Below are 56418 nucleotides of genomic sequence, written 5' to 3' on the forward strand. Positions count from 1 at the left end.
ACGGTCGCTACCCGAGCGGCGCGCACGCCAAGAAGGTCGCCGCGGTCCTGCGCAAGGTCGCCGATGAACTCGACGCCTGACCCGAGCGACCTTGTCGTCGACGCCCCCCAGGCCTCGGGCGACATGGTGACGGATGCCGCACCCGCCGCCGCGGACCAGGCACCGGCCGACGAGGTCGAGGTCGAATCCGTCGAGGTCGACGTGGCCGAGGTCGAGGTCGGCGCGGCCGAGGTCGAGATCGAAGCGACCGAGGTCGAGGTCGAAGCGACCCACGGTGCGCCGGCCGACGGCGCCGGGGAATCTTCGGAGACCGCTGAGGTCGTCGACGTCGTCGACGTCGTCGAGGTGGTCGAGGTCGTCGTGCCCGTCGACCCCGACCCGCAGCTGCTGGTTGCGCACGACCTGGCGCTCGCCGCGCTCCGCGAGATCACGCCCGAGGCCACGATCGGCGACCCCGCGGGCTACCGCGTCGAGGCCGACGGGGTCGTCTCGCTGCGCTTCGCGAATCGCCTCGCGGGCTACCCCGGCTGGTTCTGGACCGTCAGCCTCGCACGCGTCGACGACGCCGAGCCCACCGTGCTCGAGGTCGAGCTGCTCCCCGGCGACGGGGCGCTGCTCGCTCCGGACTGGGTGCCCTGGGCCGTGCGCCTCGCCGACTACCACGCAGCCCAGGCCGCTCTCGCGGAGGCCGCGCATGCGGACGACGACCAAGAGGACGACGATCACGAGGAGCTCGAAGACGTCGACGACCTCGACGCGTCCGACTTCGACGAGGACGGCTCGCCCATCCTCCACGCCGGCGACGTCGACGGCGTCGACATCGACGAGCTCGCCGATGCCTCGGCCGAGGACGAGCACGACGATGACTCGGACGACGACGAGGACGACTTCGACGAGGACGAGTCGGGTGACGAGGACGACTTCGACGAAGATGACTCGGACGACGACGAGGACGACTTCGACGAGGACGGCTTCGACGACTCCGACGAGGACGATTCAGACGAGGACGACGACTCCGACGAGGACGATTCAGACGAGGACGACGGGCGCTTCGACCCCGAAGGCTCCTGACCGCGTCCAGGCACGACGAAGGGGTGGATTCCCGCCGCCCGCAGCGCGGGGGAATCCACCCCTTCGCGTTTCCCTCAGCGCCGCTCGACCACGTTCGCGGCGGCGGCCGCTGACGGCGCAGCCGCGTCGGCGACGTGGAAGCGGGCACTGAGCAGCACGTCGTCGCCAGACGAGGGCCCCACCAGGAGCTCGAACTCGCCGGCTTCGACGAGGCGGCGGCCCGCGGCATCCACGATCGTGCACTCCGCGACGGGAAGCGACAGCTCGACCGTCACCGTCTCGCCGGGCTGCAGCTCGACGTGGCGGTAGGCCTTGAGCTCCTTGTCGGCCCAGCTGACCGAGGTCACGCTGTCGCGCACGTACACCTGCACGATCTCGTGCGCGGGTCGGTCACCCGTGTTGTGCAGGTCGACGAGCGCGCGCACCGTGTCTTCGCGGCGCAGGTCGGCCTCGACGACGCGCAGAGCGGAGTACTCGACCGTCGTGTACGACAGGCCCTCGCCGAACGCGAAGGCAGGGCTCTGCGTGAGGTCGGCGTAGCGGTCGCCGTGCTGGCCGCGGATCTGGTTGTAGTAGATCGGCAGCTGGCCCGCGTGGCGTGCGAACGAGATCGGCAGGCGACCGCTCGGCTCGATGAGTCCGAGCAGCAGCTCGGCCACCGCCTGGCCGCCGCGCATGCCGGGGTTCGCCGCCCACAGCAGGGCGGCAGCATCCGTCACGGTCCTCGGCAGCACGTGCGGCTTCGAAGCCAGCAGCACCACCACGAGGGGAGTGCCGGTCGCCGCCAGGGCCTCGAGCAGTGCGAGCTGCCCGCCGACGAGCTCGAGCGTCGCCGTCGAGCGGCCCTCGCCCACGAGCTCGATGCGGTCGCCGACGACGGCGACGACACAGTCCGCGCCCTCGGCGGCGGCCACCGCTTCGGCGATGAGGTCCGCATCGGGTGCGCTCGGCAGGACCACCTGGGGCCGGGGCTGACCGTCGGGGAAGAACGCACCCTCCGGGTCCTCCTCGAGCGCGAGGATGTCGGCGCCGCGGGCATGGGTGATCTCCCAGTCCGCAGGGGCGTGTGCACGCAGCCCATCGAGCACCGTCGAGATCATCTCGCGCGGGTGGCCGTCAGGGATCCAGTCGACCTGTCCCGACGAGCCGGCCCAGTCGCCCAGCTGCGTCTGCGCGTCGTCGGCGAGCGGGCCGACCACCGCGATACGGCGGGAACCGGATGCTGCGGCCACCGCCCTCCCGGACTCGTCGGCGGTGAGCCCGCCGGCGAGCGGCAGCGTGCCGTCGTTGGCGAGCAGCACCAATGAGCGACGCGCGACCTCGAGGTTGAGCGCCGTGTGGCCGGCGGAGCCGACCGCGGTGGCGATGCGCTCGCGGTCGGGCAGGCGCGGGTCCTCGAAGAGGCCGAACTCGAACTTCAGCAGCAGGATGCGCGCGACGGCGCGGTCGAGCGCCTCCTCGGTCAGGAGTCCCTGCGCGAGCGCGTCCTGGGCGCCCTGGAAGAACCCGGGCGTCGTCATGATCATGTCGTTGCCCGCCAGCACGGCGGCCGCGGCGGCGTGGGCGTAGTCGGGCTGCACCTTCTGCTCCCACACCATGCGTCCGACGTTGTCCCAGTCGGTGATGAGGGTGCCGGTGTACCCCCACTCGCCGCGCAGCACGTCGTTCAACAGCCAGTCGTTGACCGTGATCGGCACGCCGTCGGTGGTCTGGTAGCCGAGCATGAACGTGCGGCATCCCTCCTTCGCCACCCGCTCGAACGGAGGGAGGAACCACGAGCGCAGCTTTCGGCGCGAGAGGTCGGCCTCGCTCGCATCGCGGCCGCCCTGCGTCTCGGAGTACCCGGCGAAGTGCTTCGCCGTGGCGAGGATCGCGGTGGGGTCGTCGAGGCCGCCCCCCTGGTAACCGCGCACCATCGCCGAGGCGAGCTCGCCGATGAGGAACGGGTCCTCGCCGAACGTCTCGTCGACGCGGCCCCAGCGGAGGTCTCGCGTGATGCACAGCACCGGCGAGAAGGTCCAGTGGATGCCGGTGGCCGAGACCTCGACGGCCGTGGCACGCGCGACGCGCTCGGCCAGCCCGGCATCCCACGTCGCGGCCATGCCCAGCTGGGTCGGGTAGATCGTGGCGCCCTCCCAGAAGGAGTGGCCGTGGATGCAGTCCTCGCCGACGAGCAGCGGGATCTTCAGCCGGGTCTGCAGGGTCAGCTCGCGGGCGCGGAGCACCTTCTCGGGCGACGCGTGCAGGATCGAGCCGGCGTGCATCCGCACGACCTGGTCCTCGAGGTCGTCGCGCGCATCGAGCTGCAGCATCTGGCCGATCTTCTCCTCGACCGTCATACGGCCGAGGAGATCGGCGATGCGATCGGCGACCGGCAGCGAGATGTCGAGGTAGTTCGGAATGGTCGCGGTGGTCACGCGTTCTCCTGGGTCTTCACGTCGGTGCGCACGACGGTCACGGTGTCGTTCACGTTCATGCCCTTCTTCTTCATGGCCCGGGCGCGCTCCCCGGCGGACCGCAGGCGCGGGTTGACGTACTCGTCGATGCCGAAGTTGATCAGTGAGAGCGCGACGCCGATCGCGGCGATGCACAGGCCTGGGGGCAGGAACCACCACCACTGTCCCTGACGGAAAGCGCCTTGCGCGCTCGCCCAGTTGAGGATGGTGCCCCAGTTGTAGGTCGTCACCGGAATGATGCCGATGTACGACAAGGTCGTGAGGCCGATGATCGCGGCCGTGACGGTGCCCACGAAGCTGGCCGCGATGAGCGCCATGAGGTTCGGGAGCATCTCCACCGTGATGATCCGCCGCAGCGGTTCGCCGTTGGCCCTGGCGGCCTGCACGAAGTCCCGGCTGCGCAGCGACATGGTCTGGGCGCGCAGCACGCGCGCGCCCCACGCCCAGCCGATGAGGCCGAGCACTCCCGCGATGAGGATGAGGGGCGGATCCTCGAACATCGACGCGACGATGATGATCAGCGGGATGCCGGGGATCACGAGGAAGACGTTGGTGAGAGCAGACAGGCCCTCGCCGCGCCACCCGCGAAGGTAGCCCGACAGGACGCCGACGATGATCGCGATGACGGTGGCGATGATCGCCGCGAGGAAACCCACCACGATGACGCCGCGCGTGCCGTGGATCACCTGGCTCAGCACGTCCTCGCCGATGTGCGTCGTGCCGAGCCAGTGCTCCGCGGACGGCGGCTGGAAGCGCGCCGTGTTGTCGACCTTGGTGGGGGAGTAGGGGGCCAGCACGTCGGCGAAGATCGCGACGAGCACGAAGAATCCGAGGATCGACAGGCCCGTGATGGACTTCCTGTTGCGGAACATCGCGAACGCGGCGCCCAGCTTCGACCAGAAGCCGGGCCTCTTGACTCGCTTGCCGGCGGGGGCGGGGCTGCGCACGGCGGCCGTGGCGGGCGTGTTCGCCGGGCGCTGCGCCGTCGTGGCGTCTCCGATCGTGTTCATGCTCAGGCCTCCGTCTGGCGCGTGCGCGGGTCGAGGAACGCATAGGCGACGTCCGCGAGGAGGTTCGCCAGGAGCACGGAGATCGTGATCACGAGGAACACCCCCTGCATGAGGGCGTAGTCCTTGGCGTTGGTGGCATCGAGCAGCAGCTTGCCGACACCGGGATAGCTGAACACCACCTCCATCACGATCGTGCCGCCGACGATGAAGCCGAGGGCCAGCGCGAAGCTCTGGATCTGCGGGAGAACGGCGTTGCGCGCGGCGTAGCGCCAGAGCACCCGGTCGTTCGGCATGCCCTTGGCCTGCGCGACGGTGACGTAGTCCTCGTCGAGCACCGTGAGCATCATGTTGCGCATGCCCAGCATCCAGCCGCCGAGCGAGGCGATGACGATCGTCGCCGCAGGAAGGAAGCCGTGGTGGATTACGTCGCCGACGAACTCCCACGACCACTCCGGCGCCACGCCGACGCCGTACGCCTTGCCGATGGGGAACCATCCGAGCGCGACCGAGAAGATCGAGATCGCCAGCAGACCCAGCCAGAAGTAGGGGATGGTGCTGAAGAAGGTGGTGATCGGGATCAGGACGTCGAGCCGGCTGCCGCGGCGCCAGCCGACGATCGCGCCGCCGATGGTGCCGACCGCGAACGCGATGAGCGTCGCGAAGCCGACGAGGGCGACGGTCCAGATCAGGGACTGGCCGACCACCTCGGTCACCGGTCGCATGCCGTGCAGCAGGGAGATGCCGAGGTCACCGCGCAAGAGGTGTGCCCAGTAGTCGACGTATTGCTGCCAGAGGGAGGCGTCGGTGTCGAGTCCGAGCAGGGCGCGAAGGGCGTCCGCCGCCTCGGGCGTGACGTTGCGGTTGCGGGCGAGGTACGCGGTCACCGCGTCGCCCTTCATCAGGCGCGGCAGGAAGAAGTTGATCGTGATCGCCGCCCAGAGCGTGAACAGATAGAACAGGGCGCGGTTGCCGAGGAACCGCCAGGGGATGCGCGCGCGGCCCTTGACGGCGCCGGTCGCGCTCGTTCCCGCCTCGATCGCGTCGAAGTCCGGGGCCGGGAGCTGGGGGGCGATGGCGCTCACTTCTCACCTCCGAGGATGCCGGCTGCGTGCGCGAAATACGTGTCGGGATCGGGGGACGCCGCGCGCAGCTCTTGGGTATAGGGGTTCTGAGGGTTGAGGATCACGTCGTCGGCGGGACCCCGCTCGACGACCCGTCCCTGGTTGAGCACGAGGATCTCGTCGCTGAAATGGCGAGCCGTGGCGAGGTCGTGCGTGATGTAGAGCACGCCCAGACCGTGTTCACGCTGCAGGTCGGCGAGCAGGTTCAGGACCCCGAGGCGGATCGACACGTCGAGCATCGAGACCGGCTCGTCGGCCACGAGCAGCTTCGGGCGCGATGCCAGGGCGCGCGCGATCGCGACGCGCTGACGCTGGCCGCCGGACAGCTCGTGCGGCCGGCGGTCGATGACGGCGTCGGCATCGAGCCGGACGCGGCCGAGGAGACGACGGACCTCGTCGTCCAGCTGGTCCTTCGGCACGACCTTGTCGAGCTCGAGCGGCCGCTGGATGGCGTACCGGATGGTGTGGTACGGGTTCAGCGACGCGAACGGATCCTGGAAGACCATGCGCAGCTGCTGACGGTAGGCGCGAAGGCCCTTGCCGCGACGGGGGATCGGCGCTCCGTCGAGGCGCACCTCGCCGCTGGTGGGCGACTCGAGCTGGGTGAGGATCTTGGCGATGGTCGACTTGCCGCTGCCGGACTGGCCGACGAGGCCGATGGTCTGGCCGGAGCGGAGCGTGAAGCTCACGTCGTCGAGGGCCTTCATCTGGCCGGCACCGCGCACGGAGTACACCTTGGTGACGGCGTCGAATTCGAGGACGGTCATCGCAGGACCACCCCTCTCTCTCCGGTGAGTCTGGGGAACGAGGCCAAGAGCGTCCGGGTGTACTCGTCCTGCGGATCGGTCCAGACCCGCTCGGCGGTGTCGAGCTCGACGATCTCGCCCTCCCGCATGATCGCGATGCGGTCGCTGATCTCGAGCAGCAGAGGCAGGTCGTGGGTGATGAAGATGACCGAGAAGCCGAACTCGTGGCGCAGGTGGGAGATCTGACGCAGGATCTCGCGCTGCACGAGCACGTCGAGTGCCGTCGTGGGCTCGTCCATCACCATCAGCTGTGGGCGCAGCGCGAGGGCCATGGCGATCATGACGCGCTGGCGCATGCCGCCCGACAGCTCGTGCGGGTACGAGCGGTAGCGCTGCGCGCCGACCTTGACGATCTCGAGGAGCTCGACGACCTCGGAACGCCGCTGCGCGCGCGAGAGGTCCGGGCGATGCACCTCGAAGACGTCCTCCAGCTGGGAACCGATCGTGGCGACAGGATTCAGCGAGTTCATCGCGCCCTGGAAGACCATCGAGATCTTGTCCCAACGGAAGCGGCGCATCTCCTCGGCCTCGAGGCCGTTGATGTCGACGTCCTCGCCGTTCGCGTCGTGGAAGACGACGGACCCGCTCGTGATGACCGCCGGGGGCTTGAGGAGGCGCTGGATGCCGTAGGCGAGCGTGGTCTTGCCGCACCCGCTCTCGCCGGCGAGTCCGAGGATCTCGCCGCGCTGAAGTTCGAGGGTGACGTTCTTGACCGCCTTCACGGGGGGATCGACGTCGTAGACGATCGAGAAGTCGTGGACGGAGAGCAGCGAATCTCTCATCGGTGCTGGCTCGCTTTCGTGTGGGTGACGTGCGGGCGGGGCGGATGCGTGCGCATCCGCCCCGCCGCGGTGTGTCATTCGGCGGGCTGCAGCTTGGTCAGGATCTGCACGATCGCCGGCTGCGTCGGGTCCGCCGAGGCGTACTGGTCGTCCGCAGACGGCCATCCGACGTAGTTGCGGGTGTTGAACTCGCCCAGCAGCGGGTGCGCACCCAGCGGGATGACGGGAACGTTCTCGACGAACGCCTTCTCGATCACCGCGATGGCGGCGTCACGGTCGGCGTCGGACGACGCGTTCGCGTAGGTGTTCAGCGCCGCGGTGACCTCGGGGTCGTCGAAGCGTCCGAAGTTGAAGGCCGCCTTGCCGTCGACGATCCACTTCGGATCCATCGCCGACGTGTACAGGCCGTACGCGTTGCCGGTGTCTTCGAGCCAGTGGATGATCGCCTGGAACGTGCCCTCCTGGCGCGCGGCATCCCAGCCGCCCCAGTCCGGCTGGTCGACCTTGACCTCGATGCCGAGGCCCTCCTTGAGCTCCTCGGCGAGGAGCGCCTGCTCGGTGTTCCAGTCGCTCCAGCCCGCGGGCACCGAGATCGAGAACGTGACGTCCTCGCCGTCGGGGTCGACGAGGGTCTCGCCGTCCCACGTGTAGCCGGCGTCGGTCAGGATCTGGCGAGCCTTGTCGATGTCGACCTCGTAGTTCTGGCCGGCGTACTCGGGCACGATCTCGTCTTCGAGGAGAGTGCCGAGACCTGTCACGCTCCAGATCGCCTCGCTCGCGCCCTCGCGTGCGATGTCGACGTAAGCCTGGCGGTCGATCGTCCACGCCAGCGCCTGACGGAGGGCCGGGTCGTTGAACGGCTTGGTCTGCAGGTTCATGAACAGCGTGCCCGCGCCCGCGGTGGGAGACGCGAGGAACTTGTTGTCGGGATCGGCCGACAGGTAGCTGTCCTCGATCTGCGGGATGAATGCCTGAGCCCAGTCTGCCTCGCCGGTCGCGAGGGCGGTCGTCAGGGCCGCGTTGTCGCCATACGAGACGTAGTGAAGCTCTGGCACGGCCAGCTCGCCGCCCCAGTAGTCGGGGTTCGCGGCGAGGGTGACCGACTCGGTCGTCCACGAGTCGAGCACGTACGGGCCGGTGCCGACAGCCTGGCCCTCACCGGTGACGGGGTCGGTGTTCGGGTCCTTGATGTCCTTCCAGATGTGCTCGGGCACGATCTGGAAGTGGAGCACGCGCGCCTGCTGCGTGTACTTCGAGCTGTTGAAGTCGATGGTGACGGTGTCGCCGTCGACCGTGACGCTCTTGAGGTCGAGCGCGTTGGTGTCGTTGAGCTTGCCGTCGAGCACCTGGTTGTACGAGAAGGCGATGTCGTCTGCCGTGAAGTCCTCGCCGTCGCTCCACTTCACGCCGCTGCGCGCGACGGCGGTGAGTTGCGTGTAGTCGTCGTTCCACTCCACGGACTCCGCGAGCCAGGGTGTGGTCCCCAGGTCGCCGGTCGGGTTCACGAGGGCGAGCGACTCGAAGATGACCTTGCCGTAGCCGTACTTCGAGGCCGAAGAGTCGCCCAGGTAAGGGTTGTTCGACTCCGTGGTGATCGCACCGTCGGGCTTCGCGATGGTGAGCGCCGCTCCTGCGGAGTCGGCGTCGCTGCCGCCGCCGCCCGCGCAGCCGGTGAGCACCAGCGCCGCGGCGACACCGACGGCGGCGAGGGATGTTCTGAGCCTCATTGCTTCTCCTAGATATGTGCACGACATCGTGTCTCCCAGGGGATGACGACGGCGTCAGGGTGATTGCCGGATCAACTTACAATCAAGTAAGTAACTTCGCAAGTAAGGTGATCCGGTGCGTGCGGGCAGGTCGTGCGTAGACTCACAGGCGCGGCGAAGACCCATCCGATCCGCCGACGAAGAAGGGGGCGCCGACCGATGACGGCACAGCGTCGGCAGCCGCGTTCGCGGCCCGAGACACTCGCCCGCAGGCGCGACATCCTGGACGCGGCGGTCGAGATCTTCGGCAGCAAAGGGTTCGCGGGGGGTACGCTCCAGGAGATCGCCGACCAGGTGGGTATGACCCACGCGGGGATCCTGCATCACTTCGGCTCGAAGGACCAGCTGCTCATCGAAGTCCTCCAGCACCGCGACGAGACCGACGTGGCCGATTTGGAGGAACAGCACATCCCCGACGGGATGCCCCTCTTCCGTCACCTCGTTCGCACGGCGTTCGTCAACGAGCATCGTGCGGGGATCGTCCAGGCGTACGCGGTGCTCTCGGCCGAGTCCGTCACGGACGACCACCCGGGCCGGGCCTTCTTCGAGAAGCGCTACCGGACGCTGCGCTCGGAGGTCGCCCACGCATTCGAGGTCGTGTGCGCGGAACGCGGCATCACCACACCCGACACGATCGCCGACGCGTCGACGAGCATCCTCGCCGTCATGGACGGCCTGCAGGTGCAGTGGCTGCTCGATCCGACCGCCGTGGAGCTCGCGCGTGCATCGGAGTTCGCCATCGAGGCGATCGTGACTGCCGTGCTGTCGCCGACCCCGTCACCGCTCGCGGACGGGGCCGACGAACACGCTCAGCCGAGTCGCTCGAGCGTGTAGTCGATGCAGCGGATGAGCTGACGCACGTCGTCCGGGTCGATCGACACGAACGTCGCGATGCGCAGCTGGTTGCGTCCGAGCTTGCGATACGGCTCGGTGTCGACGATGCCGTTGGCGCGGAGGCTCTTCGCCACGGCCGCAGCATCCACCGACGCGTCGAAGTCGATCGTGACGACCACGGGGGAGCGGTCGGCCGCATCGGCGACGAACGGCGTCGCGAACTCGGATGCCTCGGCCCACTCGTACAGCGCCCGCGACGACTCGCGCGTGCGGGCGTCGGCCCACTGCAGGCCACCGGAGGAGAGGATCCAGTCGAGCTGCTTGTCGAGGAGGAACAGCGTGGCGAGCGCTGGGGTGTTGAGGGTCTGGTTGAGCCGCGAGTTGTCGAGCGCGTTCTTGAGGCTCAGGAACTCGGGGATGTAACGGCCCGACGCCGCGATGCGCTCGATGCGCTCGATCGCAGCCGGCGACACCAGCGCGAACCACAGGCCGCCGTCCGAGCCGAGGTTCTTCTGGGGGGCGAAGTAGTAGACGTCGGCCTGGTGCACCGAGAAGTCGATGCCGCCTGCCGCGCTCGTCGCGTCGATGACGGTGAGCGCGCCCTCGTCGCCGTTCACACGCGTGATCGGGGTCGACACGCCGGTCGAGGTCTCGTTGTGCGGCCAGGCGTAGACGTCGACGCCCTCGACCGCCTCGGCGACGGTGCTGGTGCCCGGGTCCGCCTTGCGGACGTCGGGTGCTTCGAGCCATGGTGTCTTCGCCGCGGCGGCGAACTTGCCGCCGAACTCGCCGAACACGAGGTTCTGGCTGCGCTTCTCGATCAGGCCGAAGGCGGCGGCATCCCAGAAGGCGGTCGATCCGCCGTTGCCCAGGATCACTTCGTAGCCGTGCGGAAGCCGGAACAGCTGGCTCAGCTCCGCCCGCACCTGGCCGACCAGATCCTTGACGGGCGCCTGCCGGTGCGACGTGCCCAGGAGTGCCGACCCGGGGCCCGCGAGCGCCTGGAGGTGCGCGGGCGCGATCTTCGACGGGCCGCAGCCGAACCGTCCGTCGGCGGGCAGGATCTCACGGGGCAGGAGGACGTGGGCCATGCGTCGATTCTAGAGATGCGCGCACCGCCGCCCCGCCCGCGTGACAGGTCGTGACGCTCGGGCCCGCTCAGGTCGCAGCATCCGTCCTCCTCTTCGACAGGTCAACCGGGCTTCCACAGGGAGACGGCGCGACCTCGGCTCATGCAGAACCCCGGTTGACCTGTCGAGCCGGGTGACCACGGCGAGATCAGACGTGGGGCGTGCGGCTACAGCTGCTGACAACCCTGCTGCGGGGGCGCTGCGCAGCATCCGTCCGCTACGACAGGTCAACCGGGCGTGCGCAGGATGCGATCCGGGGATCGGCTCGTGCAGAACCCCGGTTGACCTGTCGGCCTCCTTCACAGGGGAGGGGACGGATGCTGCGCACGCGAGTTGTTCTGATCGTGCCCAGTACGGCGGTGTGGGGCGTGGCGGAGCCGTGAGCATGCAGGGATGGCGGATCTCATGGTGGAGCTGCACGCACGTGGCGGCGTCGCGCTCAGAGCGGCGCTCATGAAGGCAGGGGTCAGCGGCTACACGATCGAGTGCGCGATGGCCGCGGGCCTCGTGACCAGGCCGCGGCGGGGATGGGTGGCAGTTCCGGATGCTGATCCCCACCTCATGGCGGCGGCGCGGGCGGGCGTGGTGCTCACGTGCATCACGCGGGCCAAGCGCTTAGGGCTGTGGGTCCTCGCCGAGGACGGCCCGCACGTCGGTGCGCCACCGAGCGCGTCGAGGCTGAAGCTGCAGAACCAGAAGGCGACCGTGCACTGGGCTCGGCCGCTCGAGCCGCGCGCGCCGGGAACGCTGGAGGACAGCATCCTGAACACGCTGCTGCTTGTCGCGCGGTGTCAGCCGCATGAGAGCGCGCTCGCCGTGTGGGAGTCCGCGCTCAACCTTCAACTCGTCGACAAGGCCGAACTCGCCCGCCTGCCTTTGGCGGAATCCGTTCGAGGACTCCTCGAGGAGGCGACCCCCTTCGCGGACTCGGGGCTGGAGACGATCTTCCGCACGCGGCTGCGTTGGCTCCGGCTTCCTCTCCGATCGCAGATCTGGATTCACGGGCATCGGGCGGACTTCCTCATCGGCGACCGGCTGGTCGTGCAGATCGACGGTGGGCACCACGTCGGGTTGCAGCGCGCCGAGGACGTCGCCCACGACGCGGCGCTCATGCTGCTCGGTCACCACGTCATCCGGGTGACCTACGTGCAGGTGATCGAGCGCTGGCACGAAGTGCAGGACCTGATCATGCGCGCGGTCGCGCAAGGCTTGCACCGGGCTTCCTGACGCTGTGCAGGGAGATCGTGTGACAGCATCCGCCCCTCCTCCGACCGGTCAACCGGGCTTCCACAGGGCGAGGGCGCGACCTCGGCTCATGCAGAACCCCGGTTGACCTGTCGAGCTGCTTCGCAGCGGGGAAGGGGAGCGGACGGATGCTGCCGCCCCAGGTCGTGCGGCGGACGCCGGCCCGGCAGGCCTCGGCGTCGGAAGCAGAGGATAGGCTGTCCTCAGCCCCTTGAGCCCCCTGAGGACACCGCGATGACCGACCTGATCGACACCACTGAGATGTACCTGCGCACGATCCTCGAGCTCGAGGAGGAGAACATCGTGCCGCTGCGGGCGCGCATCTCGGAGCGCCTCGGGCACTCCGGCCCGACGGTGTCGCAGACGATCGGCCGCATGGAGCGCGACGGCCTTGTCGTCGTCTCGGAGGACCGCACCCTCGAGCTCACGGACGCCGGGCGGCAGAAGGCCGTCGACGTCATGCGCAAGCACCGCCTCGCGGAGCGCCTGCTGTCCGATGTCATCGGCCTGGACTGGGCCTACGTGCATGAAGAGGCCTGCCGCTGGGAGCACGTGATGAGCGAGCAGGTCGAGCGTCGGCTCGTCGAGCTGCTGGGTCACCCCACCGAGTCGCCCTACGGCAACCCCATACCCGGCCTCGATCAGCTCGGCGACGTGCCGACCAACGGCTTCGAGCAGGGCGTCGTCGGCCTGGTGCGCCGTCTCAACGACGCCGGCGAGCCCATCAGCGGCACCGTGCGCCGCCTCGCCGAGCCGGCGCAGGTCGACCCCGAACTGCTGCAGCAGCTGAAGGGCGCCGGCGTCGTGCCGGGCGCCTTCGGCGACTACCGCTACAACGAGGGCTACGTCCTCGTGCAGATGCAGGGCAGCGACGAGGGTCTGGAGCTCCCGGTCGAGATCGCGTCGCACATCTTCCTCGTCGACGAGGTCCGCTGAGCTGGGCGCGTTCCGCTGAATGGGACGGTCCGGACGGTGTTTCCGGGCCTGGAGCGCTGTTCGACGGTGCCGGATGCCGCATTCCGCGGGCATCGTCGACGCACTGTGCGGAGATTGCCAGGCGAGGAGCGTGACATAACCGTGACCTTCGGGTAGCCTCGAAAAGTCCAACAGGCGAGAAGCCCGCCGTCCGGACCCCGCGTGGATTGCCTCACCGGCTCGTCGTCCACATGTGGTGAAGCCCGCACATCGTGCCCCGACACCGAGTGCTGACGAGCCAGGCGCCCCGGCGCAGAGGCGCCGGAGGACAAGTTTGGCTGAAGAGATCGAGTCGCACGCGAACGTGCCCGAGCACGCCGCGGCGGACCAGAACCGTCGTGCGCGCAATCGGAAGACCCCCGTGCGACGATCCCGCGCCGTCGCGCCCGCGAAGCCGACCGCGGCCACGGCGCAAGCCCGCCCCGCCGCGTCCTCGAAGAAGGGCCGAGTGGTCAAGCCGCTGCGCAGCCTCGTGGTGCTGACGATGGTGGGCGGTCTCGTCGCCACCGTCGCGATCCCGGCGTTCGCCGCAGGCGCCACCGCCGTTGCCGAGGATTCCAAGACGATTCAGCAGATGGCCGTCGACGACGCGCAGACGTTCGTCGCGGCATCCGACGCGAATGCCAGCGAGCTGTCGCGCGAGAGCTACGCGGCCACCACCGCGGAAGAGATCGAGAAGAAGAAGGCTGAAGAGGCCGCTGCCGAGCGGGCCCGTCAGGTCGCGGCCGCTGCCGCATCTGCGGCGAAATCGCGGGGCACGGTCCCGCAGAACATCGCCCTGACCTCGCCGGGAACCGGCGAGGTGCGCTGGCCCCTCCTCAATTTCACGAAGGGCCGCGGTCTCTGGGACTCCGGCTACCACCAGGGCGTCGACCTGCTCACCTCGTGCGGTACGCCGATCTACGCGGCAGCGGCGGGCGTGGTCAAGGTCTCGCAGGAGAGCTACGGCGGCTACGGTGTCGGCATCTCGATCGACCACGTCATCGGCGGCCAGCAGGTCAACACGCTCTACGGACACATGACCTACGGCAGCCGCCAGGTGTCGGTCGGCCAGAGCGTCTCGGCGGGCCAGCTCATCGGACTCGTCGGCAGCACCGGCAGCTCCACCGCGTGCCACCTGCACTTCGAGGTCCACATCAACGGCTCGGTCGTCGACCCGTGGGCGTGGCTGCAGACCAACGCAGGCTGAGCCCGGCGGGGCCTGACACACAGACCTTCTGCAATCACATCGGAGAACGGATGCCTCGAACCGAGGCATCCGTTCTCTTCTTCGTTACCCGACACGCCATCAGCCGTTCAGCCTTGCCGCGCCCCGGGCGTGTCGCGGTGGGTTACCCTAGGACTCGACGCTGAGAGAGCGGAGGGAGCCGATGGGCTGCACACCACGCATCCGAACCATGGATGCGCTTGGACGCCTCGTCCTTCGGCATTGCACGAGCGGATGCCGCGGCACTGCCGTGGCGCCAGGGCGCTGTCTGTAGACAGCGCCTTTTTTCATGCCCCTGCGCCCTTGATCGTCGCGCAAGTCGAATAACCGAGAAGCCGTCCCGGCCATTCGAGAGGATGATCAATGCGCACTCTGGTGCTGAATGCGGGCTACGAGCCCCTCGCGGTCGTGTCGTTCAAGCGGGCGCTCGTGCTCGTGATGAACGAGAAGGCCACCGTGGTGGAACACACCGAGACCGATCCGGTGTGGGGCACCCGACGATCGTACGAACGACCGGCCGTGATCATCCTCACCCGCTATGTGCGGGTGCCCGGCGGTCGCCACGTGCCGGTGACCCGTCGGGGCGTGCTCCGTCGCGACAACCACCACTGCGCCTACTGCGGCAAGGCCGCGTCGACGATCGACCACGTGCTGCCGCGCTCGCGCGGCGGGGCCGACTCGTGGGAGAACCTCGTTGCATGCTGCCTGCGGTGCAACAACATCAAGAGCGATCGCACGCCGCAGGAGATGCACTGGGAGCTGCGGTTCACGCCGCGACCGCCCCGAGGTGCGCAATGGACCGTCCGCGGCACGGAGCGCACCGACCCGCGATGGGAGCCGTACCTCGCCCTCGCGGCGTGATCGCATGCGGCGTCACGAGAGCGTGAGGCCCGCGACTTCGAGGGCGAGCAGCGTCGCGGTCACGAAAGCGAGCCCGGTGTAGACGAGGTCCTCGAACCAGTCGAACAGCCCGGGTCTGCGCGCGGGCATCATCTTCGGGTTGTAATAGAAGATCGACACCAGGATCACGAGCACGGAGAAGACGAGCCCGATCCAGGCTGCGAAGGGCACGCCCACGAAGAGCAGCACGATCACGATGGCGGCGAGCACGTACAGCCACAGCCCCTGGACGAAGGCCCGCATCGAGTCGTACCGCGACGTGCCCGCTTTGGCGGTCGCCCGCCAGAACTCGTAGATCAGCGACAGCGCGAACGACACGATCAGCACCCACGCCGACACTGATTCGAGCAGGCTGGGGTGAACGGCACCGTCCATGGGCTGGGCTCCTCGCAGGTCTCGTGGAGCGAGCCCACGGTCGGCCTCACGCTAGCGGGTCGCAGGCCGTGACGGGAAGATGCGTCCGTCGATGCTGGTGCGTCAGCTCCCGTCGAGGATGCGCAGCCAGCGGGTGAGGATCGGCTCGAGGGCCGCGGCATCCGTCGTCCCGAGCTCGTCGAGGATGCGGCGCTCGTTCGCGAGGTGCGCGGCGATGGCGCGATCGATGAGGTCCCGCCCTTCCGGGGTGAGTCGCACCAGGCGCTTCCGGGCGTCGGATGCCTCGGCTCGCCGCTCCACGAGCCCTCGGGCTTCGAGGCGGTCGACGCGCTTGGTCAGGCCGCCCGTGGTGACGAGGGTGTGGTCGGCGAGCTCGCCGGCGGCGCGTTCGAACGGCGTGCCGGCGCGGCGGAGCGTGGCCAGGACGTCGAACTCGCCCTCGCTGAGGCCGAACTCGCCGTAGACCGCGACGAGGCGCTCGGTGAGCTCGAGCGCGACGAGGTGCAGGCGCCCGATCACGCCCTGCGGCGACGGGTCGAGGTCGGGGCGCTCACGGCGCCACTCCCGCTGGATCTCACCGACGCGGTCGAGCGGTTCGTCGTGTGGGGAACGGTCGTCGGCGGCCATGCGACCATCTTATCTTCCCGGTAAGATAAAGTATCTTCCATGGAAGATAAGCGATGGATGTGGATCCTCGTGACGGCGATCGCCCCGATCGCGTGGGGGAGCGGGTATGTCGTCACGCACAGCCTGCTGCCGGCGGAATCCCCGCTGTGGGGCGGCGTGCTGCGGGCGCTTCCGGCTGGGCTCATCGTGCTGCTTCTCGCGCGCCGACTCCCGCGCGGATCGTGGTGGTGGCGCTCGCTCGTGCTCGGCACCCTGAACGTCGGCGGCTTCTTCGTGCTCGTGTACGTCGCCGGCCAGCGGTTGCCGTCGAGTCTGGCCGCGACGCTGATGTCGGCATCTGCGGCGTGCATGCTGCTGTTCGCGTGGCTGCTGCTGCGTCGCCGGCCGCGGCTCGCCGCCGTCGTGGGGGCGACCGTGGGCCTCGTCGGCGTGGGGGTGATGCTGGGCTTCGACGCGGAAGGCGCCGATCCTTGGGGTGTCGCCGCGTCGCTCGGTGCGATGGTCGCCTCGTCGATCGGGTTCGTGCTCACGGCGCGATGGGGCTCCGACGTCCCAGCGTTGCCGATGACGGCGTGGCAGCTCGTCGCCGGCTCGATCGTGCTGCTGCCGGCCGCGGTGCTGGTCGAAGGTGCCCCCCCGGCGCTCACCGTACCGTCGGCGCTCGGCTTCGCGTATCTCACGCTCGTCGCGACCGCGCTCGCGTACGTCGCGTGGTTCGCGGGGCTGCGACGCCTGTCTCCGGGTGCGGTCGGCGTGGTCGGACTGCTCAATCCGGTCACCGGCGTCGTTCTCGGGGTGGCGGTCGCGGGGGAGGCGTTCGGGGTGCCGCAGGCTGCGGGGGTCGGTCTCGTGCTCGTCGGGATCGTGCTGGGTGCGGCGCCTGCAGGTCGGGCTGCGCGCCTGGGTACCGCGCCATCTGCCTTGCAGTCTCGAACATAACTGTCGGAACCTGGTACTACGCTCATTCCCAGCGGTTGAAGGACTAGAACATCTGTTCTAGAATGTGGGAATGAGGGCGATCGTGCAGCTCACGGCACAGCACGTGCACGAGGCCGTCGGCCAGACGCCGACGGGCACCGTCCCCGTTGCCCTCGGTGCGCCGGGGACGCCTCCTCTCGGCCCTGCAGGCATGTCTTCTGAAGGCACGTCTTCTCCAGGCACGTCTTCTCCCAGCACCGTCGCGCAGCTGCGCGCCCAGGTCGAGCGGGTGCAGGGCCGACGACTCGACGCGCCGGTGCTGCCGGTGCATCCCGCGCTCGCCTCGCTGCTTCCCGGAGGCGGTCTTCGCCCGGGTTCCGCTTACTCCCTCCCACGTTCGACGTCGGTGCTGCTGGCGCTTCTGGCACAGCCGTCGCAGTCCGGGTCGTGGTGCGGGGTGATCGGCATGCCGCGGCTCGGCGCCGAGGCAGCCGAGGGGCTGGGGGTCGATCTGTCGCGGCTCGTGCTCATCCCCGACCCGGGTGCGCGCTGGCTCGCGGTGACCTCGACCGTCGCCGAGGTGCTGCCGGTGGTCGCGGTGCGCCCGTCGGGGCGGGCGGCCGACGGCGAGATCGCACGCCTGGCGGCGCGGCTGCGCGACCGTGGTGCGGTGCTGCTCGTGCAGGGGCCGTGGCCGCAGGCCGAGGCCGTGATCGAGGTGGGCGAGCCGGCGTGGGAAGGCGTCGGCCGCGGGCATGGGTACCTCGCCGGCCGGGCGGTGACGCTCATGTCGTCCAGTCGGCGCTGGCCGCGTTCGCGACGGGCGCGCGTGATGCTTCCGGATGCTGAGGGGCATGTCTCCGCCGCGCCCGAGCGCATGCGCCCCGTCGAGGCGCTGCCCTCGGCCGAGTCCGCGGAGAGCTTCCCGCAGCGGATCAGGGCGGTGGGGTGACATGACCCCGGGTGTGCCGATGCGGAGCCTCGTGCTGTGGTTCCCCGACTGGCCTGTCACGGCTCTCGAGCGGGAGGCGGGTGCGGCCGCGGCCGCCGAGGACTCGGTCGGGCCGCGGCCGGGCGCTCGGACGGATGCGGCGCAGGAGAAGCTCGAAGCGAAGCCTCCGGTCGCCGTTGTGGAGCGCAACCTCGTGGTCGCGTGCTCGGCGTCCGCGCGCGCAGAGGGAGTGCGCCGCGGGCAGCGCCGGCGCGATGCCCAGGCTCGGTGCCCCGGGCTGACGCTGGTCAACGCGGACGCCGCCCGTGATCACCGCGCATTCGCCCCGGTCGTGTCGCTGATCGAAGAGAGGGCGCCCGGCGTGCAGCTGGTGCGTCCGGGGCTGTGCGCGCTGCGCGCGCGTGGTCCGGCGCGGTACTACGGCGGCGAGGTCGAGGCCGCCCGCATGCTGATCGACACCCTCCACGGGGCAGGGCTCGGCGGGGTGCGGGTGGGCATCGCCGACGGGCCGTTCACTGCGGAGCAGGCGGCGCGCGGCGGCACGAGCGCCGCCGATCCGGTCTTCGTCGTGCCCACCGGTGGTGCGGCAGGCTTCCTCGCCCCGCTGCCGGTCTCGGTGCTCGACGCCTCCGCGCTGCTCGGCACCGGCGCGGCGGGGGCGCAGGAGGCGACGGACCTCGTCGGCCTGCTCGCCCGGCTGGGCGTGCAGACCCTCGGCGGGTTCGCCGAGATGCCGACCGATCGCGTGCGCGAGCGGTTCGGCGAGCGGGGCGTCCGGCTTCACGCGCTCGCCGCAGGGCGAGACTCGCGACCGGTGCAGCCGCGCACGCCGCCGCCCGAGCTGCAGCGGGAGATCGCGTTCGAGCCGCCCCTCGAGATCGCCGATCAGGTGGCGTTCGCCATGCGCGTCACCGCCGACGACTTCGTCGCGGGTCTCGGCGCCGTCGACCTCGTCTGCACCGAGCTGCGGGTCGAACTCGTCGGAGACCGGGGGGAGCGCAGCGAGAGGGTGTGGTTGCATCCCGGCTCGTTCGACGCCGCGGCGGTCGTCGACCGCGTGCGGTGGCAGCTCGCGGAGGACGTCGGGGCGGGAGACACGGCCGGAGGCGGGCTGCGCAGCGGGGTGACGCTCGTGCGGATCTCGCCGGAAGCGGTGGATGCAGCATCCCATCATGCTCCGGCGCTGTTCGGCGGCGGACCCGAGGAGCGGGTGCACCACGCGCTGTCGCGCGTGCAGGCGATGCTCGGGCACCGTGGCGTGCTGACCCCCGCGATCGGCGGCGGGAGGTGGCTGGCCGAGCGCCAGGTGCTCGTGCCCTGGGGAGACAAGGACGAACGCGACCGGAAGGCGGCCGGCGCCGGCGGCCTCGCAGCGCAGCGCGCGCGACCCTGGCCGGGGAGCCTGCCAGATCCGCTGCCGACGACGGTGTTCGCCGACCCGGTGCCGGTCGACGTGCGGGCGCTCGGCGGCGAGCTGGTCGACGTCGACGAGCGGGGGAACGTCTCGGCCGTGCCCGCGCTCTTCATCGAGAGCGGCCGCCGTCGCGCGATCGAGGCGTGGGCGGGGCCGTGGCCGGTGGTGGAGCGCGGATGGGATGCCGCCCGCTCGCGCCGCGCGCACCGGTTCCAGGTCGTCGACGCCGACGGGTCCGCGTGGCTGCTGGTGTGCGACGGCGACGCCTGGACGGCGGAGGCCACTTATGACTGACACTTCCCGTCGGTCGTCGAGCGTGCCAGGAACACGGTCGTTGCGCGAGCTTGCGAGTCGAAACGCAGAGACGAGAGGCCCCGAGCCCACGAGGAACAGGGGTCGCTGATGGGCTTCAACAACCCCGGTGTGCCGTGGTCCGAGATGGAGCGCGTGCTGAGCGGCCGCCGCAGGCCCGATGCGCCGCCGGTGGGCGCGGACGGCGGCGACAGCCCTGCGTGGTCGCACAAGCGAGGGCCGTATGTCGCACCCGAGATCGAGCGCCCGGCCGATGCGATCCCGTACGCCGAGCTGCACGCCCACTCGTCGTACTCGTTCCTCGACGGGGCTTCCTCACCCGAGGAGCTCGCCGAGGAGGCGGAGCGTCTGGGGCTGCATGCTCTCGCGGTCACCGATCACGACGGGTTCTACGGCATCGTCCGGTTCGCGGAGGCCGCGGAGTCGCTGCAACTCAAGACCGTGTTCGGCGCCGAGCTGTCGCTCGAGCTGCCGAAGCCGCAGAACGGCGAGGCGGATCCGGTCGGCGCACACCTGCTGGTACTCGCCCGCGGCGAGGAGGGGTACCACCGGCTGGCGGGTGCGATCACGCACGCGCAGCTGCAGGGGGCGGAGAAGGGCAGGCCGGTCTACGACCTCGAGGAGCTCGCCGCACAGGCGGCGGGGGAGTGGGCGGTGCTCACCGGGTGCCGAAAGGGGGCGGTGCGCCGCGCACTCGCTGAGAGCCCCGACGCGGCAGCCGGCGAACTCGATCGCCTCGTGACGCTGTTCGGGAAGGACAACGTGCATGTCGAGCTCATCGACCACGGCAATCCGCTCGACACCCGCGACAACGACGTGCTCGTGGGGCTCGCGCGGGAGCGGGGCCTCCCGCTCCTCGCGACCAACAACGTCCATTACGCCGTGCCGAAGCGGCAGCTGCTCGCCGCGGCGGTCGCCGCCGTGCGTGCGAACCGCGGTCTCGACGAGCTCGACGGATGGCTGCCCGCGCACGCCGGTGCCCATCTGCGGTCGGGGGCCGAGATGGCGGAGCGCTTCGTGCGGTTCCCGGATGCCGTCGCCCGGACCGTGACGCTCGCCGACGAGCTCGCCTTCCCGCTGCGCAAGGCCAAGCCCGCGCTCCCGAAGCAGAGGGTGCCCGAAGGGCACACGCCGATGTCGTGGCTGCGGCACCTGGTGTGGGAGGCGGTGCCGCGCAAATACCCCGACCTGACGGAGGAGAACCGGGCGCGCATCGAGAAGGAGCTCGGGGTCATCGAGGTGAAGGACTTCCCGGGCTACTTCCTGATCGTTCACGGCATCGTGCAGTTCGCTCGGAGCCAGGGCATCCTCTGTCAGGGGCGCGGGTCCGCCGCCAACAGCGCCATCTGCTACCTGCTCGACATCACCGCCGTCGACGCGATCGCGTACGACCTGCCGTTCGAGCGGTTCCTGTCGAGCCTGCGTGAGGAAGAGCCCGACATCGACGTCGACTTCGACTCCGACCGTCGTGAAGAGGTCATCCAGTGGGTATACCGGGAGTACGGGCGCGACCGCGCGGCGCAGGTCGCGAACGTCATCCAGTACCGCCCCAAGAACGCCGTGCGCGATATGGCCAAGGCGCTGGGGCATTCGCCGGGGCAGCAGGACGCCTGGTCGAAGCAGATCGAGGGCTGGGGGGCCCTCCTCGAGACCGGCGCCGGCCACGACATCCCCGATCAGGTGCTGGAGTTCGCGTCAGAGCTGCTCAAGGCGCCGCGGCATCTCGGCATCCACTCCGGCGGCATGGTGCTCACCGACCGCCCGGTGGGTGAGGTCGTGCCGATCGAGCACGCGCGCATGGAGAACCGCACGGTGATCCAGTGGGACAAGGACGACGCCGCCTGGATGGGTCTCGTGAAGTTCGACCTGCTGGGCCTCGGGATGCTGGCCGCCCTGCAGTACTGCTTCGACATGATCCGCGCCTCGACGGGGGAGGACTGGGAGCTGTCGACGATCCCGAAGGAGGAGAAGGCTGTCTACGACATGCTGTGCCGCGCCGACTCGATCGGGGTGTTCCAGGTGGAGTCGCGCGCCCAGATGGGGCTTCTCCCGCGCCTGCAGCCGCGCCGGTTCTACGACCTCGTGATCGAGATCGCGCTCATCCGCCCCGGCCCCATCCAGGGCGGGGCGGTGCATCCCTTCGTCAAGCGCAAGCTCGGACAGGAGAAGGTGACCTATCCCCACCCCAAGCTCGTGTCGGTGCTCGAGCGCACGATGGGGATCCCGGTGTTCCAGGAACAGCTCATGCAGATGGGCATGGCAGTCGGCGGGCTCACCGGCGAGGACGCCGACCTGCTGCGCCGCGCCATGGGCTCCAAACGCGGGATCGAGCGCATCGACTCGCTGAAGAAGAAGCTGTACGCCGGCATGGCCGAGAACGACCTCGTGGGCGAGGAGGCCGACGCGATCTACGCCAAGATCCAGGCATTCGCGAACTTCGGCTTCGCGGAATCGCACTCCCTGTCGTTCGCGCTGCTCGTATACGCCAGCTCCTGGATCAAGCTGCACTATCCGGCGGCGTTCCTCGCGGGGCTGCTGCGGGCGCAGCCGATGGGCTTCTACTCTCCGGCGACCCTCGTGGGCGACGCGCGCCACCACGGTGTCGAGGTGCGCCGTCCCGACCTGCATCTCTCGGGCAGCGAGGCGGTGCTCGAACCCTCCTCCCGGGCGTCGAGCGAGGGTGGAACGCGGTCCTTGAGCGAGCTTGCGAGTCGAAACGCAGAGACGAAGCGCCCCGAGCCCGGCGAAGACATCTCATCGAGACCGACCGGCCTCGACTCGTGCGTCGAGCGGAAGCAGCCGCCGGTCGGGCTCTTCGACCTCGACGCGCCCGACGAGTCCGCCGCGCACCGCCGCGACGGGAGGTTCGCGGTGCGGCTGGGCCTGGCCGGAGTGAAGGGGATCGGGGCGACGGTCGCGCAGCGCATCGTCACCGCGCGCGAAACGGGCGGGCTGTTCCGCGACCTCCGCGATCTCGTGCGGCGCACCAGCATCACCGCGGTGCAGGTCGAGGCGCTCGCCACGGCGGGGGCGTTCGAATGCCTCGGTCTCAGCCGGCGCGAGGCGATCTGGCTCGCCGGTTCTGCGGCGCAGGACCGCCCCGAGTTCCTGCCGGACTCGCTCATCGCGGTGCAGCCGCCGCTGTTCGCCGATCCCACCAGCTACGAGCGCCTGGCCGCCGACCTGTGGGCGACGGGCATCTCGACCGACGACCACCCGATCACCCACTACCGCTCCGGGCTCGATGCGCGGGGCGTCCTGACCTCCCGCGGGCTGCGCAGTCACGAGGTCGGCCGCCGCGTCGAGGTCGCCGGGCTCGTGACTCACCGGCAACGGCCGGCGACAGCATCCGGAATCACGTTCCTGAATCTCGAGGACGAGCACGGACTCGTCAACATCGTGTGTTCCCTCGGCGTCTGGAATCGCTACCGCCGCATCGTTCGCGATTCCCCGGCGCTCATCGCGCGTGGCATTCTCGAGCGCTCGGCCGAGGGCGTGACGAACCTCATCGCGGACGCGTTCGAAGACCTCCGTGTCGGCGTGCAGCACCGCGCGAGGGACTTCCGCTGACGGATGCCGCCACGCCGGCACTCTCGTTCGGCAGCGGGTTATCGAGTCGGTTGGTCAGATCTCGTCGTCCCAGTCGTCGTGCGAAGCGGGGAGGTCGATCACCGCGACCGGGCGCAAGCGTCGTTGGATCGATTTCAAGCGGGCGACCGCGGCCTCGTCGACGAGTTCGTCGTCGCTGTCGGCATCGTGTGCGACCATCTGGCTCGCCGGACCGATGAGCACCGTCACCTCGCCCACGGATCCGTCAGGCTCCCTGGTCGGAACCGTCACCGCCTCCGCCTCACCGGCCTCGGCCAGCGCCTGGCCGCAGCCCAGCAGCGCGGCTGCGATGTCGTTCCCCGTCACGAATTCGCTTCCCGCGTAGGTCACCCTCTTCACGAGGCCTTTCTACCTGGTGCACCCGCGTTCGCTCTCGGGGGTTGCAGCCTGCGGCCGAACGGGGTAGACCCCGGACCCCGCCCACCCGGCGGGTCCGGGGTCACCCGGGGGCATCGCGTCGGCGGCCTACTCGACGAGCTTCCCGGCGACCGACACCTCGCGCATCAGCGCGGCGATCTCGGCGGGAATGGGCGGGATCGGCTCTCGCACGACTCCGGTGGAGAAAGACCACACCAGGTTGACCTGCAGCTCGGGATCGATGTCGGGGTAGTCGCTGCGGTTGTGGCAGCCGCGTGTCTCGCGCCTCTCCAGCGCGGCTTCGAGGGTCGCGCGGGCGGCGAGTGCCGCCGACTTCAGGTCGAACGCGTGCGCGAGGTCGTGGTAGCCCGCGATGTCGGGGTGCACCCCGATGTCGGCCATCCGCGCCTCGATCGCGTCGAGCTCGGCGAGGCCGGTGAGCAGCCCCTGTTCGTCGCGCACCACTCCGGCGTGCTCGGTCATGGTGTCGCGGATCGCCCGCTGGAGTGCCCGGACGTTCTCGGTTCCGGATGCGGCGAGCAGATCGTCGATCTCGGCGCGAGCGGTCGCGACGGCCGCGGCCGAGCGCTTCTGGGCGGGCAGCGCCGCGGAGTACGTGGCGGCCGCCTGTCCGACGATGCGACCGAACACCAGGAGTTCGATCAGCGAGTTGCCGCCGAGGCGGTTGGCGCCGTGGAGTCCCGAGGACGCCTCGCCGATCGCGTAGAGGCCCGGGACATCGGTGGAGTGGTCCGACGAGCGCACCCACACACCGCCCATCGAATAGTGCGCCGTCGGCGCGATCTCGATCGGCTCCTTGGTGATGTCGAGCATCTGCAGCTCGAGCATCGTCTGATACACGCGGGGAAGGCGGGTCATGATCGTCTCTCGCGGGAGGTGGGAGACATCCAGCCAGACGCCGCCGTTCGGCGTGCCACGGCCCTCCTTGATCTCGGTGTAGCAGGCCAGGGCGACGCGGTCGCGCGTGGACAGCTCGAGTCGCTCGGGGTCGTACTTGTGCATGAACCGCTCGCCGAGCCCGTTGCGCAGGATGCCGCCCTCGCCGCGCGCCGCCTCGGAGATGAGGGTCCCGGCAGCGTTCTCAGGCTCGATGATCCCGCTGGGGTGGAACTGCACGAGCTCGGGGTCCCGAAGGCGGCCGCCCGCCTCCACCGCGAGGCGGAACGAATCACCGGTGTTCTCGTCGCGCCGCGAAGACGTGCGTCGCCAGATGCGGTTGTGGCCGCCCGCGGCGAGGATCACCGCGTCGGCGTGGATCAGATAGCGCGTGCCGTCCTCGAGATCGAACCCGTACGCGCCGAAGACCGCGCCGTCGTCGTTCACGAGGATGCGCGTCACGTACACGGTGTCGAGGATGGGCACCTGCAGCTGCATGGCGCGGTTGATCAGCGTGCGCTGGATCTCGAGCCCCGTGTAGTCGCCGGCGAACGCGGTGCGACGGTACGTGTGCGCACCGAAGAAGCGCTGCGAGATGCGGCCATCGCCCTCCCGGGCGAACGGCATCCCGTAGCGCTCGAGGTCTTCGATCCCGCGGGCGGCGCCCGACGTGACGATCTCGACGGTGTGCGGGTTGGCAAGGAGGTAGCTCTCCTTCAGCGTGTCGGCGGCGTGTTGCTGCCAGCTGTCGTCGGCATCCATGGTGCCGAGGGCGGCGTTGATGCCGCCGGCGGCGAGGGAGGTGTGGGCGTCGGACTTCGGTCGCTTGCCCAGGGCGAGGACGTCGACGCCGGCCTCGGCGAGTTCGATGGCCGCGCGAAGACCGGAACCGCCGGTGCCGATCACGAGGACGGTGGTGGAAAGCTGGCGTTCTGCAGGGATCACGTCAGACACGCTAGGCAGTTCCGTTCCATTACTCCAATGCATATTCATGGTCGAATTCATAGCGATACGCTATGGATGTGAATCTCGAGCAGCTCCGCGCCTTCGTCGCCGTCGCTCAGCTGGGCAATTTCACCCGTGCGGCCGATCAGCTCCGCCTCGCGCAGCCGTCGCTCAGCCGCCAGATCTCGACGCTCGAGCAGAGCCTGGGCGCCGAGCTGTTGCACCGGGCACGAACGGGCAGCACGCTGACCGCCGCGGGGGAGTCGCTGCTTCCCCTCGCGCGGCGGATGCTGGCGGACGCGGCATCCGTCCGCCGTGAACTCGACGAACTGGCCGGCCTCCAGCGCGGGCGTGTGCGCCTGGGCGCGACCCCGACCCTGTGCATCAGCCTCGTCGCCGAGGTGCTGAGCGCCTTCCACGCCGCGCATCCGGGGATCGAACTGCACATCACCGAGAGCGGTTCGCGCGGACTGCTGGATCACCTGGCCGGCGGCGAGCTGGATCTCGCATTGATCACGACGTCGGGTGCGGCGTCCGCGGAGCGGTTCAGCGTCGCGCCCCTCCTCGTCGAGGAGCTGGTGGTCATCTCTTCGGCCGGTGCCCCACCGCTCACGGCGCGAGAGAGCATCGGCCTCGGTGAGGTGGCGGGTCTGCCGCAGGTGGCGTTCAGCTCGACGTACGATCTTCGCGCGACGACCGACGCGGCGTTCGCGGCCGCGGGCCTGTCGCCGAGCACCGTGATCGAGGGTGCGGAGATGGACGCGGTGCTGCGTTTCGTCGAGAGGGGGATCGGCGTCGCGATCGTGCCCGCGATGGTGCTCATCGAGCGCTCAGGGCTGCGCTCGGTGCGCCTTTCCGATCCGACGCTGACGCGCACCATCAGCATCGCCCGCGTCGCCGACATCTCGGCGACGGCGGCCGTCGAGGTGATGCAGCAGACGATCGTCCGCACCGCTGCCGCGCTCGCCGCGGGACCGCAGGCAACGATGCGGCTCGCCTAGCCGAAGGACGAGACCGGATCGGTCCCCGCTCTCCCTCCACGCGCCGCCGTCGCGCCGCTGCGCCGCCGGAGCCTCGGGGGCGGGGTGCCAGCTGCGCCCGCGGCATCCGTGAGCCGGATGACGCGACCGCCGATGCGTCAGGATGTGGGGGAGCCGTCGGGGTGGATGCAACCCGGCGGCTCAGAGTTGCCGCTGAGCGTGAAGTCCTCGCACGTGAGGAACCGGCTCTGGTTGAGACCCAGGACCAAGGACGCGACGGCGATGGCGGCGACGATGGCGAAGATGCCGAGTCGCACCCGCGGCGAATAGTCGGCGATCACGTCGGGCCACACGGTGCGCACGACCACCCACAGTGTGAACGGGATCCCGACGAGTCCGACCACGACCGCGAGAACATCGAACAGGTTGCCCCAGAGATCGTCCGCGGCGGGGGCGCTCGTGAAGGACAACACGAGCCACAGCGAAGGGATGACGAGCGCGATGGCACGGCCCACCTTCACCCGTGGCCGCGCCGGCTGGAACAGCACCACGACGAAGCCGGCCGTCGCGACCACCCACACCGTCAGAAGCTGGTCGAAGAAAGGGGTGTGCCACGCCCCGAGCGTGAATGCCGGCCACCAGATCGCGCCGCTCATTCCGATGAGGACGATGCCGATGCCGCGATAGCGGGAGGGCGTCTTCGAGGCGCCGTCGGGCGCGGGTGTCGCTGTCATCCCGGTCCTCTCCGGCGTGGTCCGTGTGACGTGCACAGTATTGCATTCGAGTGGAACGGCGGCAGATCGCGGGCGTGAACTCGTGTGGCGAAATGGCGTCGCCCCATGCTGTTCCGCGCGGCGTGTACGCGATATGGTGAGGCGACGGGCAGCTCGCCGTGATCCTGGGAACCGATCACGGCGCGGGCGCCCGGACTGGGGATCTCTGGGGCCTGGGCCGCTGATTTCCCCTTGCGCTCCCCCCGCGCAAGGACGGTCCCTCGGACGTTGCAAGCTGAAGCCTGTAGCGTCCGAGGGACCTCAGCCTGCCGCGCGCGCGTCGCGCGCCCCTGGGGGGAGGGCTCGGCACTGGGGATGCCTATGCGACACGGTCGAAAGGTGCGGAACCCGGCCTGCAGCCACCCTAGCGCGCCACCTCGGGCGCTCCCCTGGCCACACGCAGGAGACTGAACGATGCGTGCGAGCCTCAGCGGAATTCGCCGTCGGCGGACTCGATGATCTGCCGCATCACGTCGATCGAGATCTGCTCACTCTCGCCGTCGACCCACTCGTGGACGCTGAAGGGTATTCCCCGGCTGTCGAGGTAGTCGGCGGTCTTCTCGAGCCGAGGAACGACCTGGATGTGGTCGTTGCCGAACAGCCCCGCCGTGTAGATGGGCTCGCCGTCGCGGATCGCACGTCGCAGCTCGACGGTGGAGCGTCCTGTGATGCGGTACAGCGACTTCAGCACCTCACTGCCGAAATCGGGGGTTCCGTCGATGGTGAGCGAGAGGGCGTTCTCCGGCGTGGTCACTCGTCCATCACAGCACGTCGATTCGCGATCGCGGTGCGTCGGTCGCTGCGACCGATGGCTACTACGAACCCGCGAACCAGCCGAAGCTCGCCGTCTGGTGGTCGTGGGGTGGAGGGGGCGATGACCCGTCCGTCGCGGAGCCGAGCATCGTGCGGGTGAGCTGCGCGCGCGAATCCATCAGGCGCGCGAGTTCGGCGACAAGATCGTCGTCGTGGGGGTCGCGCTCTTCCTGGGCCGCGCGGAGAACGGTGCGCCGCATCAGCTCCTTCGCGAACGAGCCGGTGGTGCCTTCGGCTCGCTCGGCCGCGCCGGTCAGGGCTGCGTCGCTGTAAGGCAGGTTGTGGGCGTAGCGGCGGAACAGCCGGCGTCGCTCAGGAAGGGCCGGCAGCGGCACCTCGACCGCGAGGTCGACACGTCCGGGGCGCTCGGCGAGTGCGCGTTCGAGCACTTCGACGCGGTTCGTGGTCATGATGAACGACACATCGGCGTCGCCGTCGAGACCGTCCAGTGCGTCGAGCACCTCGAACAGCAGGGGCTGGGGAGACCCGTGTCGTTCCATCGCGACGAGATCGATGTCTTCGAGGACGACGATCGCGGGCTGGAACGTGCGGGCGATCTCTGCCGCGGCGCTGACGAACCGGATGCTGGACCCGGTCAGCACCACAGCCGTCGTCTCAGGTGTCGCGCTGAGCAAGTGGCGCACGGTCAGCGTCTTGCCGGTTCCCGGCGGTCCGTAGAGCAGGACGCCGCGCTTCAGATGCTGGCCCGCACCTCGCAGCGCGTCACGGTGCGTGCCGATCGTCACGACGTGCTGGATGATCTCTTGGAGCACGCCCTCGGGAAGCACGATGTCTTCCGCCGCGACGGACGGACGCGCCACGAAAGTGGCGCCGGCCTCACGCCCGTACTCGGTGTGCTGGAACGACAGCACCTGGCCCCGGAGCACGCTGAGCTCCACCATCCTCCGTCGGAGCGCGTCGAGGAATCGGGTGACCAGGGCGGCGTCGGCGGCCATGACCTCCACGAGGGCGGTCTGCCGGCCGTACTGGGGCGCCGCCGCGCGCTGAGCCAGCGCGACCGGGGCGCCCTCGAAGTGCAGAAGGCGGACTCCGAGTGAGACGACGCGCCTGCTCGAGTCCGGGCCAGCCGCACGCTCGGCGTAGTCGACAGGTCCGACGTCGTACCGGACGTGACCGTTGCTGACGAACTCGGACAGTCCCTGGTGGTGGCGTTGATCACCTCCGGTGACGCCGACGAGACGTCCAGCGCCTTCTGCGGACAACGCTTCCAGAGCGATGTCGGCGTCGACCAGGCGGTGATCCGAGATCTGCTCCTGCACCACGGAGACGCGCTCGGCATCCGTCGCAAGGTGCTCGCTGATGAGGTCGCCGAGCGGAGTCCGAGCGAGAACCGTCTCGCGCGCGGCCAGCTCGTTGACACGGTGAAGGTAGTCGGACACGGCTCGCATCAGGTCGCGGTCATCCTCGTGCAGCATGTCACCGAACCTCTCATGAACCGGCGACAGCGCACCACTTCCCGATCATGCTTTCGCGGCCCGCGCCGGCGGTCGTGGACGGCGGCCCCCGCCTGCGTCGGAGCCCTTGACGGGGTACCCGAGACGTCGGCCGGCGTCAAGACGCCGTTTCGAAGCACGCGCGGTGCAAGAATTGCCGACGGGGAGCAGGGGTACCGGCCAGCACTGAAGCGAGAAGCCGTGGCTGTGAGAAGTGAGATATCGAGGGCGCTGACCCATGCGCTCGAGCGCTCGGAGATCACCGCGTGGTTCCAGCCGCAGATCGACCTCCTGAGCAATCGGGTGGTCGCCGTCGAGGCGCTCTGCCGGTGGAATCACGCGGAGTGGGGGCTGGTGGGACCCAACGAGTTCATCCCGGTCGCCGAAGAGGACGGGATGATCGCGGAGATCGGCCGGTACATGGCCACGCGAGCGATGGCCGTGATGACCAAGTGGGGCATCGACGTCTCGGTCAACGTGTCACCCGCACAGCTGCAGGATTCCGCGTTCACGACGTGGCTGGGGCAGCTCGTCGAGAGAATCAGCCGACCCGCCCGGAGGCTCACGCTCGAGATCACCGAGGGCCGTCACATCGGCAACGTGTCGTCGGTCGTCGCCCGGCTCGATCGACTGCGAGCGCTGGGGCTGGGCATCGCGATCGATGATTACGGCGCCGGGCAGGCGTCTCTCACCCAGCTGAAGCGGCTTCACGCAACGGAACTCAAAATCGACCGCGCTCTCGTGATAGATGACTCCCCGTCGGCCGAACGCACGATGGGTGCCGCGATCGCGATCGCCCACGAGGCAGGTGTCCGCGTCGTCGCCGAGGGCATCGAGACGCCGGAGCAGCTCGAGAAGGTCAAGACGATGGGATGCGACCGCGGCCAGGGCTACCTGTTCGCGCGCCCCATGCCGCAGGCCCAGATGACAGCGCTCTTGGCGGGGTAGTCGGTTTCGGAGCGCGTCACGGATGCCTCGAGCGGCACGCGGCGGACGTCGTGACCGCGGGCCTGGGGAGGATCAGCGCGGCAGCTGGTCGCCCTGGCCGCCGGGAGGTTGCGACGGGATGTCGTTCGGTTTCGCGTTTCGCGCCCGCTCCTGATCGTCGGTGCGGGTGCGGGTGCGGGGGCGGTTCGCGTCGAAGGGTGCGTAGGCGCGCCAGTGCATGCTGGCGGCTTTCGCCCACTTCTTGTCCCGTGCAGCGCGCTGCTGGTCGGGGGTCGGATCGTTGGGAGGGTGATGTCTGTCCATCTTCGGACCTTACGCGTCACAGATGTGTGCCCTCCCAGGTGCACGGCGACCACGTGACGGTCGTTCGTCGGGTGGAACCTGAGAGCCGCACATGTACGGCGCGTATCGTTCGATCATGGAGACACAGACACGAACGAGCGGCGCCGATGTCGCTGCGCTGGGCCTGGGATCAGTGCTGGTGGGTTCGTTGCCTGCCGCGCTGCTGACAGACCACGCCCCGGAGCGTTACACAGTGGAGGCGGTATTCACCCGTCGCCCTGAACGAGACGAGGTGACGGAGATCCTGGGGAGCGAGACTCGGGATCGACTCGCGAGGGCGGGCTACCCGACGGTCGAGGTGACGGTCTCGGACCGTCGACTGGAAATCGCGAACACGAACCTGGAAGAGCTCAGGGACGGGCTTGCAGAGGTGCTGGCGAATCGACTGGCAGAGATCACTGCTGGTGTTCGAGCTCGACAGGATGCCGCAGCCGTGAAGTTCCACGATGCAGCGGAGAGCGAGCAGGCCCGAGCGGCCGCCGTGGCAGCCCTCGCGGAATCCATCGCATTCCACGTCTCGGCGTCGGCGGAGTCGTCCGGAGCCGAGCACGATCAGGCGGCCGGCGCCGCGAAGGATCGAGAGCGGATCGACAGTTGGCGGACCGAGGGCGGGCACGGCCGCTGAGCACGACCGGCGGCCGGATGCAGGCCCGGGCCGGCAGATGAGCGGATCGGAGCGGACGAGCGAAGGGCAACCGCACGCGGCCGTCGTCTACAACCCGACGAAGGCGCCGCTCGAACGCATCCGCACGGCGGTTGCCGAGCATGAGCGTCGCCTGCAGTGGCGGCCGACGCGGTGGTACCAGACCGCGAGCGATGATGCCGGCCGCGCTGCCGCGGGGCAGGCTGCCGCGGGCGGCCCGGCGGTCGTGATCGTCGCCGGCGGAGACGGCACGGTCCGAGCCGTGGCCGAGGTCATGCGCGGCACCGGTATTCCGGTCGCGCTGGTCCCCTCCGGCACGGGGAACCTTCTGGCCCGCGACCTCGGCACACCCCTCAACGACATCACCGCCAGCGTCTCGGTGGCCTTCACGGGCGTCGATCGCGCGGTCGATGTCGGTGTCGCGGAGGTCGAGGACGAGGATGGCGTCCGACGCGTCCACGTGTTCATGGTGATGGCGGGGATCGGCCTCGACGCCCAGATGGCGAAGGACACCAGCGCGATCGCGAAGAAGCGGCTCGGATGGTTTGCGTACGTCACGCCGATCGCGCGGTCGATCGTCGCGAATCGGCTCTTCCACCTGACGTACCGCATCGATGGCGGACGCAGCAGGTCCACCCGCGCGCACACGGTCATCGTGGGCAACTGCGGAACCCTCACAGGGAACATGCTGCTGATCCCTGCCGCGGTCATCGACGACGGTCTCCTGGACGTCGTCATCATGCGCCCGGCGGGCCTGTTCGGCTGGGCTCAGATCGGAACGAGGCTCACGCTGCAGAGCGCGGCTCGTCGCTCCCGTTTCACCCGGCGATGGCTCTCGCGGTCGCCTGACCTTCATGCGCTCGGGTACGTCCAGGGCGAGCAGTTCGAGGCGCGCTTCGACACGCCTCACGCCGTAGAACTGGACGGCGACCCTTTCGGGCACGTCATCCGCGCCCGCATCAGTGTCGGGCCCGGCGCGTTGCACGTCCGCGTCGTCGCCCCGTTGTCGCCCGCGTCGTGATCCTGCTCGACTACTGCTTGAGGCGCCGGGCGCGCTGGCGGATGATTCCGAAGATGATGGTGCCGACGAAGAGCACGATCCCGATGATGCCCAGCCACATCAGGCCGTCGAAGACGAACCCGACGATCGACAGCACCACCCAGGCCACCAGCAGGATGAGAAGGACTGTCCACATATCCCTCACCGTACGCTCGTCGCGCGACGGAAGACAGAGCACCGCCTGCACGCCGACGGCGCGTGTACGCTCGTATGAAGGGCACCGAGACCCCGCGCCTGGTCATTCTGAGATGAACGGTGGCGCAAGCGATGTCCACGACACCCGACGATCAGCCGGGCGATGCCTTCGCGATCGCCGCGGCCGCGCTCACCGCCGGCGACGACGACCTGTGCTCGCCGTTGCGAGCCGCTGTCTCGATGTCCGGCGCGGTGGTGTCCACGCTCGGCTCGCCGATGGGCTCCGAAACGGTGTGTGCCAGCACGAAGCTCGGCGCGCGGATCGACGAGATCCAGATCGACCTCGGCGAGGGGCCGTCCTGGGAAGCCCTGCGCACCAGGCTGCCCGTCGCCGCGTCCGACCTCCAGGTCGACGGCGGGGCGCTATGGCCCGGCACTTGGGCCGCCCTGCGAGAGCTCGACGTGGGGGCGCTTTTCGCCTTCCCCCTGTTCGTCAGCACGCTCGGGATCGGCTCCATCGCCCTCTATTCGATGAACGCCCGCGAGTTGTCCGACGCCGACATCGACCGGATGAGCCGCCTGGCGGCCATCGTCTCCGGCACTCTGCTCAGGAGGGCGCTGAGCCGTATCGACACGCCGAACGACGGCGCGGAGGACGAGCCGTACTCCCGTCGTGAGGTGCACCAGGCGACCGGAATGGTGGCAGCGAGGAACAGGATCGGCGTGGACGACGCCCTCCTGCTCCTGCGCGGCCACGCGTACGCCGTGGGGCGTCCGGTGCGCGATGTCGCGACGGATGTCATCGCACGGCGACTCGACCTGAGCCTGTGATCCAAGGCTTAGGATGACGGCATGACGGCGCTCACCCGCGAGCATCAGCTGCTGGGGACCTTCGTCACCCTGGCGGACTCCCTGGTCGACGATTTCGACGTCGTCGATGTGCTCCAGCGACTCGTCGACGACTGCATCTCGCTCTTCGACGCGTCGGCTGCCGGCATCCTGCTGCTGAGCCCGTCGAACCGGCTCGAGGTGATCGCCTCCACCAGTGAGCGAAGCGAACTCGTCGAGCTGATGCAGTTGCGCGTCGGTGCGGGCCCGTGCGTCGAGGCGGCGACAGCGGGTGAGGTCGTCTCTGTCTACGACATCGACCAGATCGCCCATCGTTGGCCCGCGTTCGCCGCCGATGCGCGCGCCTCCGGGTTCTCGTCGATCCATGCGATTCCGCTGCGGCTGCGCGACTCGACACTGGGATCGCTGAACCTCTTCCGCGATGAGGCCGGGGCGCTGAACCCGGCCGATGCCGCCGCCGCGCAGGCACTGGCCGATATCGCCACGATCAGCATTCTGCAGCAGCGGTTGGTCGAGGAGTCCGAGCTCGCACAGGCTCAGCTTCAGCGCGCGCTGGACAGTCGCGTGGTGATCGAGCAGGCCAAGGGATACCTCGCTCAGATGCTGGACATCGACATGGATGAGGCGTTCGCGCGCATCCGGCGCCACGCCCGATCCACCCAGACGCGCATCGGCGTCGTCGCGCGCGATGTCGTCGCCGGACGCCTGTCGCTCTGATCCCCCCGTTCGGGGCGGGCGGGGCTAGACGGCTTGCCGCTGCAGGAGCAACGGGCACTCGAAGGGATCCCGCTCGCCGAGTCCGACCTTGTTGATGTAGCGGACGACGATTCCGTAGGACTGCCAGAGGCCTGTCTCGGTGTACGGCACGCCGTGTTCCACGCAGAATGCCCGGATCATTCGCGACGCATGGCGCAGGTGCGGTCGAGGCATCGACGGGAACAGGTGATGCTCGATCTGGTAGTTGAGTCCTCCCATGGCCGTGTCGAGCAGCCTGCTGCCACGGATGTCGCGGCTCATCAGCACCTGGCGATGGAGGAAGTCGACCTTGACGTCGGCTGGGACGAGCGGCATCCCCTTGTGATTCGGGGCGAACGCCATCCCCATGTAGACGCCGAACAGGCCGAGCTGGACGCCGAGGAAGGCGAATGCGATCCCCGGGGACAGCACGAGGAAGACGAGAACGACGAACCCGATGATCCGCACCGCGAGGAAGGCGATCTCGATCGGACGGTGTCTGAGCTGCTCGCGCGCGAACACGCGCCGCACGCTCGATGCGTGCAACGAGAGGCCTTCGAGCAAGAGGATCGGGAAGAACAGCACTCCCTGATGCGCGATCAGCCAGCGCAGCGGCCCGCTTCGACTCGCGCGCCGACGGTCCGCCTGCTCCGGGGTGAACGCGATGACCGGCAGTTCGATATCGGGGTCGCTGCCGATCTTGTTGGGGTTGGCATGATGACGCGTGTGCTTGTGCTGCCACCAGCCGTAGCTCATGCCCACGAGAAGGTTTCCCAGGACGAGACTGGTCCAGTCGTTCCACCGGCCCGACCGGAAGATCTGTCGATGCGCGGCGTCATGTCCGAGCATCGCGACCTGTGTGAGCAGGACGGCGAGGACGGCGCCGGTGACCAGCTGCCACCAGGTGTCGCCGAGGAGCACGAACACGACGAGCGCGCTGGCGACGGCGATCGGCGCCGCGATGAGCTTGGTCCAGTAGTAGCCGTAGCGGCGCCGCATGAGGCCGCTCCCGGTCACCATCTTCGACAACTCGGTGTAGAGATTCGGCGCCTTCGGCGTCGTGGATCGCACGCTTGAGGCGATCGACCCGGGAGTGTTGATGGCCATCTTGTGCTCCTGTCAGACGAAGCGCACGGCGTGCGCCAATGACAGGGTCCGGGCCATCTGATCTCAGGTTACGCCCGTTGTCGGCTGTGCGTGTCTGCATGCAGGAAACACGGAGGCTGTCTCCTCAACTCGCCGTCAGGTTACGGAACCAGGTGCGCCAGAAGCTCGTCGACTTCTATCGAGCACACGCCGATGCGTGCGTCCCCGATGCCGATCGGGACCCAGAGCACGTCGTCCACGATGAGCCCGCCGCACGAGTACACGACGTTCGGCACATAGCCGTCGCGTCGGTCGCCGACCGGCTGCAGGATCGGAGTCGTCGTCCGGCCGAGGACGATCGTCGGGTCGTCGAGGTCGAGGAGCAGCGCACCGAGAGAGTATCTGCGCATCGGGCCGACGCCGTGAACGAGCACGATCCAGCCGTGCGGCGTCTCGAGCGGCGGGCCGCAGTTGCCGGTCTGGACGATCTCCCAGGGCTCCGCCGGGGCGTGGACGATCCCGACCTGGTTCCAGATCACGCCATCGTGGGACTCCGCCAGCGAGATGTTCTCGCCTCCGGTGCGGCTCAGCGCGAGATACCTGCCGTCCACGGGCCGAGGGAAGAGCGCCATCCCCTTGTCCTGAGCGGCATCGCCGGTCAGCCGATGGATGTCGAACTCGCGCAGGTCCGAGGTGGTGATCAGACGTGGTGCGATGTTGCGACCGTCGTACGCGGTGTAGGTCCCGCGGTAGTGGGTGGTACCGGCGAGGTCGGTGAATCGTACGAATCGCGCGTCCTCCATTCCGTGCCGCTCCTCCACCGCCACCGGGGTCAGCACACGCTGACTGAGGGAGGTCTCGGGGGAGAACACGGCGCGGTAGACGGAGCTCGCCAGCTCGCGCAGCGCCTCGATGTGCCGGGCGCTGTCCGCGCGCCGTGAGAGCGCGCGGGGCAGGCCGCTGACGGAGGTCTCGACGTCCGACGCGGTGAACCTGTCGGGAAGTCCCTGCAGCACGCTGTGCGAGATCTCATTGACGAGCCCCACTTCTTCGACCGCGGCGCGGAAGTGGACGATGCTCCAGTCCCCTTCGTCGATCCGCGCTCGCCACAGCGGACGCGTGCGTTCCACGAAGGTCCACCGCCGGCCGGGACCGATGATCGCCTCGGCGAACTCGATGCAGGAGCGGTGACCTTCCCCGATGGAGCGGAGAGCGACTGCGACACGTCGCTGCCCGGGCGCCAGTCCGGTCTGGTCGGGATGCTCGACCGCGCTGGGGTTGCACAGGGCTGCACCTTCGACGGCGTACTCCGCCGTGAAACTCGCGCCCAGCACCAGACGACGCGCGACGCTGATGTCGACCGGATCGGCCAGGCGAGAGCTCACGACGTCGGCGTTCTCCAGGAACAGCGCGCCGACATCGGGATGCCGCGAACTGAAGTCGCGGGTCAGCTCGGCCGCGAGCGCATCGGTCTGATCGGCGGGCATCGCCATGACGCGCGCGATGATCTCGCCTGCGCGCGAATGCTCGGCGGACCATTCTTCGCCCGGCAGGAACAACTGGGCGATCACGCGGTCCGGCTGCGCCCTCAGTTCCGCCGTGTGGACGCGCGCCGTCATGGCGCGGCCGGCACACGGTGTCGGAGCGCCTGCTGGTAGGTGCTCAGGGCGGCCAAGGTCGATTCGGCGCCGCGGTTCTCGTTTCTGCCGTCACGTTCGAGCCCGTCGAAGCCCGCGCCGGTCTGGTCGTCGAACATGACGGTCCCGCTGTCGTTGAGGCCGGTGAACCAACGCCAGGCGAGCGCGATCGGGGGGAGCCACACCGGGTCGCCCGTGACGGCGTGTGCCGTGGCACATGCGTCCGCGAGTGCAGCGAGCTCCAGAGGCTGCTGATCGAACGACGGCCCCTCCTCGCCGGGTCCGCGCCCTGCCGTCCCGGTCACGGAGAATCGCTCGTCCGATGTCTCCACGGAGAGCAGGAAGTCGAGCATCCGCAGACCCTGGGCCGTGGCATCCGCATCATCGACAGCACTCCCCGCGGCGATCAGCGCTTCTGCGATGGAGGCGTTCCCGTAGGAGAGGCGGCGCTCCGGCCACAGCCAGGTCGGATCCGGCAGCGCAGGCATCGCCGCGATGAATTCCCGGAGCAGCGTTCGGGCGATGTGGTCGTCCGCACGCACGCGCACGATCTCAGCCGCACCGAGCGCCGCAAACGCGAGAGTCCGCAGACTCGTCGACCGCTCGCGCGCGGCGATCCGGAAGGTTCGCAGCGCGCGAGCGCGGGTCCATGGGTCGCCCCGCTGCGCGGCGATGGTGCCGAGTGCCCACAGCAGCCGTCCCCACCAGTCGCCCATTGCCGGGTCGTCGGACCATACGCCGTCGGCGCTCATCCGATTGTGCGCGAGCCCGTCTGCGCGCACCGCCGACTCCAGGAAGCGCAGATAGATCGCAGCCAGCTTCCGCAGCTCGACGGTCTGCTGCCGCTCACGCGCGACCACGATCAGGGCGCGCGCCACGTCGTCGGTGCAGTATCCGTGTTCGCGGCGTGGCGTGGCGAGTCGAGCGTGCTCGAAGATGCCGTTGTGATCGGTCAGCGCGCGCAGGTGCTCGTATGGCGGAGAGGGATCCATCACGCCGCCCTGCCGGCGGCGAGCCTCGCCGTGACCGCGCGGTAGCGGTCGGCGACCGCGGACCACGTCGTCTCGTTCGTCTCGCGGAGCGCGGCTTCGCGCATGCGATCGGCGACGGACGGGCCGGTGATGATCTCGCGCAGCGCATGCGCCGTGGCGTCAGGGTTCTGGTGCGGGACGACGATCCCGGCTCCGCTCGACAGCAGCTCCACCGCGTGGGGGAAGGCCGTGGCGACGACGGGGACGCCGGCCGCCACCGCCTCGGCGAGGACGCCGGAGGTCGCCTGGTCGACGGAGTCGTATGGCAGGAGCACGACGTCCGCCGACGCGATGAGTGCGGCGAGCTGCGGCGCTTCGAGGTAGCGGCCGTCCATGCGAACGGATGACCCGACGCCGAGGTCGCCTGCGAGACCGGCGAGCATGGTGCGGTAGCTCTCACCCGCATGCGCGAGCACCTTGGGGTGCGTCTGACCGGCGACGACGTACTCGACGTTCGGCGTGATGTCCGTGAGCTGCGCCATGGCGCGGATTCCCCATTCGATGCCCTTGCCCGGCGAGAGGAGGCCCCACGTGACGACCCGGCGGCCGCTGTGCGGATTCGAATCGCGAAGAGCCACATGCTGCACGCCGTGCGGGATGACGCGAACGCCGGCGAGATCGACGCCGTAGACCGCGGCGAGATTGTCGCGGGCATGAGTCGTCATCACGACGACCGCGGACGCGAGCCGGCACACCTCGGTGAGCACATGTCGCTGGTGCGGCGTGGGTGCCACGAGCACGGTGTGGAGCACGACGATTGCCGGGATCCTCAGCGCGGCGAGCACGTCGAGAACCTGATCCCCGTCGCGTCCGCCGTAGATCCCGTATTCGTGCTGCACGATCGCGACGTCGCACGAGTTGAGCGCCATGGTCGCGCGCAACGTGCTGAGACTGTCGCCGGCGATCAGGTCGGTGCGCACGCGAGACCGTGCACGGGGATCAGGCCGACCGCGATCCTCGGGCTGATCGAGCACCCGTACGACGGTGCCCTCGTCGTCGTGGCGGACGAGCGCATCGGAGAGCGACGCGGTGAATGTGGCCAACCCGCAGCGGGTCGGCGGAAAGGTGCTGAGGAATCCGTAGTGGGTCACGGCGACGCTCTCTATCGTGCCCGTGCGGACTCGCTCCGGGCTATGGCGAGACGTCTGCCGGCGGCATCCCTCGTGGAACCGCGCCTTCATCGCCGTGGTCCGGTCCACGTCCGGGTGCGAGCCGGACGCTGTGGTTGCACGCTACACGTCCGACCTGGACGTCGTCCCAGGATCAGCGCGCGAGCACGGTCTCGTACACGCTCAGGTACTGGTCGACCATCCGCTCCACGCCGAATCGCGCAACGGCGCGATCGTGGACGCGACGCCGGTTCAGCGCCACGACGGCCGGGAGCGCCGAGATCGCCTCGTCGATCGAGGCCACGGTGCTGCCGGTCACGCCCTCGTCGATGACCGCCGCCATCGACCCCCGGCGGAACGCGAGAGCCGGTGTGCCGCACATCATCGATTCGACCACCGCGAGCCCGAATGGCTCGTCGAAGTCGATCGGGTGCAGCAGCGCGACGGCGTGGCCGAGGACACGAGCGCGTTCCTCTGCACCTACGGCGCCGAGGAACACGACGCCCTCCCCGTCGATGTGTGGCTCCACCTCGGCGTGGAAATAGTCGGCGTCCTGGACGAGACCGCAGATCACCAGTCGGCGGCCTGCCCGGCGTGCGATCTCGATCGCCGCCGCGGTGCCCTTGTCGGGATGGATGCGCCCGAACGACACCAGGTAGTCGTCCGGCTCTGCCACATACGGGAGTTCTGCGGGGTCGATCCCGTGGTGGATCGTCGCGAGGTACTCAAGGCTGGGGGAGCGGTCGGCGTCGGAGATGGAGACGAACGCCGATGCCGAGGCGAGGTACGCGGGCAGGATAGCCGGACCCGAGAAGCCGTGGACGGTCGTGACCATCGGTGTGCGCCATTGGGCGGTGAAGGCAAGCGGGAGCCAGTCCAGCTGATTGTGCACGAGATCGTATTCGCCCGCCCGTTCGAGTGCGTGCGCGACGTGAAGCGCCTCCCACACGCGGCCGTCCATCGTCGGGTCTTCCGCATAGCCGTGCGGTGCGACGGCATCCAGTTCGGCGCCGGTGATCGAGTCGCCGGTCGCGAACAGCGTCACATCCAGTCCGCGGCGCACCAGTCCCTCGGTCAGCAGACTGGTCACGCGCTCCCACGGTCCATAGCTGATCGGTGGCGTCCGCCAGGCGATGGGACCGAGCATCGCGATCTTCACCCGAGCGCTCGCCGGTTGGCCGGGGGCGCCGGAACGTCACTCTGGTTCGTCTGTGCCTGTGGGCTCATGATCGGACGTTACGCCCCGATCCTGGACGGTTCACAGCGCGGGGCGGCGCGCGCGCTCACCGCCGGGCTCCGCGAATACTCCGGGCTGCTCGCGCCAGGGCCCCCACTCGCAACCGCCGCGTGGGACGATGAGGCATGGAACAGTCATCACGCGCCCGATCGTGCGCCGTGGGAGATCTCGACGACTTCGACATCGACCACCGCGTGACGTTCGCGCGTCCTCCGAACCACGGCAGTTCACGACCTCGTGTGAGCGGTCGCCTCAAGCGCATCCGCGGCGTGGATTACCTGATCGCCAACATGCCTCGGCCAGGCATCGAACTCGTCGTCGCCTTTCCGCGACAGCTCGGCGGCGAGCTCGTGGACGTGTTCGGTCCGCTGCCCATGACATATCTGATCGAGGTAGGGCAGCTGATGCAGGACCTTCGGAAACCGTTCGCACACTGAAGGGACTCGAGTTCCATGTGGCGGAAATCAGCTGGATCTGTCTCGGTCCCACTTCCGCGCAATTTCGCGGATTTTCAGGTCTTGGCGTGAGCCGCCATCGCTATTCCGATTCCTGTGCCGACTCGTGGTGCGCCAGCCCGACCGGCTTGGACTCGCTCGAGCCGCGCTGGCGGAGGTAGATCGAAAACGCGACCATCGCGCCGACCGCGAGGAACTCAGACTGCCAGTTCTGCAGCGTCCGGTTCCAGAAGTCGGCCGACACCACGTACTCGGCCCACGTGATGGCGGGTGTCCCGTGCATGGAGTTGTCCTCGTTCATCACGACGACGCCGCCGAGGGACTGCGCGAACCACGACAGCAGGAACACGGTGCCCATCACCAGCAGCAGCGAGTTCGAGTAGATCCACTGACGCGCACCGCCCGCCCGCGCCCACGCCGGGGAGTCCGGTCGGGCATGCGCTCCGACCATCTGGCTGCGATCGTCGCCGACGCCCTCGTCGCCGGGCTTCTTCGACTCCGGCGAGCCCTTCTGCACGAACCAGATCGTGGCGAAGATGAACAGGAAGAACTGGAGAAACTCGGACTGCCAGTTCTCCGCGACATCCACCAGGAACGCGGACGACGTCACGAACTCCAGGTAGCCGATGGCTGTCTGCCCGTGACTGACGAGCTCTTCGTTGTTGGACGTGTGGCCGGCAATGGACTGGCCGACCAGGGCGACGATGAAGATCGTGAGGAACGCGAGGCTCAGCGCGTTGTCACGCAGAACGCGTCGCACGGTCAGCGTCCCGTCAGCGGGGTCAGGATCATCACGGTCAGACCGACGATGATGATCCCCATCCACACCCAGAACACCACCCGCATGCCGGTGGTGTTGTTCGTCTTGTCGCTCATGCGCTCACCCTAACCACGCCTTTCGCCGAGAGTGGAGGCCATCGCGCTCGCTCCGCGCATCGCGCTTCGGAGGTCTACGAGCCCTGCTTCCGGCGCCGGGTACGGATGTTGCCGCAACGGCGGGAGACTGCTTGAGCGTGCAGTTCAGCGCGACGGTGCGCAGGGGTGCAGATGAGGTTGCCATGCCGAGCAGATTAGGTTCGGCGCAAGACCGGCCCCAAGACCTTGACATGCCGACCAGCCAAGGACCCGTGTCTGGCGCGTAGTGCTCTGTCGGTGGGCGAGACGAGGTCGATCGTGCCGGTATCGATGCGAGCCATGCCCGCGATCCAGATACCACTCGACTCCAGTAGAGAGCACCGAGTCATAGGTCCGGGGATCGGCTCGCCGTCCGAGGCCGTGCCGGCAGCGGCCTACCGGCCTTCGGCGTCTCCTTGCAGACCGCGGAGCTCGGCCCCCGCGGCATCGGCCCTGACATCGAGTCGGGCTGGTCCGGCTGGCAGGCGATCGACGCGAATGGGGCCGATGGTCGCCGGGGTGGGTTGGACCCGAGCGATGCCGCGTGGCAGGTCGAGGTCGAGTCCGATGGCGATCCGCAGCAGCTCGAACGGGGTCGCGGCCGCCCACGCCTGCGGCGAGCACGACGCCGGATAGCTCACCGGCACTGGTTTGTCGACGCGGCTGAACCCGCAGAATAGTTCGGGGAGCCGGCCACCATGCGCCTCGAGCGCGTCGAGAAGTCCCTCGATGACGGTGGCTGCGGCATCCCGTCGTCCATATGCCGCCATCCCCGCGGCGGCGAGCGCCGTATCGTGGGGCCACACCGACCCGTTGTGGTAGCTCACCGGGTTGTACGCGCCCGCCTGGGTCGACAGCGTTCGGATGCCGAACCCAGTGAACATGTCGGGTGCTATGAGGCGGTCGATGACGGCGTCAGCGCGATGCGTCGGCACGATGCCGCTCCAGAGACAGTGTCCGGCATTCGAGGCCACAGCGTCGACCTGCCGCTTGTCGGCATCGAGCGCGAGCGCGTACGTGTTCTCCTCCGGCATCCAGAACGCCTCATCGAACTGCGTGCGCAGCACGCTCGCACGCTCGTCCCAGTCCTGGGCGGCGGTGTCGTCTCCCCACGCGCGAAGGAGGTCGGCGCCTGCTCGCATCGCCGCATAGCTGTATCCCTGCACCTCGGCCAGCGCGACGGGCGGGCGGGCGGCGACCCCAGTACGGAAAGTGATGCCGTCGGAGCTGTCCTTCCAGCCCTGGTTCAGCAGTCCGCGGTCGCTCGAGCGAAGGTATTCGACGAAGCCGTCACCGTCGCGATCGCCCCATCGGATGATCCAGTCGAGCGCTCGTTCCACGGCCGGCCGGAACTCTGCCAGGTCCTGGGCGGGGATGCCCCATCGCAGGGCTCGGCCCACGAGCATCACGAAGAGCGGGGTGGAGTCGATGGAGCCGTAGTAGACGCTGGCCCCTCCTAAGGCGAGAGACAGGTCGGCCCCGAGCCGGACCTCGTGCAGGATCCGCCCGGGCTGCTCCTCGGTCCGCGCGTCCGGCTGCAGACCCTGCAGCCGTGAGAGGGTTCGGAGCGTGCCTAGCGTGAGCCGCGGCGCGAAGGGCAGCATCATCCATCCAGTCAGGAGAGAGTCCCGACCGAAGAGCGCCATGAACCACGGCGCTCCGGCTGCCACGACGTCGTCTTCAGGATGCTTCGGATCCTGAATGCGCAGCGCTCCAAGGTCGCGCTCGCTCGTGCGCAGAGCATCGGCGAGCACGCGATTCGAGGTCACTGTGTCCGGTGTCTCGTCGCGCCAGTCCCGCATCCGCAGTGCGGGCGTCGTCTCGGCAACCGGGCGGTCCGCAGGGTAGAGGAACTCGAGATCGACTCCCTGAGCGCTGGGCACCGCCTCGATCGTCGTGCGCCATTCGTCACGCGCCGGGACGACGACTCGGAACGTGAGGGTCTGCGGACTGGAGAGGGCTCCGGGCGCCGAGATCCGGATGCCGCGCTGCGAACCTGGCCGGTCCAGCCAGTAGACGAGGTCACCGCCGACGTGGTGGTGGCCGACAGGCGGCACGTGCGCGAGCCTGTGCTCCTTGACCAGAAAAAGATCGACGAAGTCGGCTTCGGCAGTCAGCGTCAGATCTACGCCCGCAGGCTCAGCGCCATAGTTTCGCAGGCGAATGTCCTCGCGCATACCTTGACCGACCATGCGGTGCCGCTCGACGATGACCGTTCCCTCGGCATGGCCGGCGCGCGGCGCGGCGCGGCCGACGAACACCGTTTCGTAGGGCTCCGCCGACACCACGCCGAGCGGCTCGATCGGCATCCCGTCCAGTCGCAGCTGCCAGCGCGACAAGACGCGCGTGTCCTGAACGAACAGTCCGTCGGGGCGGAGCGGATCGATATCGCCGTCGTGACCCGACACGCAGAACGTCGAACCCTCGACGAGAGTCACCGTCGACTGAACGAGCATGACTCGCCCGACTCCGTCGCGTCGGGGATCACCCTGCATCGACTCGGTGCCGAAGCGCTCGCGCTCCTCACGCGTGTCGTTCGACGGCATACTCGTTGACACGGCATCCTTTCGGATTGCGAAGCGATCATTGTACGCTCCGCTGTCCGGTCCGTAAACGACACCCGCTGCGACGTCGGCTCCTCTACCATCCAGAGTGCGGATCCCACCCGAATCCGAACCGCGCAGGTCACCCTCGCCGACCTCGACCCACGAGGAGGTGTCTGATGTCCACGACCGCGACTGCCACGGCGGACCGTCCGTCGATCCCCAACCATCCCGCGCTCCGGATCGGCATGATCGCACCGCCTTGGTTCGCAGTTCCCCCCGAAGGCTACGGCGGAACTGAAGCTGTCGTTGCAAGCCTCGTAGATCAGCTCGTGGAGCACGGACACGAGGTGAACCTCATCGCCGCGGGTCTGCCCGGAACCCGGGCCACACGGCATATCTCGACCTACCTGCAGCCTCCGTCAGAGCAGCTGGGCGCGACGCCGATGCCCGAGGTCATCCACGCGGCCGAAGCCGCCGCGGCGATCGAGGGTCTCGATCTCGATCTGGTTCACGACCACTCCCTCGCGGGGCCGCTGCTCGCGCGCGGCCGCCACATCCCGACTCTCGCGACGATCCACGGCCCTGCGACGGGGGACAACGGCGACTACTTCGCCCGTCTGGGTCGCACGGTCGACCTCGTGTCGATCTCGCGCGCCCAGCGTGCCAAAGGTCCGCGCTTGAACTGGGTCGGCACGGTCTACAACGCGATCGACCTGAGCACCTTCCCGTTTCGCAACACGAAAGAGCGCGATGTGCTGTGGGTCGGACGCTTCTGCCCAGAGAAGGGTGCTCATGTCGCGATCGATGCCGCACGGCGCGCGGGGCGCCGAATCGTCCTCGCCGGCAAGCTCAATGAGCCAGCCGAGCAGGAGTACTTCGACGATGCGGTCCGTCCGCTGTTGGGGCCCGACGCGGAATACATCGGAGAGGCGGACGCCGCGCTCAAGCGCGAGCTCTACGCGAAGTCGTCGTGCTTGGTCTTTCCCATCTCGTGGGACGAGCCGTTCGGCATGGTGATGGTAGAGGCGATGGCCTGCGGCACACCCGTCGTCGCGACTCGACGCGGATCCGTACCAGAGATCATCGACGATGGCCGCACCGGGATCATCGTCGACGCAGCCGATGGCCTTGCAGCGGCGATCGCCCGCGCCGACGAGCTAGACCCCGGTGCATGCCGCGAGCGCGTAGCGACGCACTTCGACCTGCCTGTGATGGCCGCCGCGTACGAACGCGTCTACCGTCAGGTGCTGGAATCCAGCAGCCCGTCGCGCAGGTCCGACACCCTACGGCGTCACCGAGGTGCCGAATGGGCCTAGGCCCTTACTTCACGCATGACGCCACACGGTACGCCGCTTCTTGCCTGATCGCTGCCGATTTACACAATGGTGCCTGCGTGCATTGCCATCTTCATGGGTGCTTCGTCGCGCTGTTCTTCTCCGAGGGTGTCGGTGCGGCGTCACTCGCGTTGTGGATGACGGGAAGTGGTGGATGGCGATCGAATGTCCGTCGGGCCGGCTCGCTCTATGATCTGCCGCTCGTTCTCAGCGAGAAGCGGACCCCGGACTGGCTACCGAAGGTGCGCCCGACGCAACCCGCGCGTTGGCCGGGGCGTACCCATCCGTTCGGGGTATCAGCTCCGAACAGGAGATGTCAGCGCACGACCTCATACGCGGGTCATCTCCACGCCCCGAACCAAAGGAGCGCTCCATCATGGTTCCCAACGCAGACGCCCCCATCGAACACGTCCCCTCACGCCTCACGTCGCAGGATCGCTGCGATGCGTGTGGCGCGCAGGCATACATTGCCGCGACCGTGAACGGCTCGGAGCTTCTGTACTGCGCGCATCACGGACGACGGTTCGCCCCACGGCTTCGGCCCCTCGCGAGCAGGTGGACTGACGAGACGCAACGCCTCGGCACGTGAGCGTCGGTCTCGGGCGAACCGACGCCTGGCAGATCCGATTCCCCAACTCAACCCGCTCCGACGCCGGGGCTTCGTACTCGACTTCAGCGCCCTGTCGACCTGCCCGAGCGCGCAACGCAGCGGGCGGGGTATACAGGCGATGCGATCGCATGAAGCTCGAGCCCGCCCAATGTCAAACTCGTCAGCACGCAAATCCACCGGCTTGAGCGCCGGTTGTGCGGAACTCCGATCGATTGAATGATGAATCGATGGGGCATCGAGGCCGTACTTCGCCGAGCAGTCGCCGCGGTGAGCTCCTCGCGGCGGCTCGTGCCGAGGCTGACAAGCGCCGGCCATCGGACCTGCTCGAGCAGTGGGCGGCGGATTCGACAGTGCGTCCGAGTCCCGTCGACCTTCGCACGAGCGTGGCGTACGACGTGCTGGCGCTCGAGGCTGCGACCGGATACGAGGCATTGCGGCGGCGGCGCCACCACGGAGGCGAGTGGGTTCGGTCGATCGGTTCGGGATCGACGACCGGGACTCCAGCGGGGACGTTCTCAGCGACCGACCCTGCGTCTGCCTCATGCTCGGCGGCTGCCGCGCTGACGAGCTCCGGGAAAGATGTCGACGCCCCGCGCGAACCCTCGAGGGGCTCAGGGACCGGGACGCGTTCCGAGACAGGGGCTTGGCGCGCTGCGCTGGTATCGAGGACGGGGGCTCGCTCTCGACGGTGGGCGGCCTCCAGTTCAAGAAGTCGAGCCTGAGCCGCAGGATCGCCCACGATGTCCGCATTCGGTCCGTAAGCGCGTCCTCGCAGGCGCTGCAACTCCTCCCATTGCTCGGAGTCGGCCGACCCTCGCGGCGCGTCCATGCCCTGACTATCCGCCCGGGCACGACAACCGGAAAGGGAGTACCCGGGCGGAGGATGAGGAGTCGCCTTCGTGCTTCGTCGGTTTCACAGCGGGTCCGTCGCCCCGGCGGCAAGGTCGGAGACTTGGCGACGCAAGAACCCCGCGTAGCCACCGGCGGTGCGTCCGATGAGGCGGCCCGAGGTGATGACCTCGGCGTCGTCGCTGGCCGCGACGACAGCGCCGTTGCTCCGGCATCGGGCGATCAGGTCGACGTCCTCGTGTTCGCCGATCGGCGCGAATCCGCCTGCGGCAAGGTAAGTGGTCGCTCTGATGCCCAGGTTGGCGCCGTGGATGTTGCCGTTGGGTCGGCCTCGGACATGCGTGCGCAGCCAGAGCGCCTGCTGAGCGGCTGACAAGTCATCGAAGTCCGGCCGCACCGTGCCCGCGCACACGTCTGCGACGCGGGAGATCGCGCGGAAGTTGGTGAGCCATCCCGCCGGGACCCGGGAGTCCGCGTCCGTGTTCGCAACCCAGATGCGACCGACGGGCACATCGGCAAGCGCATCGATGGCGTGGGAGATACCCAGCGTGCGCGCCGCTCCGACACGCTCCGCGGTCGAGGTGAGCGTCGGGAAGCCGAACCGGGATGCGACCTCAGCGGACGCATCCGTGCACGCGTCGAGCACGACGCGCACCTCCGAGCGGATGCCCGCACGCGACGCCGTCTCGACGGCCACCGTCAGGGCCGACAGCGCCGCGCCGAGCAGCAGTTCCTCGTCCCGGACGGGCATGACGACGACCATGACGTCGGTCTGCTCGCGCCTCATACGAGCCCGTCCATTTCTGCGACGGATCGCGCAGGGCGACGCGCAAACACTTCGAGCACGAAGTCCCTCTCGACGTGCAGGCTGGCGGTCTCCCACCCTGGAACGGATCGGAGAGCCTCGTGCACCTCGTCGCCGGTCTGCGGATACTCCGCGACCGTGTGACGCCAATGGCAGGCGACGACGTGGCCGTGGTCGGCGAGCGAGGCCTCGATCAGGAGAAGCGTGTGCTGCAGGTCGGCCGGAGACAGGTAGTACCCGACTTCAGAGAAGATGATGGTGTCGAATCGGCCGGATGGCCAGTCCTCGGGGATGCGACCCTGCCGGACCGATACCCGCGTCTCGGCGGCGAGGCGGTCGCGGGCTGCTTCCACAGCGGCGGTCGCAGCATCCATCGCGATCACTTCGCGCGCGCGTGCGGCCAGCTGGGCGGTGAGCAGCCCCGTCGCGCAGCCGATCTCGAACACGTCGCCCAGCTCGGGCGCGGGCAACGCCGCAAGCAGGAGTGCGCGCTTGCGCTGCTCGTACCACCGCGACTCGAATCCCCACGGGTCGTCGCCGTTGCGACGGTAGAACTCTTCGAACCAGTCGGCATCCAGGCTGTCCGCCTGCGCGTCTTCCGGTTCTGCAGCGAGAAAGACCTCGATGTCGCGGTGGAAGTGGTCTTGCATGCCCAGGTGCAGCAGCACCTCGTCCCCCGGCTGTTCCGAGAGCGGCGAGATCTGGCTGACATGGCAGGCGAGGGCGTCCCGCTTGGCGTGCAGTTCGTCGTCTGCGAGCGGGAGGACGACGACGCGGTCCCACGGCAGGTCATCGACCGTCCCCCAGTGCCACGCCCACACCGGGTACTCGAGGGAGGTGAATCGTCGGTGGAGGGCGATGGTGCTCGTGACTTCCGCGATGATGCGGTGGTCGCGGTGCCGGTCCTGGGACCAGGGCGCGACGACGAGCACACGTCTCGGGTTGGCCGTGCGGTGGATGTCGAAGATCGCGCCGAGTCGCTCCCGCAGGTGCCCCTTGCGTTCGTTGAGGAGTCCGTCGGGAAGGCCGAGGAAGTGCACCTCGGCGTCCGGTGCGAGGATCGCGATGGCCTGGGTGACTTCGTTGCGGCGCAGCCGGGCGAGCGTGTCGCGGTCGTGCGTCGGAGAGTCAGGGTGGGAGGCTTCGCCATCGGTGGCGATCACGACCACCACACGGGCCCCGATACGAGCAGCCCGGTGAAGCAGCCCACCGGCGCCGAGGGTCTCATCGTCGGGGTGCGCCGCGACGACGACGAGCACCTCGAATTGGACGTCCAGCGGCCGGAGCGAGCGCCGGGCGAACTCGTCGTGCCACACCGACTCCGGCGTACCGGCATCGAGGTGACTGAATGCGGCACTCATCCGGACGTCTCGCTTTCGACCGCAAGCCGGCCGAGCCGGGCAGCGTCGCGGAGACCGTGGTGCTGTCGCAGATAGAGGTGAAGATCGGCGACTCGGCGTGCGTACGACAAGTCCGTGACGAGCGGGCCAGGACCGAGGGCCGCGTCCGCTTCGGCCAGTGTCGTGGTCGCGGCATCGGCCGTCACGGCACGCACACGCTCGGCGAGCAGCCTCGAGTCGAGGTTCGCCTGCTTGTCCACAAGATGGGCGGCCTCGCGCAACGCTGCGCGCGCCGCCCAGAGCGCAGCATCCGCTCGACCGAAGTGCACGAACGCGAGCTGATCGGCGCGCTCCGAAGCCGCCGACGCGAGGAGCGCGTCTCGAACCCCGAGCGCGCCACCCCACCAGCAGGCAGCGACCGACATGGCGCCCCAGGCGAACCCCGGACGTGAGAGATACCACCCGACCTCACCGACCGGGACAGCCGGCGCGCTGTCGAAATCGACAGGGGCACTGACGATATCGGCGAGGCCCCGTGCGACCCACGGTCCGTCATGCGGGCGCACCCCTGGTTCATCCAAAGCGACCGCGAAGAGCCGGCGCTGGTCGCCGACGAAGGCCGTCACCAGGGCGTGGGAAAGATGGGCAGCGAGAGAGCACCACGGTTTCCTGCCGGAGAGGGTCCAGCCTGAAGCGCTCTGGTGCGCGTCCACCCGCAGACCCGGCCCTTCCGCCGCGAAGACGCCCCACGACGAGTCCTCGTCGACCCCGATCGCTGACAGATTCCACGGATCGGCGCCGGATGCGAGGTTCGTGCCCGCCTGCTCGAGGATGCCGAGTGCATCCAGATGCGGCTCGAGCACACGCGCAGCGGCGACATCGCGGTACGCGGTCGCGGCGAGACTATCCCACAGCTCCACCGTGTCGCCGGTGCCGACGGTGGGGAGCGAGTTCCCAATGGCGACGGACCATCCGATGGTGGCGGGAATGTCGTGGCCGAGCGACACCCCCGACTCGGCATCGGCCATAGCGCCAGTGGAGGCAGGCTCGCCCGGGATTCCAGGAGAAAGCAGTGAAGGCTGCTGCGTCCGTCGGGCACTCGTGATCATGATCCGACCTCCAGCGGGCGAGGGGCTGAGGCCCGTCTTGTCACTCGTGCCACGCGGGTTCCTCCCGATCATCGATGACGCTCTGCTCTCGGGCGAGCGTAGGTGGCCATCACGGCGGCGTCGCCGGCCTTGACACCGAGGGGCGCTGCATGCCAGGTTTATCGACCGCGGGGGACCGGGGAACCGCCCTGCGGATCGGCCGGGAAAGGGGGCCTAAGCCCCCGACGAGCCGGGGGAGGGGTCGTTGCGCAGCTGCTTGCGGAGGAAGATCTGAGCCGTACCGTCGCCCTGGTCGACCCGCTCCGTTTCGCGATACCCCCGCCGGGTGTAGAGCCGCACGTTGGCGTCGCTGTGCGAACCGGTGAAGAGCTCTGCCTCGCGGCATCCGACCGACCAGCCGCGCTCTTCGACCGCGTCGAGCAGCATCCCGCCGATTCCTTCGCCCTGCTGGTCGGGAGCGATCGCAATCCGCCCGATCAGCAGGAGGTCGCCGTCCGCGACAGCCCGAATGGCGCCGACGATCCGCTGTCGCCTTCCCGCCACGAATCCGAGGTTGTCAGCGAGCTCCGCTTCGAGTTCCTCGAGTGTCTGGGTGAGTGCGGGCATGTCAGGGTCGCGGTAGATCAGCGCCTCCTGGACGAACGCTGCTCGCTGCACGGTGAGCACTTCGCCCGCGTCGTCGGGGTGAATGGGACGGACCATCACCTCGTCCACGTCTCGGACCGGTTTCCCGGATCCCGCATTGCTCCGCAACGCGTCAGGAGCGTCAGTCATGATGACCGCCTTCCATACTCCGGCCACGGGCTGCACGGCATCTCCGACGGCCCGACGCGGAAGCACCATCGAAGCACGCTGGGGAAGGTTGTGGGCGGTGCTTGACAAACGGCGAGGCGGGCGACGCCGGCGGCATGACGTTCCAGGCTAGTGAAAGGGACACCGCGACGCTGACGGCGCTGCACGGACGAGCCCTCCGGACCGCGGCTTGGTGGGCAGGCGTCGACGGTTCACACCCAGTCCGACTCCCGAGATCGAGATACGAGGGTCGCTGAGCGTTGCGATGGCGGTGGAGAGTCCGACGATCGCGAGCTTCTCGCCTGGGCACCGATGGCCGGTGCGGACCTCGGCTCCGCCGTGCGGAATGAACGCGGGGAGCGCTTCGTAATCGTCGACGCCATCGAATCGCTCCGGATCGAATCGCTCCGCGCTCTCCCAAGACCGGTCATCCAGGTTCGTGCCGAGGATGTCCAGGACCACTCGGTCGCCCTTGGATAGCGTGACACCGTCCAGCTCGACGGGCTGCAGAGTCGAGCCGGGCAGCATCGGCACGAACGGTGCGGTGCGGCGCACCTCTTGCGCGAACATCGTGGCGGTCGGTCCCCCTTGCAATCGAGCTCGCTCGGACACCTCGGCCGCGATGCGCTCGCTCCACGCAGGGCGATCGTGCAGCTCCTTCGCCGCGAACGCCACGAACCTCGCAACGGCGATCATCGGTCGCATGGTGTTCTGCAGTTCCACCCCCGCGACGCGCGGCGGCAAGAGGTCGCCGTTCTCGTCGCGATGCCACGCCCACAGGAACAGAGCCGTCTCTGCCCCAGGCGTAAGATCCCCCGCTCGCGTGGCCTCGACCAACTGCTGAGCGTGTCGATCCGACCACCAGCGGTTCACCATCGCCCTCGGAAACGCCGGCGAGTACGGCGCTCCGAATCCGTCGACGATCTGGGCGAGCCGTCGCGCCCACCGGGTCTGCGCATCCCGCGTTCCCGGCAGTGCCGCCCACCGCATGATGGCTCGTCCGAAGGCGCCCACCGCAGCGTCGTATGCGCTGCGTCGTCCCCCTTCGAGCCAGTCGCCGAGCTCGCCCTCCCACTCGTGCTCGAGCAACGGCGCGAGGCGTTCCACCTGCTCGTCCTCGTATGCGGCCTCGACGAACGTGCTCTTGCGGTGGAAGTGCGCCTCGCCATCGAGACTGTGCACGGAACCGTTGCCGAACAGCGTCTCCTGCACGATGGCCGGCATGGCGCCGTGGCGTGCGATCCGGTTCTGGTCGTAGAAGAGGTTCACCCCCTCCACCCCACGGACGAGCATCGCGTCCCCACCCAGCAGTCGCATGGGTGCGGCGCGCGCTCCACGCGCGACGCGACGCCAGACGTGAGCGCCGAAGCCGTAGCCGCGAAGAAGGACACCGGCCGCGTCATCCACCAGCCTCCCTTGCGTTTCGGCACGTGGCCGGCCTTCGGTGCGCGGGCTGTCGGACTGCGGTTCGGGCTCGGAGATTGCCATGCTTCACCCTCGCAACCGCCACCCAAAATGTGCAGGGGGAAGCGGTAGAGACGCGAGTGTGATAGCTGTCGCTCCACGACGTCCTTGTCAACCCCTGAGCACGGCCGAGCACGGTCCTGCCTAATAGGAGAACAGGATCCGACATCCAGCGAGGAGTACCCCATGGTGCAGATCATCGAGACGATCGACGTGGACGTTCCCGTCCGCACCGCCTATGACCAGTGGACCCAGTTCGAGACCTTCCCGAAGTTCCTCGACGAGGTCGAATCGATCACACAGACCAATGACACTCTGACCCACTGGACAGTGAAGGTGGGCGGCTTCACGCGCGAGTTCGATGCAGAGATCACGGAGCAGCACCCGGATGAGCGGGTCGCATGGACCAGCAAGGGCGGAGACACCGAACACGCCGGAGTGGTCACATTCCACAAGCTCACGGACACCACCAGTCGTGTCACCGTGCAGCTGGACTGGGCGCCCGAGGGCCTGGTCGAGAAACTGGGCGCCCTGGTGGGCGCGGGGGGCCATGCGGTGAAGAAGGATCTGAAGAACTTCAAGGAATTCATCGAGGCGCAGGGCAGCGCGAGCGGTGCGTGGCGCGGCGACGTCGACGCTTAGGCGACGACGCCCTTCAGCGGGCGTGCGATGACCATCCGGATCGGGACGTCCGGCTGGAGTTACGACCACTGGGAGGGCGTGCTCTATCCGGTCGGTCTTGCTTCCGGAGCGCGGCTCTCCACGTACGCGTCCGCGTTCGACACCGTGGAGCTCAACGCGAGTTTCTACCGCTGGCCGCCAGTCGGCGGCTTCCGCAGCTGGCGGCAACGGCTTCCTGACGGTTTCGCGATGTCGGTCAAGGCGCCCCGCGGCCTCACCCACGCGAAGAAGCTCTATTCCCCCGAGGTGTGGGTGCAGCGGATGTCGGAGGGCTGGCATGAGCTCGGCGACAAGCGGGCTGTGGTGCTGGTCCAGCTGCCGCCGACGCTGCCGCGCGACGACGCACGGTTGCGCCACTTCCTCGAACGAGTGCCCGACTGGATGCGGATCGCGGTGGAGCTGCGTCATCCGACCTGGGAGGTGGAGGAAGTGTTCCGGCTGCTCGAGGATCACGGCGCCGCGTACTGCGTGATGAGCGGTGCGGGCCTGTCGTGCATCCTGCGGGCGACGGCCGACTTCGTCTACATCCGGCTGCACGGCCCGCACCATGACCATCTCTACCGTGGCTATTACTCCGACCAGGATCTGCAGTGGTGGGCGGAGCGCATCCGCGAATGGGATCGTTCGGGTCGGGACGTGTTCGCTTACTTCAACAACGACGGAGAGGGTAACGCCGTCCGCAACGCCCTCACCCTCAAACGCTTGCTCGGCGTCTAGAGGTCCGGGTTAGACGCTCGCGGGCCTATGAGGGAAGGCGAGGGATGGAGACCAGCCAGGTGGTGCCGGAGCTTAGGATCGGGCAATGCTCGTATCGCGAATGATCGATGCGAAGTTGACCACCGACTGGAGTCGGAAGTGCCGCCCGGCGAGGCGAATGCTGGGTTGGAGAATCACCAATCTTCGATCACCCCGGCATCGATCATCTCGGCGCGCAGTGCGTCCTCGAAGTCGTCGGCTTGATCACGCAGTTCGTCCTGGTCGAAGCCGTATCGGACGATGGGTCTGATCGTTCTCATCTTCTTGTGCCTCCACGCTGATCCAGCGAATAGATTCTGCTTCTGCGCGTGAGACCGACGATGGGGCTTGACAGCGGCCGGCCCTTCCGCCCCGAGCGCATCGCGTCACGCTCGGCCGTCACGCTGCCCCGGCGACGATGCGATCACCGACACGAAGGCGACCGCCGCCGTCACAGTCGATGACGAGTCCCGCGTTGGAGTTGGCCGCCAGCGCGAGCATCCCCTTCGGCGCGATATTCGTCGGCCTCGCCTTCTGGTCCTGACACCGACTCGAGGGCGCCGCCTTCTTTCGGACCGCCGGGGGATCGGGCGACCACTCACCCTAACGGGGGTGGTCCAGGCGGCTCAGCCGCGGATGGCGAGCTACGGTGGGGATAGAAAGCCGCGCAGGAGGATGCCCGTGGCCGCTACAGGTATGGCTGTCCGATGTTGAGCGCCACGGCCATCGCAGCCATGACTGCGCTCGTCGCCGGCGGCATCACGGCTGGGCTGATCGCGATCCTTCATGTCCTCAAGCCCGAATATGAGCCGTCTTGGCGGATGATCAGCGAGTACTCCGTCGGGCGATACGGGTGGGTCATGCGCCTCGCCTTCGTCACGATGGCCATCAGCCCCGCCGCGACGTGCGTCGCCTTGTGGCCGTTCGGCGGCGCGTGGACGATCGGACTTGCCGCCGTCGCGCTGGGCGCGCTCGGTGCAGCGTTCATCGACGCCGATCCGATCATGACTCCGCGTGCACAGGCCACGCCCGTGGGCAGGGCGCACACGGTCCTGGGCGGTGTGCTGCTGGCCGGCTTTCCGCCTGCGGCGCTGTTCGCAGGGGTTGGGGTGGCGCGCGCGCTCGGATCGGTGCTGGCAGTCGCTTCCGTTGTTCCGTTCGCCGGCCTGGTGTGGTTCCTCGTCGCCGCCGCCCCCGCGCACGGGAGGGGCGGCTCGCCTGGGATCCGAATCGGATGGCCGGACAGGTTCTGCTTTCTCGCCTACCTGGGATGGGTGGTGGTCGCCGCTATCGGTGTTCTGTCCGTCGTGTGATGCAGCAGCGCCGTCGCGAACGCGGGGGCGGCGTCAAGTGCTGCCTCGGCCGACACCTCCGCCGAACCTTCAGTGCCCTGTATGACGACGCACTCGAAGAAGGACTCGCCTCGGGCTTCACCCTCTCCGTCGCGGGGAGGGGATGACCTCGGCGCCACTCGGCCCGTTGTATCGATGGAAATCGAAGCTTCGAAAGCCGGAACGTGACCGGTTGCAATCGCGACGGGCTCGAGGGCTTGAACTACGCGATCGGCCAGCAGACGGAGGCGGGGCCGCGGGCAATGGGCAGCGTGAACCCGTACGAGACGGCGAATGGCCGGGGCTACTGTGTCCGGCGAATGCCCGGGTCAGGCCTCCTAGCTCCGAAATAAACCCCTGGTCAAGAAGGTAAAGAATGGTGTTGCCCCTGGAGGGACTCGAACCCCCAACCCTCTCCTTAGGACGGAGCTGCTCTTCCATTGAGCTACAGAGGCAGGCGGCATCCAGTCTATGACGGGAAGTCCTGCCCGGCCCACGCGCGGCAAGGCGGCCCGATCGCGCGTACCGCCAGGCTCCCTCGCGCGGATACGGGGGCTCCGGAGCCCTGTCAAGACCTTGAGGCCCGGCTCCGCCCGGGAAAACAATGGGCTGATGGTCATCACGGAGCGCTCCGCGTTCGAATTCGTCGGCGATTGGAGCGGACAGTTCATCGCCACGGCGATTCACAATGGGCACGACGTCCGGCCGGAGGTCGCGGCCGAGCTGATCCTGTCCGATGAGGATCGGCTCCGGGAGGAAGACCCGCACACCGATGAGATCGGCGCACTCGTCCCGGCCCGCGTCGTGGTGCGTCGGTCGCGCTTCGAGGTCGACCTGAACCGCTCGCGCGAGAAGGCCGTCTACCGTTCGGCGGAGGAGGCGTGGGGGCTGGAGGTCGTGCGTGATCCACCCCTCGATGGGGCTGTCGTCGC

Annotated in this window: 53 protein-coding genes and 1 tRNA gene (2 of these 54 running past the window's edge); 24 read left to right on the forward strand and 30 right to left on the reverse strand. The window is 68.8% G+C overall.

Features of this window, described 5'->3' with window-relative positions; all coding sequences use genetic code 11:
- Together RS82_RS08240 and RS82_RS21985 are read left to right on the forward strand one after the other, a co-directional pair.
- Positions 1 to 80, forward strand: the 3' portion of a protein-coding gene (locus RS82_RS08240) for a cold-shock protein (protein ID WP_045298181.1). Its footprint begins 304 nt before the window's first position; the window shows 80 of its 384 coding nt (coding positions 305-384); the start codon falls outside the window, past its left edge; the stop codon is at positions 78 to 80.
- A complete protein-coding gene (locus RS82_RS21985; protein ID WP_157005484.1) occupies positions 64 to 1071 on the forward strand; it encodes a DUF3027 domain-containing protein in 1008 nt (335 codons plus the stop codon). Before RS82_RS08240 ends, RS82_RS21985 begins: the two co-directional genes overlap by 17 nt.
- 74 nt (positions 1072 to 1145) lie before the next feature.
- Here RS82_RS21985 and RS82_RS08250 read toward each other — a convergent pair whose 3' ends face one another.
- The 6 genes from RS82_RS08250 to RS82_RS08275 all read right to left on the reverse strand — a co-directional run bounded on the left by RS82_RS08250 (position 1146) and on the right by RS82_RS08275 (position 8973).
- On the reverse strand, positions 1146 to 3488 hold the full coding sequence (locus tag RS82_RS08250) for an exo-beta-d-1,3/1,6-glucosidase (protein WP_045298183.1): 2343 nt from the start codon (positions 3486 to 3488) through the stop codon (positions 1146 to 1148).
- Positions 3485 to 4537, reverse strand: coding sequence for an ABC transporter permease (locus RS82_RS08255; RefSeq protein WP_245619550.1), 1053 nt, complete (start codon positions 4535 to 4537; stop codon positions 3485 to 3487). The genes RS82_RS08250 and RS82_RS08255 overlap by 4 nt, the downstream gene beginning before the upstream one ends.
- Before the next feature lie 2 nt (positions 4538 to 4539).
- Positions 4540 to 5619, reverse strand: coding sequence for an ABC transporter permease (locus tag RS82_RS08260; RefSeq protein ID WP_045298185.1), 1080 nt, complete (start codon positions 5617 to 5619; stop codon positions 4540 to 4542).
- A complete protein-coding gene (locus RS82_RS08265; protein ID WP_045298188.1) occupies positions 5616 to 6425 on the reverse strand; it encodes an ABC transporter ATP-binding protein in 810 nt (269 codons plus the stop codon). Before RS82_RS08265 ends, RS82_RS08260 begins: the two co-directional genes overlap by 4 nt.
- Positions 6422 to 7246: an ABC transporter ATP-binding protein gene (locus RS82_RS08270; RefSeq protein WP_045298191.1), complete on the reverse strand. Its 825-nt coding sequence runs from the start codon at positions 7244 to 7246 to the stop codon at positions 6422 to 6424. The genes RS82_RS08265 and RS82_RS08270 overlap by 4 nt, the downstream gene beginning before the upstream one ends.
- A 74-nt stretch (positions 7247 to 7320) precedes the next feature.
- Entirely contained in the window at positions 7321 to 8973 is a 1653-nt protein-coding gene (locus RS82_RS08275) for an ABC transporter substrate-binding protein (RefSeq protein WP_045298193.1), read from the reverse strand.
- A 198-nt stretch (positions 8974 to 9171) separates the two neighbouring features.
- On the opposite strand from RS82_RS08275, the gene RS82_RS08280 reads away from it, so the two are divergent.
- Positions 9172 to 9846 carry a TetR/AcrR family transcriptional regulator gene (locus RS82_RS08280; RefSeq protein WP_045298195.1) on the forward strand — a complete coding sequence of 225 codons (675 nt, stop codon included), beginning with the start codon at positions 9172 to 9174 and terminating at the stop codon, positions 9844 to 9846.
- Here the strand turns inward: RS82_RS08280 and serC are convergent.
- The gene (gene serC, locus RS82_RS08285) at positions 9822 to 10937 is read right to left on the reverse strand and encodes a phosphoserine transaminase (RefSeq protein WP_045298197.1); all 1116 of its coding nucleotides are present in this window, start codon (positions 10935 to 10937) and stop codon (positions 9822 to 9824) included. The two genes, RS82_RS08280 and serC, sit on opposite strands and share 25 nt — an antisense overlap.
- A 432-nt stretch (positions 10938 to 11369) precedes the next feature.
- On the opposite strand from serC, the gene RS82_RS08290 reads away from it, so the two are divergent.
- From RS82_RS08290 to RS82_RS08305, 4 genes are all read left to right on the forward strand, one after another.
- Positions 11370 to 12203 (forward strand): endonuclease domain-containing protein, encoded by an 834-nt coding sequence (locus RS82_RS08290; RefSeq protein WP_045298198.1) that lies wholly within the window; start codon positions 11370 to 11372, stop codon positions 12201 to 12203.
- Positions 12204 to 12455: 252 nt separating this feature from the next.
- On the forward strand, positions 12456 to 13157 hold the full coding sequence (locus tag RS82_RS08295; RefSeq protein ID WP_045298199.1) for an iron-dependent transcriptional repressor DtxR: 702 nt from the start codon (positions 12456 to 12458) through the stop codon (positions 13155 to 13157).
- Positions 13158 to 13470: 313 nt separating this feature from the next.
- The gene (locus tag RS82_RS08300; RefSeq protein WP_045298200.1) at positions 13471 to 14385 is read left to right on the forward strand and encodes a M23 family metallopeptidase; all 915 of its coding nucleotides are present in this window, start codon (positions 13471 to 13473) and stop codon (positions 14383 to 14385) included.
- 381 nt (positions 14386 to 14766) lie between these two features.
- A complete protein-coding gene (locus RS82_RS08305) occupies positions 14767 to 15264 on the forward strand; it encodes an HNH endonuclease (protein ID WP_045298202.1) in 498 nt (165 codons plus the stop codon).
- Positions 15265 to 15276: 12 nt separating this feature from the next.
- Here the strand turns inward: RS82_RS08305 and RS82_RS08310 are convergent, their stop codons facing one another.
- Both RS82_RS08310 and RS82_RS08315 read right to left on the reverse strand, forming a co-directional pair.
- Positions 15277 to 15678 carry a hypothetical protein gene (locus tag RS82_RS08310; protein WP_045298205.1) on the reverse strand — a complete coding sequence of 134 codons (402 nt, stop codon included), beginning with the start codon at positions 15676 to 15678 and terminating at the stop codon, positions 15277 to 15279.
- A gap of 102 nt (positions 15679 to 15780) precedes the next feature.
- Positions 15781 to 16305, reverse strand: a complete 525-nt coding sequence (locus RS82_RS08315; RefSeq protein WP_045298207.1) for a MarR family winged helix-turn-helix transcriptional regulator — start codon at positions 16303 to 16305, stop codon at positions 15781 to 15783.
- A 39-nt stretch (positions 16306 to 16344) separates the two neighbouring features.
- On the opposite strand from RS82_RS08315, the gene RS82_RS08320 reads away from it, so the two are divergent.
- The 4 genes from RS82_RS08320 (at position 16345) to RS82_RS08335 (ending at position 23471) form a co-directional block, all read left to right on the forward strand.
- Positions 16345 to 17244, forward strand: a complete 900-nt coding sequence (locus tag RS82_RS08320) for an EamA family transporter (RefSeq protein ID WP_045298210.1) — start codon at positions 16345 to 16347, stop codon at positions 17242 to 17244.
- 70 nt (positions 17245 to 17314) lie between these two features.
- Positions 17315 to 18175: a hypothetical protein gene (locus RS82_RS08325; protein WP_245619551.1), complete on the forward strand. Its 861-nt coding sequence runs from the start codon at positions 17315 to 17317 to the stop codon at positions 18173 to 18175.
- Position 18176: 1 nt separating this feature from the next.
- Positions 18177 to 19883, forward strand: coding sequence for a DNA polymerase Y family protein (locus RS82_RS08330; protein WP_045298212.1), 1707 nt, complete (start codon positions 18177 to 18179; stop codon positions 19881 to 19883).
- Between the two features lie 108 nt (positions 19884 to 19991).
- Positions 19992 to 23471, forward strand: a complete 3480-nt coding sequence (locus RS82_RS08335; protein WP_045298214.1) for an error-prone DNA polymerase — start codon at positions 19992 to 19994, stop codon at positions 23469 to 23471.
- 54 nt (positions 23472 to 23525) lie between these two features.
- On the opposite strand, the gene RS82_RS08340 is transcribed toward RS82_RS08335, so the two are convergent.
- Both RS82_RS08340 and RS82_RS08345 read right to left on the reverse strand, forming a co-directional pair.
- Positions 23526 to 23849 (reverse strand): hypothetical protein, encoded by a 324-nt coding sequence (locus RS82_RS08340; RefSeq protein WP_045298216.1) that lies wholly within the window; start codon positions 23847 to 23849, stop codon positions 23526 to 23528.
- A 126-nt stretch (positions 23850 to 23975) separates the two neighbouring features.
- A complete protein-coding gene (locus RS82_RS08345) occupies positions 23976 to 25709 on the reverse strand; it encodes an L-aspartate oxidase (RefSeq protein WP_211255890.1) in 1734 nt (577 codons plus the stop codon).
- Positions 25710 to 25780: 71 nt separating this feature from the next.
- Between RS82_RS08345 and RS82_RS08350 the strand changes: the two genes are divergently transcribed.
- Positions 25781 to 26710: a LysR family transcriptional regulator gene (locus tag RS82_RS08350; protein WP_045298218.1), complete on the forward strand. Its 930-nt coding sequence runs from the start codon at positions 25781 to 25783 to the stop codon at positions 26708 to 26710.
- 137 nt (positions 26711 to 26847) lie between these two features.
- Here RS82_RS08350 and RS82_RS08355 read toward each other — a convergent pair whose 3' ends face one another.
- The 3 genes from RS82_RS08355 to RS82_RS08365 all read right to left on the reverse strand — a co-directional run bounded on the left by RS82_RS08355 (position 26848) and on the right by RS82_RS08365 (position 29711).
- On the reverse strand, positions 26848 to 27423 hold the full coding sequence (locus RS82_RS08355) for a hypothetical protein (RefSeq protein WP_245619552.1): 576 nt from the start codon (positions 27421 to 27423) through the stop codon (positions 26848 to 26850).
- Positions 27424 to 27889: 466 nt separating this feature from the next.
- Positions 27890 to 28216 carry a hypothetical protein gene (locus RS82_RS08360; RefSeq protein ID WP_045298220.1) on the reverse strand — a complete coding sequence of 109 codons (327 nt, stop codon included), beginning with the start codon at positions 28214 to 28216 and terminating at the stop codon, positions 27890 to 27892.
- A gap of 61 nt (positions 28217 to 28277) precedes the next feature.
- Complete coding sequence (locus RS82_RS08365) at positions 28278 to 29711, reverse strand: AAA family ATPase (protein ID WP_052676745.1); 1434 nt, start codon at positions 29709 to 29711, stop codon at positions 28278 to 28280.
- 219 nt (positions 29712 to 29930) lie between these two features.
- On the opposite strand from RS82_RS08365, the gene RS82_RS08370 reads away from it, so the two are divergent.
- Positions 29931 to 30677, forward strand: a complete 747-nt coding sequence (locus RS82_RS08370; RefSeq protein WP_169748683.1) for an EAL domain-containing protein — start codon at positions 29931 to 29933, stop codon at positions 30675 to 30677.
- A gap of 72 nt (positions 30678 to 30749) precedes the next feature.
- Here RS82_RS08370 and RS82_RS08375 read toward each other — a convergent pair whose 3' ends face one another.
- Positions 30750 to 30980, reverse strand: coding sequence for a hypothetical protein (locus tag RS82_RS08375; RefSeq protein WP_045298224.1), 231 nt, complete (start codon positions 30978 to 30980; stop codon positions 30750 to 30752).
- A gap of 115 nt (positions 30981 to 31095) precedes the next feature.
- Here RS82_RS08375 and RS82_RS08380 point away from each other — a divergent pair, with 115 nt between their 5' ends.
- Both RS82_RS08380 and RS82_RS08385 read left to right on the forward strand, forming a co-directional pair.
- Positions 31096 to 31644: a hypothetical protein gene (locus tag RS82_RS08380; RefSeq protein ID WP_045298353.1), complete on the forward strand. Its 549-nt coding sequence runs from the start codon at positions 31096 to 31098 to the stop codon at positions 31642 to 31644.
- A gap of 37 nt (positions 31645 to 31681) precedes the next feature.
- Entirely contained in the window at positions 31682 to 32683 is a 1002-nt protein-coding gene (locus tag RS82_RS08385) for a diacylglycerol/lipid kinase family protein (protein ID WP_045298226.1), read from the forward strand.
- Between the two features lie 10 nt (positions 32684 to 32693).
- Here RS82_RS08385 and RS82_RS21505 read toward each other — a convergent pair whose 3' ends face one another.
- Positions 32694 to 32858, reverse strand: coding sequence for a membrane protein (locus RS82_RS21505; protein WP_045298228.1), 165 nt, complete (start codon positions 32856 to 32858; stop codon positions 32694 to 32696).
- 131 nt (positions 32859 to 32989) lie between these two features.
- Here RS82_RS21505 and RS82_RS08395 point away from each other — a divergent pair, with 131 nt between their 5' ends.
- Both RS82_RS08395 and RS82_RS08400 read left to right on the forward strand, forming a co-directional pair.
- Complete coding sequence (locus RS82_RS08395) at positions 32990 to 33688, forward strand: GAF and ANTAR domain-containing protein (protein WP_052676746.1); 699 nt, start codon at positions 32990 to 32992, stop codon at positions 33686 to 33688.
- A gap of 21 nt (positions 33689 to 33709) precedes the next feature.
- Entirely contained in the window at positions 33710 to 34423 is a 714-nt protein-coding gene (locus tag RS82_RS08400; protein WP_045298230.1) for a GAF and ANTAR domain-containing protein, read from the forward strand.
- A 24-nt stretch (positions 34424 to 34447) separates the two neighbouring features.
- On the opposite strand, the gene RS82_RS08405 is transcribed toward RS82_RS08400, so the two are convergent.
- From RS82_RS08405 to RS82_RS08425, 5 genes are all read right to left on the reverse strand, one after another.
- Positions 34448 to 35548 carry a fatty acid desaturase family protein gene (locus RS82_RS08405; protein ID WP_045298232.1) on the reverse strand — a complete coding sequence of 367 codons (1101 nt, stop codon included), beginning with the start codon at positions 35546 to 35548 and terminating at the stop codon, positions 34448 to 34450.
- A 140-nt stretch (positions 35549 to 35688) separates the two neighbouring features.
- Complete coding sequence (locus RS82_RS08410; protein ID WP_245619553.1) at positions 35689 to 37098, reverse strand: glycoside hydrolase family 130 protein; 1410 nt, start codon at positions 37096 to 37098, stop codon at positions 35689 to 35691.
- Between the two features lie 44 nt (positions 37099 to 37142).
- Positions 37143 to 38156, reverse strand: a complete 1014-nt coding sequence (locus RS82_RS08415; protein ID WP_045298357.1) for a hypothetical protein — start codon at positions 38154 to 38156, stop codon at positions 37143 to 37145.
- The gene (locus RS82_RS08420) at positions 38156 to 39286 is read right to left on the reverse strand and encodes a glycosyltransferase (protein ID WP_052676747.1); all 1131 of its coding nucleotides are present in this window, start codon (positions 39284 to 39286) and stop codon (positions 38156 to 38158) included. The genes RS82_RS08415 and RS82_RS08420 overlap by 1 nt, the downstream gene beginning before the upstream one ends.
- Positions 39287 to 39458: 172 nt before the next feature.
- Entirely contained in the window at positions 39459 to 40451 is a 993-nt protein-coding gene (locus RS82_RS08425) for a glycosyltransferase family 4 protein (protein ID WP_052676751.1), read from the reverse strand.
- 215 nt (positions 40452 to 40666) lie between these two features.
- Here RS82_RS08425 and RS82_RS08430 point away from each other — a divergent pair, with 215 nt between their 5' ends.
- Positions 40667 to 40978 carry a hypothetical protein gene (locus tag RS82_RS08430; protein WP_045298238.1) on the forward strand — a complete coding sequence of 104 codons (312 nt, stop codon included), beginning with the start codon at positions 40667 to 40669 and terminating at the stop codon, positions 40976 to 40978.
- 100 nt (positions 40979 to 41078) lie between these two features.
- On the opposite strand, the gene RS82_RS08435 is transcribed toward RS82_RS08430, so the two are convergent.
- Positions 41079 to 41756: a DUF6766 family protein gene (locus RS82_RS08435; RefSeq protein ID WP_045298240.1), complete on the reverse strand. Its 678-nt coding sequence runs from the start codon at positions 41754 to 41756 to the stop codon at positions 41079 to 41081.
- 529 nt (positions 41757 to 42285) lie between these two features.
- On the reverse strand, positions 42286 to 44448 hold the full coding sequence (locus RS82_RS08440; protein WP_211255891.1) for an amylo-alpha-1,6-glucosidase: 2163 nt from the start codon (positions 44446 to 44448) through the stop codon (positions 42286 to 42288).
- Between the two features lie 164 nt (positions 44449 to 44612).
- On the opposite strand from RS82_RS08440, the gene RS82_RS08445 reads away from it, so the two are divergent.
- Both RS82_RS08445 and RS82_RS21790 read left to right on the forward strand, forming a co-directional pair.
- Entirely contained in the window at positions 44613 to 45752 is a 1140-nt protein-coding gene (locus RS82_RS08445) for a glycosyltransferase family 4 protein (protein WP_045298242.1), read from the forward strand.
- 394 nt (positions 45753 to 46146) lie between these two features.
- Positions 46147 to 46359, forward strand: a complete 213-nt coding sequence (locus tag RS82_RS21790) for a DUF7455 domain-containing protein (RefSeq protein WP_045298244.1) — start codon at positions 46147 to 46149, stop codon at positions 46357 to 46359.
- 934 nt (positions 46360 to 47293) lie between these two features.
- On the opposite strand, the gene RS82_RS08455 is transcribed toward RS82_RS21790, so the two are convergent.
- From RS82_RS08455 to RS82_RS08475, 5 genes are all read right to left on the reverse strand, one after another.
- Positions 47294 to 48016, reverse strand: a complete 723-nt coding sequence (locus tag RS82_RS08455) for a glycosyltransferase family 2 protein (protein WP_045298247.1) — start codon at positions 48014 to 48016, stop codon at positions 47294 to 47296.
- The gene (locus RS82_RS08460) at positions 48013 to 49395 is read right to left on the reverse strand and encodes a bifunctional PIG-L family deacetylase/class I SAM-dependent methyltransferase (RefSeq protein ID WP_052676748.1); all 1383 of its coding nucleotides are present in this window, start codon (positions 49393 to 49395) and stop codon (positions 48013 to 48015) included. The genes RS82_RS08455 and RS82_RS08460 overlap by 4 nt, the downstream gene beginning before the upstream one ends.
- Entirely contained in the window at positions 49392 to 50402 is a 1011-nt protein-coding gene (locus tag RS82_RS08465) for an acyl-CoA dehydrogenase family protein (protein WP_045298249.1), read from the reverse strand. Before RS82_RS08465 ends, RS82_RS08460 begins: the two co-directional genes overlap by 4 nt.
- A 294-nt stretch (positions 50403 to 50696) precedes the next feature.
- Positions 50697 to 51185, reverse strand: a complete 489-nt coding sequence (locus RS82_RS08470) for a GNAT family N-acetyltransferase (protein ID WP_045298365.1) — start codon at positions 51183 to 51185, stop codon at positions 50697 to 50699.
- 219 nt (positions 51186 to 51404) lie between these two features.
- On the reverse strand, positions 51405 to 52682 hold the full coding sequence (locus RS82_RS08475) for a cytochrome P450 (RefSeq protein ID WP_245619554.1): 1278 nt from the start codon (positions 52680 to 52682) through the stop codon (positions 51405 to 51407).
- 243 nt (positions 52683 to 52925) lie between these two features.
- On the opposite strand from RS82_RS08475, the gene RS82_RS08480 reads away from it, so the two are divergent.
- Positions 52926 to 53381: an SRPBCC family protein gene (locus RS82_RS08480; RefSeq protein ID WP_045298251.1), complete on the forward strand. Its 456-nt coding sequence runs from the start codon at positions 52926 to 52928 to the stop codon at positions 53379 to 53381.
- Positions 53382 to 53408: 27 nt separating this feature from the next.
- Complete coding sequence (locus RS82_RS08485) at positions 53409 to 54137, forward strand: DUF72 domain-containing protein (protein WP_045298253.1); 729 nt, start codon at positions 53409 to 53411, stop codon at positions 54135 to 54137.
- 173 nt (positions 54138 to 54310) lie between these two features.
- Here RS82_RS08485 and RS82_RS21945 read toward each other — a convergent pair whose 3' ends face one another.
- Complete coding sequence (locus tag RS82_RS21945) at positions 54311 to 54436, reverse strand: hypothetical protein (protein WP_281176474.1); 126 nt, start codon at positions 54434 to 54436, stop codon at positions 54311 to 54313.
- A gap of 453 nt (positions 54437 to 54889) precedes the next feature.
- Between RS82_RS21945 and RS82_RS08490 the strand changes: the two genes are divergently transcribed.
- Positions 54890 to 55468 (forward strand): DUF998 domain-containing protein, encoded by a 579-nt coding sequence (locus RS82_RS08490; protein ID WP_211255892.1) that lies wholly within the window; start codon positions 54890 to 54892, stop codon positions 55466 to 55468.
- A gap of 401 nt (positions 55469 to 55869) precedes the next feature.
- Here RS82_RS08490 and RS82_RS08495 read toward each other — a convergent pair.
- Positions 55870 to 55941 (reverse strand) — tRNA-Arg (locus RS82_RS08495).
- A 157-nt stretch (positions 55942 to 56098) separates the two neighbouring features.
- Between RS82_RS08495 and RS82_RS08500 the strand changes: the two genes are divergently transcribed.
- Positions 56099 to 56418: the 5' portion of an N-formylglutamate amidohydrolase gene (locus tag RS82_RS08500; RefSeq protein ID WP_045298257.1), read on the forward strand. It continues 484 nt past the right edge of the window; only the first 320 of its 804 coding nucleotides appear in the window; the start codon lies at positions 56099 to 56101; its stop codon lies off the right edge, out of view.

Source organism: Microbacterium trichothecenolyticum, from assembly GCF_000956465.1.
In the GTDB taxonomy this organism is placed as follows: domain Bacteria; phylum Actinomycetota; class Actinomycetes; order Actinomycetales; family Microbacteriaceae; genus Microbacterium; species Microbacterium trichothecenolyticum.

Bases quoted from the DNA above. Each gene is read 5' to 3' on its own strand.
- RS82_RS21985 (WP_157005484.1), top strand. From the start codon at position 64: ATGAACTCGACGCCTGACCCGAGCGACCTTGTCGTCGACGCCCCCCAG.
- RS82_RS08255 (WP_245619550.1), bottom strand. From the start codon at position 4,537: ATGAACACGATCGGAGACGCCACGACGGCGCAGCGCCCGGCGAACACG.
- RS82_RS08265 (WP_045298188.1), bottom strand. From the start codon at position 6,425: ATGACCGTCCTCGAATTCGACGCCGTCACCAAGGTGTACTCCGTGCGC.
- RS82_RS08270 (WP_045298191.1), bottom strand. From the start codon at position 7,246: ATGAGAGATTCGCTGCTCTCCGTCCACGACTTCTCGATCGTCTACGAC.
- RS82_RS08275 (WP_045298193.1), bottom strand. From the start codon at position 8,973: ATGAGGCTCAGAACATCCCTCGCCGCCGTCGGTGTCGCCGCGGCGCTG.
- RS82_RS08280 (WP_045298195.1), top strand. From the start codon at position 9,172: ATGACGGCACAGCGTCGGCAGCCGCGTTCGCGGCCCGAGACACTCGCC.
- serC (WP_045298197.1), bottom strand. From the start codon at position 10,937: ATGGCCCACGTCCTCCTGCCCCGTGAGATCCTGCCCGCCGACGGACGG.
- RS82_RS08290 (WP_045298198.1), top strand. From the start codon at position 11,370: ATGGCGGATCTCATGGTGGAGCTGCACGCACGTGGCGGCGTCGCGCTC.
- RS82_RS08295 (WP_045298199.1), top strand. From the start codon at position 12,456: ATGACCGACCTGATCGACACCACTGAGATGTACCTGCGCACGATCCTC.
- RS82_RS08305 (WP_045298202.1), top strand. From the start codon at position 14,767: ATGCGCACTCTGGTGCTGAATGCGGGCTACGAGCCCCTCGCGGTCGTG.
- RS82_RS08310 (WP_045298205.1), bottom strand. From the start codon at position 15,678: ATGGACGGTGCCGTTCACCCCAGCCTGCTCGAATCAGTGTCGGCGTGG.
- RS82_RS08315 (WP_045298207.1), bottom strand. From the start codon at position 16,305: ATGGCCGCCGACGACCGTTCCCCACACGACGAACCGCTCGACCGCGTC.
- RS82_RS08320 (WP_045298210.1), top strand. From the start codon at position 16,345: ATGGAAGATAAGCGATGGATGTGGATCCTCGTGACGGCGATCGCCCCG.
- RS82_RS08325 (WP_245619551.1), top strand. From the start codon at position 17,315: ATGAGGGCGATCGTGCAGCTCACGGCACAGCACGTGCACGAGGCCGTC.
- RS82_RS08330 (WP_045298212.1), top strand. From the start codon at position 18,177: ATGACCCCGGGTGTGCCGATGCGGAGCCTCGTGCTGTGGTTCCCCGAC.
- RS82_RS08335 (WP_045298214.1), top strand. From the start codon at position 19,992: ATGGGCTTCAACAACCCCGGTGTGCCGTGGTCCGAGATGGAGCGCGTG.
- RS82_RS08350 (WP_045298218.1), top strand. From the start codon at position 25,781: ATGGATGTGAATCTCGAGCAGCTCCGCGCCTTCGTCGCCGTCGCTCAG.
- RS82_RS08355 (WP_245619552.1), bottom strand. From the start codon at position 27,423: ATGACAGCGACACCCGCGCCCGACGGCGCCTCGAAGACGCCCTCCCGC.
- RS82_RS08365 (WP_052676745.1), bottom strand. From the start codon at position 29,711: ATGCTGCACGAGGATGACCGCGACCTGATGCGAGCCGTGTCCGACTAC.
- RS82_RS08375 (WP_045298224.1), bottom strand. From the start codon at position 30,980: ATGGACAGACATCACCCTCCCAACGATCCGACCCCCGACCAGCAGCGC.
- RS82_RS08380 (WP_045298353.1), top strand. From the start codon at position 31,096: ATGGAGACACAGACACGAACGAGCGGCGCCGATGTCGCTGCGCTGGGC.
- RS82_RS08385 (WP_045298226.1), top strand. From the start codon at position 31,682: ATGAGCGGATCGGAGCGGACGAGCGAAGGGCAACCGCACGCGGCCGTC.
- RS82_RS21505 (WP_045298228.1), bottom strand. From the start codon at position 32,858: ATGTGGACAGTCCTTCTCATCCTGCTGGTGGCCTGGGTGGTGCTGTCG.
- RS82_RS08395 (WP_052676746.1), top strand. From the start codon at position 32,990: ATGTCCACGACACCCGACGATCAGCCGGGCGATGCCTTCGCGATCGCC.
- RS82_RS08400 (WP_045298230.1), top strand. From the start codon at position 33,710: ATGACGGCGCTCACCCGCGAGCATCAGCTGCTGGGGACCTTCGTCACC.
- RS82_RS08405 (WP_045298232.1), bottom strand. From the start codon at position 35,548: ATGGCCATCAACACTCCCGGGTCGATCGCCTCAAGCGTGCGATCCACG.
- RS82_RS08415 (WP_045298357.1), bottom strand. From the start codon at position 38,156: ATGGATCCCTCTCCGCCATACGAGCACCTGCGCGCGCTGACCGATCAC.
- RS82_RS08425 (WP_052676751.1), bottom strand. From the start codon at position 40,451: ATGCTCGGTCCCATCGCCTGGCGGACGCCACCGATCAGCTATGGACCG.
- RS82_RS08430 (WP_045298238.1), top strand. From the start codon at position 40,667: ATGGAACAGTCATCACGCGCCCGATCGTGCGCCGTGGGAGATCTCGAC.
- RS82_RS08445 (WP_045298242.1), top strand. From the start codon at position 44,613: ATGTCCACGACCGCGACTGCCACGGCGGACCGTCCGTCGATCCCCAAC.
- RS82_RS21790 (WP_045298244.1), top strand. From the start codon at position 46,147: ATGGTTCCCAACGCAGACGCCCCCATCGAACACGTCCCCTCACGCCTC.
- RS82_RS08455 (WP_045298247.1), bottom strand. From the start codon at position 48,016: ATGAGGCGCGAGCAGACCGACGTCATGGTCGTCGTCATGCCCGTCCGG.
- RS82_RS08460 (WP_052676748.1), bottom strand. From the start codon at position 49,395: ATGAGTGCCGCATTCAGTCACCTCGATGCCGGTACGCCGGAGTCGGTG.
- RS82_RS08465 (WP_045298249.1), bottom strand. From the start codon at position 50,402: ATGGCCGATGCCGAGTCGGGGGTGTCGCTCGGCCACGACATTCCCGCC.
- RS82_RS08470 (WP_045298365.1), bottom strand. From the start codon at position 51,185: ATGGTCCGTCCCATTCACCCCGACGACGCGGGCGAAGTGCTCACCGTG.
- RS82_RS08480 (WP_045298251.1), top strand. From the start codon at position 52,926: ATGGTGCAGATCATCGAGACGATCGACGTGGACGTTCCCGTCCGCACC.
- RS82_RS08485 (WP_045298253.1), top strand. From the start codon at position 53,409: ATGACCATCCGGATCGGGACGTCCGGCTGGAGTTACGACCACTGGGAG.
- RS82_RS21945 (WP_281176474.1), bottom strand. From the start codon at position 54,436: ATGAGAACGATCAGACCCATCGTCCGATACGGCTTCGACCAGGACGAA.
- RS82_RS08490 (WP_211255892.1), top strand. From the start codon at position 54,890: ATGACTGCGCTCGTCGCCGGCGGCATCACGGCTGGGCTGATCGCGATC.